Origin of the sequence: Niveispirillum sp., assembly GCF_017996735.1 — a bacterium.
Classification (GTDB): domain Bacteria; phylum Pseudomonadota; class Alphaproteobacteria; order Azospirillales; family Azospirillaceae; genus Niveispirillum.
In genome coordinates this window covers 1-41,203 of sequence record NZ_JAGOGJ010000056.1, presented here as the reverse complement: position 1 = coordinate 41,203, position 41,203 = coordinate 1, and the positions used below count along the sequence as shown (strand labels likewise).

47 protein-coding genes, 1 tRNA gene and 1 pseudogene are annotated in these 41,203 nt (G+C 64.7%); 39 read left to right on the top strand and 10 right to left on the bottom strand.

Going from position 1 to position 41,203, the window contains the following annotated elements; all coding sequences use genetic code 11:
• Both KBA48_RS17815 and KBA48_RS17810 read right to left on the bottom strand, forming a co-directional pair.
• Positions 1–231, bottom strand: a 231-nt coding sequence (locus KBA48_RS17815) for a hypothetical protein (protein ID WP_292908815.1), incomplete at its 3' end; no start/stop codon positions are given.
• Positions 228–929, bottom strand: coding sequence for an SAM-dependent DNA methyltransferase (locus KBA48_RS17810; protein WP_292908813.1), 702 nt, complete (start codon positions 927–929; stop codon positions 228–230). The genes KBA48_RS17815 and KBA48_RS17810, both read right to left, overlap by 4 nt.
• 83 nt (positions 930–1,012) lie before the next feature.
• Here KBA48_RS17810 and KBA48_RS17805 point away from each other — a divergent pair, with 83 nt between their 5' ends.
• Positions 1,013–1,840 carry a hypothetical protein gene (locus tag KBA48_RS17805; protein ID WP_292908811.1) on the top strand — a complete coding sequence of 276 codons (828 nt, stop codon included), beginning with the start codon at positions 1,013–1,015 and terminating at the stop codon, positions 1,838–1,840.
• Here the strand turns inward: KBA48_RS17805 and KBA48_RS17800 are convergent.
• Positions 1,803–2,333: a helix-turn-helix transcriptional regulator gene (locus KBA48_RS17800; RefSeq protein ID WP_292908809.1), complete on the bottom strand. Its 531-nt coding sequence runs from the start codon at positions 2,331–2,333 to the stop codon at positions 1,803–1,805. The two genes, KBA48_RS17805 and KBA48_RS17800, sit on opposite strands and share 38 nt — an antisense overlap.
• A 25-nt stretch (positions 2,334–2,358) precedes the next feature.
• On the opposite strand from KBA48_RS17800, the gene KBA48_RS17795 reads away from it, so the two are divergent.
• Complete coding sequence (locus tag KBA48_RS17795) at positions 2,359–2,511, top strand: hypothetical protein (RefSeq protein WP_292908807.1); 153 nt, start codon at positions 2,359–2,361, stop codon at positions 2,509–2,511.
• A gap of 66 nt (positions 2,512–2,577) precedes the next feature.
• The gene (locus tag KBA48_RS17790; protein WP_292908805.1) at positions 2,578–2,766 is read left to right on the top strand and encodes a hypothetical protein; all 189 of its coding nucleotides are present in this window, start codon (positions 2,578–2,580) and stop codon (positions 2,764–2,766) included.
• Positions 2,767–2,969: 203 nt separating this feature from the next.
• Here KBA48_RS17790 and KBA48_RS17785 read toward each other — a convergent pair whose 3' ends face one another.
• Positions 2,970–3,194: a helix-turn-helix transcriptional regulator gene (locus tag KBA48_RS17785; RefSeq protein ID WP_292908803.1), complete on the bottom strand. Its 225-nt coding sequence runs from the start codon at positions 3,192–3,194 to the stop codon at positions 2,970–2,972.
• Positions 3,195–3,290: 96 nt separating this feature from the next.
• On the opposite strand from KBA48_RS17785, the gene KBA48_RS17780 reads away from it, so the two are divergent.
• Positions 3,291–3,893 carry a S24 family peptidase gene (locus tag KBA48_RS17780; RefSeq protein ID WP_292908801.1) on the top strand — a complete coding sequence of 201 codons (603 nt, stop codon included), beginning with the start codon at positions 3,291–3,293 and terminating at the stop codon, positions 3,891–3,893.
• A gap of 13 nt (positions 3,894–3,906) precedes the next feature.
• Positions 3,907–4,524, top strand: a complete 618-nt coding sequence (locus tag KBA48_RS17775) for a hypothetical protein (RefSeq protein WP_292908799.1) — start codon at positions 3,907–3,909, stop codon at positions 4,522–4,524.
• Here the strand turns inward: KBA48_RS17775 and KBA48_RS17770 are convergent.
• Entirely contained in the window at positions 4,481–4,816 is a 336-nt protein-coding gene (locus tag KBA48_RS17770; RefSeq protein ID WP_292908797.1) for a hypothetical protein, read from the bottom strand. The two genes, KBA48_RS17775 and KBA48_RS17770, sit on opposite strands and share 44 nt — an antisense overlap.
• A gap of 201 nt (positions 4,817–5,017) precedes the next feature.
• Between KBA48_RS17770 and KBA48_RS17765 the strand changes: the two genes are divergently transcribed.
• The 19 genes from KBA48_RS17765 to KBA48_RS17675 all read left to right on the top strand — a co-directional run bounded on the left by KBA48_RS17765 (position 5,018) and on the right by KBA48_RS17675 (position 15,439).
• A complete protein-coding gene (locus tag KBA48_RS17765) occupies positions 5,018–5,344 on the top strand; it encodes a hypothetical protein (RefSeq protein WP_292908795.1) in 327 nt (108 codons plus the stop codon).
• Entirely contained in the window at positions 5,344–5,706 is a 363-nt protein-coding gene (locus KBA48_RS17760) for a hypothetical protein (RefSeq protein WP_292908793.1), read from the top strand. The genes KBA48_RS17765 and KBA48_RS17760 overlap by 1 nt, the downstream gene beginning before the upstream one ends.
• Positions 5,706–5,969 (top strand): acyl carrier protein, encoded by a 264-nt coding sequence (locus KBA48_RS17755; protein WP_292908791.1) that lies wholly within the window; start codon positions 5,706–5,708, stop codon positions 5,967–5,969. The genes KBA48_RS17760 and KBA48_RS17755 overlap by 1 nt, the downstream gene beginning before the upstream one ends.
• On the top strand, positions 5,966–6,229 hold the full coding sequence (locus KBA48_RS17750) for a hypothetical protein (protein WP_292908789.1): 264 nt from the start codon (positions 5,966–5,968) through the stop codon (positions 6,227–6,229). The genes KBA48_RS17755 and KBA48_RS17750 overlap by 4 nt, the downstream gene beginning before the upstream one ends.
• A 27-nt stretch (positions 6,230–6,256) precedes the next feature.
• Positions 6,257–6,613 carry a hypothetical protein gene (locus KBA48_RS17745; RefSeq protein WP_292908787.1) on the top strand — a complete coding sequence of 119 codons (357 nt, stop codon included), beginning with the start codon at positions 6,257–6,259 and terminating at the stop codon, positions 6,611–6,613.
• Between the two features lie 44 nt (positions 6,614–6,657).
• Positions 6,658–7,758, top strand: coding sequence for a DUF2303 family protein (locus KBA48_RS17740; RefSeq protein WP_292908785.1), 1,101 nt, complete (start codon positions 6,658–6,660; stop codon positions 7,756–7,758).
• A 236-nt stretch (positions 7,759–7,994) separates the two neighbouring features.
• Positions 7,995–8,225, top strand: coding sequence for a hypothetical protein (locus tag KBA48_RS17735; protein ID WP_292908783.1), 231 nt, complete (start codon positions 7,995–7,997; stop codon positions 8,223–8,225).
• A gap of 4 nt (positions 8,226–8,229) precedes the next feature.
• Positions 8,230–8,445 (top strand): hypothetical protein, encoded by a 216-nt coding sequence (locus tag KBA48_RS17730; protein ID WP_292908781.1) that lies wholly within the window; start codon positions 8,230–8,232, stop codon positions 8,443–8,445.
• A gap of 128 nt (positions 8,446–8,573) precedes the next feature.
• Positions 8,574–9,143, top strand: coding sequence for a hypothetical protein (locus KBA48_RS17725; RefSeq protein ID WP_292908779.1), 570 nt, complete (start codon positions 8,574–8,576; stop codon positions 9,141–9,143).
• 5 nt (positions 9,144–9,148) lie between these two features.
• The gene (locus tag KBA48_RS17720) at positions 9,149–10,066 is read left to right on the top strand and encodes a DHHA1 domain-containing protein (protein ID WP_292908777.1); all 918 of its coding nucleotides are present in this window, start codon (positions 9,149–9,151) and stop codon (positions 10,064–10,066) included.
• Positions 10,067–10,069: 3 nt separating this feature from the next.
• Positions 10,070–10,570 carry a hypothetical protein gene (locus tag KBA48_RS17715; protein WP_292908775.1) on the top strand — a complete coding sequence of 167 codons (501 nt, stop codon included), beginning with the start codon at positions 10,070–10,072 and terminating at the stop codon, positions 10,568–10,570.
• The gene (locus tag KBA48_RS17710; protein WP_292908773.1) at positions 10,567–10,848 is read left to right on the top strand and encodes a hypothetical protein; all 282 of its coding nucleotides are present in this window, start codon (positions 10,567–10,569) and stop codon (positions 10,846–10,848) included. The genes KBA48_RS17715 and KBA48_RS17710 overlap by 4 nt, the downstream gene beginning before the upstream one ends.
• The gene (locus KBA48_RS17705) at positions 10,845–11,039 is read left to right on the top strand and encodes a hypothetical protein (RefSeq protein WP_292908771.1); all 195 of its coding nucleotides are present in this window, start codon (positions 10,845–10,847) and stop codon (positions 11,037–11,039) included. The genes KBA48_RS17710 and KBA48_RS17705 overlap by 4 nt, the downstream gene beginning before the upstream one ends.
• Positions 11,040–11,042: 3 nt before the next feature.
• Entirely contained in the window at positions 11,043–11,258 is a 216-nt protein-coding gene (locus KBA48_RS17700) for a hypothetical protein (protein WP_292908769.1), read from the top strand.
• Entirely contained in the window at positions 11,255–11,566 is a 312-nt protein-coding gene (locus tag KBA48_RS17695) for a hypothetical protein (protein ID WP_292908767.1), read from the top strand. The genes KBA48_RS17700 and KBA48_RS17695 overlap by 4 nt, the downstream gene beginning before the upstream one ends.
• Positions 11,566–11,952 carry a DUF4326 domain-containing protein gene (locus tag KBA48_RS17690; RefSeq protein ID WP_292908765.1) on the top strand — a complete coding sequence of 129 codons (387 nt, stop codon included), beginning with the start codon at positions 11,566–11,568 and terminating at the stop codon, positions 11,950–11,952. The genes KBA48_RS17695 and KBA48_RS17690 overlap by 1 nt, the downstream gene beginning before the upstream one ends.
• 10 nt (positions 11,953–11,962) lie before the next feature.
• Entirely contained in the window at positions 11,963–14,020 is a 2,058-nt protein-coding gene (locus KBA48_RS17685) for a DNA cytosine methyltransferase (protein WP_292908763.1), read from the top strand.
• A gap of 5 nt (positions 14,021–14,025) precedes the next feature.
• Entirely contained in the window at positions 14,026–14,283 is a 258-nt protein-coding gene (locus KBA48_RS17680; RefSeq protein WP_292908761.1) for a hypothetical protein, read from the top strand.
• Between the two features lie 4 nt (positions 14,284–14,287).
• Positions 14,288–15,439, top strand: a complete 1,152-nt coding sequence (locus KBA48_RS17675) for a site-specific integrase (RefSeq protein ID WP_292908759.1) — start codon at positions 14,288–14,290, stop codon at positions 15,437–15,439.
• Positions 15,440–15,478: 39 nt separating this feature from the next.
• Here KBA48_RS17675 and KBA48_RS17670 read toward each other — a convergent pair.
• From KBA48_RS17670 to KBA48_RS17655, 4 genes are all read right to left on the bottom strand, one after another.
• Positions 15,479–15,554: transfer RNA gene (locus KBA48_RS17670), tRNA-Lys, on the bottom strand.
• A gap of 90 nt (positions 15,555–15,644) precedes the next feature.
• Entirely contained in the window at positions 15,645–16,166 is a 522-nt protein-coding gene (coaD, locus tag KBA48_RS17665; protein WP_292908757.1) for a pantetheine-phosphate adenylyltransferase, read from the bottom strand.
• Between the two features lie 130 nt (positions 16,167–16,296).
• Positions 16,297–19,026 (bottom strand): DNA gyrase subunit A, encoded by a 2,730-nt coding sequence (gene gyrA, locus KBA48_RS17660; RefSeq protein ID WP_292908755.1) that lies wholly within the window; start codon positions 19,024–19,026, stop codon positions 16,297–16,299.
• 104 nt (positions 19,027–19,130) lie between these two features.
• Positions 19,131–20,507: an MATE family efflux transporter gene (locus tag KBA48_RS17655; RefSeq protein WP_292908753.1), complete on the bottom strand. Its 1,377-nt coding sequence runs from the start codon at positions 20,505–20,507 to the stop codon at positions 19,131–19,133.
• 142 nt (positions 20,508–20,649) lie between these two features.
• On the opposite strand from KBA48_RS17655, the gene KBA48_RS17650 reads away from it, so the two are divergent.
• The 15 genes from KBA48_RS17650 (at position 20,650) to KBA48_RS17580 (ending at position 40,905) form a co-directional block, all read left to right on the top strand.
• Positions 20,650–20,811, top strand: coding sequence for a hypothetical protein (locus KBA48_RS17650; protein WP_292908751.1), 162 nt, complete (start codon positions 20,650–20,652; stop codon positions 20,809–20,811).
• 168 nt (positions 20,812–20,979) lie between these two features.
• Positions 20,980–22,338, top strand: coding sequence for a methylenetetrahydrofolate--tRNA-(uracil(54)-C(5))-methyltransferase (FADH(2)-oxidizing) TrmFO (gene trmFO / locus KBA48_RS17645; protein ID WP_292908749.1), 1,359 nt, complete (start codon positions 20,980–20,982; stop codon positions 22,336–22,338).
• Between the two features lie 458 nt (positions 22,339–22,796).
• On the top strand, positions 22,797–23,531 hold the full coding sequence (locus KBA48_RS17640) for a TSUP family transporter (RefSeq protein WP_292908747.1): 735 nt from the start codon (positions 22,797–22,799) through the stop codon (positions 23,529–23,531).
• A 157-nt stretch (positions 23,532–23,688) separates the two neighbouring features.
• Complete coding sequence (locus tag KBA48_RS17635) at positions 23,689–24,117, top strand: hypothetical protein (protein WP_292908745.1); 429 nt, start codon at positions 23,689–23,691, stop codon at positions 24,115–24,117.
• Between the two features lie 144 nt (positions 24,118–24,261).
• Positions 24,262–25,833, top strand: coding sequence for an AarF/ABC1/UbiB kinase family protein (locus KBA48_RS17630; protein WP_292908743.1), 1,572 nt, complete (start codon positions 24,262–24,264; stop codon positions 25,831–25,833).
• A 1-nt stretch (position 25,834) separates the two neighbouring features.
• Positions 25,835–27,436 (top strand): AarF/ABC1/UbiB kinase family protein, encoded by a 1,602-nt coding sequence (locus KBA48_RS17625; protein WP_292908741.1) that lies wholly within the window; start codon positions 25,835–25,837, stop codon positions 27,434–27,436.
• A gap of 53 nt (positions 27,437–27,489) precedes the next feature.
• The gene (locus KBA48_RS17620; RefSeq protein ID WP_292908728.1) at positions 27,490–30,414 is read left to right on the top strand and encodes an aminotransferase class III-fold pyridoxal phosphate-dependent enzyme; all 2,925 of its coding nucleotides are present in this window, start codon (positions 27,490–27,492) and stop codon (positions 30,412–30,414) included.
• A gap of 18 nt (positions 30,415–30,432) precedes the next feature.
• The gene (locus KBA48_RS17615) at positions 30,433–33,039 is read left to right on the top strand and encodes a PEP/pyruvate-binding domain-containing protein (RefSeq protein WP_292908726.1); all 2,607 of its coding nucleotides are present in this window, start codon (positions 30,433–30,435) and stop codon (positions 33,037–33,039) included.
• On the top strand, positions 33,036–34,211 hold the full coding sequence (locus KBA48_RS17610) for a hypothetical protein (RefSeq protein WP_292908724.1): 1,176 nt from the start codon (positions 33,036–33,038) through the stop codon (positions 34,209–34,211). The genes KBA48_RS17615 and KBA48_RS17610 overlap by 4 nt, the downstream gene beginning before the upstream one ends.
• Before the next feature lie 18 nt (positions 34,212–34,229).
• Positions 34,230–35,201 (top strand): UbiA family prenyltransferase, encoded by a 972-nt coding sequence (locus KBA48_RS17605; protein WP_292908722.1) that lies wholly within the window; start codon positions 34,230–34,232, stop codon positions 35,199–35,201.
• A complete protein-coding gene (locus KBA48_RS17600) occupies positions 35,202–37,910 on the top strand; it encodes a PEP/pyruvate-binding domain-containing protein (protein ID WP_292908720.1) in 2,709 nt (902 codons plus the stop codon).
• Positions 37,907–38,764 (top strand): archaetidylserine decarboxylase, encoded by an 858-nt coding sequence (gene asd / locus KBA48_RS17595; RefSeq protein ID WP_292908718.1) that lies wholly within the window; start codon positions 37,907–37,909, stop codon positions 38,762–38,764. Before KBA48_RS17600 ends, asd begins: the two co-directional genes overlap by 4 nt.
• Positions 38,752–39,336 carry a CDP-archaeol synthase gene (locus KBA48_RS17590; RefSeq protein WP_292908716.1) on the top strand — a complete coding sequence of 195 codons (585 nt, stop codon included), beginning with the start codon at positions 38,752–38,754 and terminating at the stop codon, positions 39,334–39,336. The genes asd and KBA48_RS17590 overlap by 13 nt, the downstream gene beginning before the upstream one ends.
• Before the next feature lie 5 nt (positions 39,337–39,341).
• Positions 39,342–39,977, top strand: coding sequence for a CDP-alcohol phosphatidyltransferase family protein (locus KBA48_RS17585; RefSeq protein ID WP_292908714.1), 636 nt, complete (start codon positions 39,342–39,344; stop codon positions 39,975–39,977).
• A 10-nt stretch (positions 39,978–39,987) separates the two neighbouring features.
• Complete coding sequence (locus KBA48_RS17580; RefSeq protein ID WP_292908712.1) at positions 39,988–40,905, top strand: hypothetical protein; 918 nt, start codon at positions 39,988–39,990, stop codon at positions 40,903–40,905.
• 188 nt (positions 40,906–41,093) lie between these two features.
• Here the strand turns inward: KBA48_RS17580 and KBA48_RS17575 are convergent.
• Positions 41,094–41,203 (bottom strand): annotated as a pseudogene (locus tag KBA48_RS17575) (IS5/IS1182 family transposase); the annotation flags it as partial.

Below are 41,203 nucleotides of genomic sequence, written 5' to 3'. Positions count from 1 at the left end.
CTGTTCGGCGGTGGCGATCATCACCCCGCCATCGGCCATACCTTCCATCACTACGCACCGCGCCTCATGGCTGGACAGGGTCGCGGCTTGGGCGGCCATATCGACCAGCGCCCGCAGAACCACCAGTTCCCCCATCTGCCCCGACAGGGCAATGGCTGCATCCAGCAGGCCCAATCCCCGCTCCTGCCCATGCTGCACCAGCACGGCACGCAACTGTTCCAGGCCTGTCATGCTGAACCCTCCAACATTAATTGTTCCAGGGGGCCGGGCGCCGCCATCACGGGCGTGACCAGCAGATAATCGCTGTCCCGCTCCAATTGCGCGCGGCAGGGCGGGATCCAGCTAAAGATCGGTTCCCCCTTCCACCCGATCAGCCAGGTGATCCAGACATAGGCCGTGGCCGTCCCACCTTCCGGATCAACCCGCGCCTTGTGCATGGGCAGCCGTTCGGTGAACTGGGAAATAAGGGTAGGCGGCCGCTTGCGGAACAGGCGCTCATACCGTCCCACCCCCTCCAGCCAGCCTGTGCGCAGCAGCAGCGACACACCATCGGTCGCCACTTCCAGCGCCCGCATGGCAAAGGCTTCCGCCGCCACATAGGGCGGATTGGTGATGATCCAGTGCGGCGAACGCCCCTGCAGGACATCGGGCAGAAACGGCATCAGGAAGTCATGCACGGGATAACCGCACCCGTAATCATGGCAGTCCGTCGCCACGACCCGGCCGAAATACTCACCCAGCGGCCTGGCCATCCACCCTTCCCCACAGGCCGGTTCCCAAACGGTCAGCTGATCCAGGCCCAGGAACGTATGGCTGTCCGCCCGCTCGATCAGGGCCCGCGTGCCCCAGGGCGGGGTGGGGAAATAATCCAGACTGTCGGGCGCTACCCTGCGCTGCGCCATCACGGCGGAGGAAGTGTTCTGGCTCATGCCGCCACCCTCCAAGAAGGAAGGGACTTGCGACCTACGCGCCCTGCGCTAGGCTGGCCTTGGTTCAACCAATGGGGGATAGAATGTCTATCAAGGAACTTATCAAGAGTCATCGCTGTAAAATTGGTGTCTTTGCAACAATCTTCATAAGCGCCGCTGTCGTTTGCGCACTCTCCGCTCTGGAGATGATCCATTTTGGCGAAGTAGAAAAAGTCACCCGGCACATCACGATACCGGTACCCGGTGAAAATGAGCGATATGACGGTCTCTATGCCGGTTGGCTGCAAGCTGGTTCCAATATACTCGTTGTGGCCGGTACCATCCTGGCCGCTGTGCTTGTCTATCTTAGTGAGAAAAATAAACAAATTCGGGAGCACGATAGGATTAATAGAGAAAATGAGAAAACCATGCTCGAACGCAGATGCAGGAGTGTCAAAATCATTCAGGCATACTGCGCCGTTACTATTCCAAATATTACAGGGATAATCACAGCCATAACACATTCTAAAGAGATTATTCATTACGAACACCGAGAGCGCGTCATCAATTTGGTAATACACAATCTTCGCGGGTCCATATCCTCTCCAAATGAAATTCCATTCATAAATCCAGCAGAAGAAGTATTGAATAAGGAGGAAATGTCCTATTTTATTGGAATACATTTTGCTATTCAGAATTTTCATAAGTGGCTCGACACAGCCGAAATTTTCAGCAATGAAGTATTTAATGATGATAAGGCAGCCCACCAAGATTTTCTCAGTACTGTGTTTGAAAAGCTCATACAGATTGCAGACAGCATTCATGTGGCTGCAAAAAATCTTGAAGGTAGAATGAATGATTTCACCAATGAACTGAAAAACACGCCCACCCATGTCACCCCCCCACCACCCGAAACCGCGCCGAAAGACTGACGCGGGTGCGGCGGTGGCGGGTGGCGAGGTAATCGCCGCCAAGATCCACCACCTGCTGCAACCGCACGGCCAGGGCCGCTTCTTCCGCGTCATCGATCTGGCCATCGGCCATGTCGGCGGCGACCTGGGCGGCCAGCGCCGAACAGGCGGCATTGACGTCCAGAATGCTGACCGTCGTCGCCAGCACCCAATCGGCCCCGGCCTGACCGGCCAGGACCAACACGCGGTTGGTGAAGACGGGCCCCAGCACCGCCATCAACCGCACCAGTTTCCAGGCGGTGGGCACCGCTTCCCCGTTCATCCAGCTGCCGATGCTGGACGTATCGAACCCAGTCGCCTGGGCCAGGGCTTCGCGCGACCATGCCTTGCCGCGCCCCACCTCTACCCGAAAGGCATCGGTGAACACTTCCTGCATCCGGTCGGATGTGATGGCCGTGGGCCGCACTTTGGCGACCCCCTTGCCATCCCCCGATTGCATTGACGTGTTTTCCATTGTGGAGATTCTCCATTCTGGCGGCATGGACAGACCCGCCACCCCACCCAAACCGCCCGACCCGGCCGACCTGCTGCGCCGGGCCCAGGCCCTGGCCGACAGCCCCTTTCCCGCTACCCGCGCCTTGGCGCGGGAACTTCTGCGCCTGTCGCGGGAAAATCAGGGGAAGCGGCGATGACAGAGTCGCCCGTCATCGCCGCCCCTGCTACCATCAGAGGTCCAACCCGACCGATGGAGCATCCACATGTCACTGTTACCCAACCATCTGCGATCCTTGGTTGCCGCTCAGCTGGCAAGCGGGGTTATGGCGGCCAATGCCGACGATATGTCCCCGGAAGATGCCGTCGAACTTTTTTCAGATATCGAACAGGAACTGGTGCGTCGGAAGTGGCGGCCCGGCAAAGAACTCATTCAGACGGAACCGGATGCCTGACAGGCTCCGGCCCCGTCACCCATGCCTCCACCTGTTCCAATGCTTTGATGAAGGACGGGGCCGTAACGTCCGTGTCCACCGCGCCGGCCAGAATAGTCAGGATGCAAAGCCGCAGCCGTGTCCTGTCACTCGGGCCGCTCACCCCCTCCCGTGTGCCAGGATTGGCAGTCCGTGAATGTTCAGTGGGCATTATCGTTCCCCTCCTATGCGGCGTCAGCGGGCTGTTCGACCGTATCCACGGGCGTGAAATCCGCCGGGATGACGGACTCCAATTGGCGCAGGGTCCCTGCGGTGGGGCACCAGTCGGGGCTGTCCAGCCGCCGGATGGTGCTTTCCCCAAGCCCAGCTTCCTTGGCCAGCCGCAGGATGCTCCACCCCTTGGCCTGCCTGTATGCGCGGACCCGCGCTATGGATTGGTCGATCAGCATGGAGCGAGAATGCGCGAAATATCGCGAAGTCGTCAAGCCTCTTGTTCGCGATTTAACGCATTCGCAGAATAACGCGAATAGCGGTATATCTTGATCATGAACGCCACAGAAATCATCCGCGCCAGCCTCAAGCGAGAGCTGTCGGCGAACCCATCCCTTTCCGTCAACGCCTGGGCTCTTCAGTCGGGCGTGAGCGAGGGCGGTTTGCGCGACTTTCTCAAAGGTCGCGCCAAGAGCATAACCATCACTCAACTGGAAAAACTGGCTATCTCGGTCGGCAAGAAAATCACTGATTTTCTGCCCGGTGGCATTCCACTTGTGGGTAAGGTCGGCGCTGGCTCAGAAGTATTTCCGTTTGATGATGCACCATATGACGAAGTCGATATGCCCACGGCTGGGTGCCCGACCGACGCGGTTGCCGTGGAAGTCGAAGGCGACAGCATGTTCCCGGATTATTGGCCGGGCGATATCCTGATCTATCGGCGGGACATGCCCTTTGACCGCAATGCGTGCCTGTATCAGGATTGCATCGTGCGGGTACATGGCGGCCCTACACTGATAAAACGCGTGAAGCCAGGATCCCGTCCCGATGTCCTGACCCTGGAATCCATCAATGCGCCGCCGCGCATCGACCAGCGGATCGAATGGGCGGCCCCGGTCATGTTCCACGATAAAAGTCGCCGAAAGCCCGCCAGTTGACAGGAGACGCCAAATGCGCAACGACCCCATCCGCCATCTCGTGGACCGCGTTCTGGTCTATATCGCGGAGCATGGGGCGTCGAACTATGGCTATTCAGTAGATTTGGAGACGCTGAAACGCGACCTTCAAATCTCTAAGGGTGACATGCAAAAAGTCGTAATAACCATGCTGAATCTTGGTTATCTTGCGGAAAGAGGCGAACTTAACTCCATTGGCATCTCTTCACTCGGCCTTTCAAGGGCATCACAGATCGCCGATCACGTAGCCTGGGAACCGCCGCCCACTCCGCCGACACTGAACCATGTCACTGTTCATGGGTCCGTGCATGGCAATATCCAGCAGGCTGGCGCACATTCCCGTCAGCATTCCCAATACGATGCCGGCAATGATGCTGCCCTTGGCGAGTTGATTACCGCCCTGAGATCCATGGCAGCGGCCATCCCCGCCCAACAATTCGCGGTGATCGATGCGCAGATCAAATCCCTGGAATCGGCCAAGCAGACAAAGGACAAGGGGGCGCTGACTGCCATCCTTCGCACCCTGCCCGACATTCTAGGCATGGTTACCGGCTTGCCAGTCGGCAAAATTATCGACCAGGCGAAGGCGCTGTACGAACAGCTTCAAGATTGACGAAGCCCGTCGGCATCGGCCCCGGCAAGGCACTGTAATCCACAATTTCGCCGTCGGCGAACAGAACGGCCTTGACCGCCCGCATCTGCAATATGCGCGGACAGAGGACACGCATCGACAATCCATCCGCGACCAGATGGCATTCTGCCATCGCGTCCAGTTCGATGGACACCCGACCGTTCCCCACAACGATCCGCATTTCACGCGCCAGACGTTGATACGGGACTTCAACCCCCGACTCCGCATCCGTCATCTCCAAAAGGGGACCGCACCCTCTGACGTTGATACCCATCGCTATCTCCATGATTGCGCATCGCGATATTTCGCGATTTTCCCCTTGACGCAAACGCGTAATATCGCGAACATTCCCTCATCACCAGCCGCCGCCCATGAGCAGGCGGTGACGTGATCGGTCACCGCCCGACCGGGGGCCGGCGCTCCCCACATGCGCGCCGGCCCCACCCCCTTCGGGCGTTTGAACAGGGGATTTCCGATGAACTGTGAATTGCTGGCCCTGGAGGCCGCCTTTGACGGGCCGATCCCGCGCACCCTGCGCCGCAACGCCCGCCGCCATCTGCCTGCCCCGCGCGCCACCTTCCGCGCCACGGTACGCATCACCAGCCTGAAGCCCGGCTTTGTCGTGTCCGCCATGACGGCGGTGCTGGTAGAGGCCTACCGCAGCCGCGATGCCGCGACGGAGGCCGACCTGCATCTGGCCGGGTTCGACGCCGCCACCATCACCCGCCACGGCCCCGCCGCCAAACGCGCCGCCCTGGCCGAACTGGCCGCATCCGGCATCGATGTGACGGGGGCCGCGTGATGGACAGCGACCTGTTGCCCTCCCACGAAAACCACACCCTGCCGCCCAAGAGTCGCGTCCTGCTGGACATCGCCGCCGAGCGGACCCGCCAGGATGCGAAATGGGGCGGCCCGGCCCATGATGACGCCAATCACTGCCATGGCGATCTTGCCATGGGTGCAGCGGCTTACACCCTCACCGCATGGATGCAGATCGAAGGGCCTCCCGACAAGGCCATTAGCGCCGCTGCGCGTGAACTTGCCGGCCGAAGCCCCTGCAACCACACCCGGGAGATTGATACGCGAAACCTGCTTGTTCGCGCCGCTGCACTGCTTGTTGCGGAAATCGAGCGGCTGGACCGCCTGCCCAGGGAGGCCGCGTGATGACCGACACCCTGGACCGCATCTGCGCCGACCCGCTGATCCTGGACATCCTGGGCGCACAGCACAGCAAGCCGCCACCGGATGCCAAGCTGCTGGAGGATTTCCACCTGGACAGCCTGGACATGGTCGAACTGGCCATGGCGCTGGAGGAGGCGTTTCAGATCGACATCCCCGATGCCGATTGGGAAGACGCCGCCGACATGACCCTGGCCCAGGTCGCGGAACTGGTGGACCGGCGCCGCGCCGTCAAGGTGGCGGCATGAGTACCGGCGCCAATCTGCACGCCCTGGCCCACAGCCTCTGGCGCAATGCCCAGGCCGCGCGGGCGGCCCTGCTGCGCGGCGACAGCCACCAGATGGAAGCCAGCCTGATGATGCTGGACTGGACCGCCCACGCCCCCGGCCCCGCCTCCCTGCGCCGCTGCGCCCAAAGCACGCGCAACAGCGTGCTGGGCATCGTGCTGGGCATCTCCACCTCGCCCCCAGCTAACGGCCCTCACCCGCCATCCCCCACGGCCGCCTGACGCGGCGACAAGACAGGAGCATTTCCAATGGGCGATCCCGCCTATCAGGTCCGCGCCCTCAGCCGGCTGCTGGACATTCACGATGATGGCGACACGCAGGCCAAGATCAACGAAAGCCTTCAGAAGGCACTCGATGACATGGCCGAGCGCCAGCAGAACGGCGAGAAGGCCAAGGCCAGTCTGGTCATCACGGTCGCCATGGAGGCGCACGCCAAGGGCGTGGCTGTGACCCTCGGGCACGAACTGAAGTTGCCCAAGCGCCCGCCCGCAAAGACCGAATTCTTCGTGGACGATGACAACACCCTGACCACGAAGAACCCGCGCCAGCGGGAAATGTTTGGCGGCAAGGCCATGGCACCCCACGCCAACAGCAGCGCCGGCTGACCCGGCCCCCCCCTTTACAACCCTGACCACCAAGGACAAAAACGATGAACCCGACCCCGGCCGACATGACGGCCCTGATCGACGCTGTGAAGGGCATGCACGGCGCCAATGAACTGATCCCCGCCCTTCCGGCCGAACCGGGCAGCACCATGCTGCTGGTCACGCCGGAAAAGCGCGATGTGCAGGATCTGGGCGATTTCCTGAACAAGTATTTGCCCCGCCCCCGTTTCCTGGCTGAAAGCGCCCTGCTGGGCGGCACCGATGCCATGATCGACTATGCCGACCGGTTCAAGACCGGCGACAGCATGCTGTTCGTCAACCCCGATCCGGAAGAACCCTGGTTGAAGCTGGTGGTGGATTACCATGGGGCAAGCGCCATTCTGGACGGTGGCGACGACACGCCTGAGGAACGGCGCCCGCCCGTTCCTGCCCATTGCCGCCACACCGCCACCTATCGCTTCCCGCTGTCGGACGAGATGCGGGCATGGCGCGCGGCGGCCAAGGCTGGCCTGATGGATCAGGAGGCTTTCGCCTGGCTGTTGCAGCAGCGCCAGAACGACATCTCCAACCCGCCCGCCAACTGGATGCTGGTGCCAGGCACGGAAGTGGACCGTGTCTGCGCCCTGCTGAACCTGCGTGACGATCATCAGCCCAAGGATGTCAGCGGCAAGCCCATCCCGTTCGAGGAACTTGACCTCAAGCGGGACGAGGAGGAGCTGCCCACCGGTTATCGCACCCGGTTGCAGAAGCTTCAGACCAAGCGCTTCGGCACCCAGCAGCAATTGCTGACCCTGTCGACCGAAATGTCGGTGCGCACCAGCGCCAGCAGCAAGCAGCAGATCCGCCTTCAGGATGGTTCCGCCATCCTGGAATTCAGCGAGGACCACGAAGCCCAGGTGAAGGGCCAGAAGGTGAAGGTGCCGGAACTGTTCCTGATCGACATCCCGGTCTTTGACGGGGAACCGTCGCACCTCATGCCCGTGCGTCTCTACTACCGGCGCGCCGGCGGCGGCATCAAGTGGATGGTCGAACTGGTCGACCACCGCCGCATGCTGAAGGATGCGATCCTCAAGGCATCCACCGATGTCTCCATCGCCACCGACCTGACCCTGATCAGCGGCAACCCCTTCGCCAAGGCCGCCTGACCCTCCCCCACCGCCAGCGGACAGCCATCCCGCCGGCGGTCCTTGGCGGCGGGGCCTCACCCGCCCCGCCGCCCTTTCCCCGCCCCTTACCCGCCCGGCCCGGCGGGTGGGGCTTGGGGCATTGGGAGGGTGAGCGCTGACCGGGGACGGCAGCTGATCATCGCCTCTTGGAGGATAGAATCGCCCCGGTACCCAATCCGGCCCCTCCCACCCTCACAGCATCCGGAAACGCAATCATGAATGAGCCACCGCACACATCCCCCCAATCGCTGGGGGACGCCCTGCCGCAGGAAATGGCCCGCGTCCGCGATCTGATCCCGCTTTACCAGGGCCTGCCCCACAATGCCGGCGCCATTGCCATCGCAATGATGCGGCAGGATCTGGACACCGCCGCCCAGGCACTGGCCACTGGCGACGTGGTGGGAATGATCCGCGTCTTTGAAAGCCTGAAGGGCTTCAAGGAATAACGCCATGAAGGTCAACGCCATCAACCTGATCCGCCAGGGCGCCGAAATTGCCCGCCACGCAGGCGACGGCATGCGGGCCTACAGCCTGCACGAACTGGCCAACAACCTGCTGCTGGTCATGCAGGGCAAGGACAGCCTGGAGGAATTCATGCGCGTCTATGTCTGCCGGGGCAGCGAGCCCATCGACCTGGACGCTGCCTTCCCGCCACCCGCAGCCTGACCAAGGGAAGGCGCCATGCCCCACCACCGCCCGCCCTTCCGTCTGCGCCGCATTCTGGCCGCCTATGGGCTGGCGGCGCTGCTCGGCCTGATCTTCCTGTTTGCCGCCGTCGAAATGGGGGCCCATCCATGACCGCCACCACCATCTGGATCGATGCCGCCCGCGCCGTGGACATCCTGTCCCCGGATCCGGCCATCATCGATATCCGCTTCATCGGCGCTACCCTGGCCCGCATCAACCGTTATAACGGCCGCACGCCCATTCCCTATTCGGTGGCACAGCACTCGGTTCTGGTGGCCAGCCTGCTGCCCGCCCGCCTGCGCCGTCACGGCCTGCTGCATGACGCGCATGAGGCGATCCTGGGCGACACGACCAGCCCCATGAAGGCGGCGCTGCGCCACCTGACGGGCATCGACGCGCTGGCCCGGCTGGAGGCGGCCTGGGACCGGGCCATCCATGCCGCCCTAGGCCTGTCCTGGCCCCTGCCCGGCGCTGATGCCGCCCTGATCAAGGCGGCGGATTTGCGGGCCCTGGCGACGGAGATGCGCGACCTGATGAACATCCCGCCCCGGCGCCTGCCCCACGACCCCGACACCACCATCATCCGCCCCATGACCTGGGTCCGGGCGGAAGAACGTTTCCTGAACCAGTGGCAGCGCCTGACCGACGCCGCCGCTTTCGCCACCGCTGCGGAGTGACCAGCATGACCAAGCCGCTTTGTATCTATCACCACAATTGTGCCGATGGCTTCACGGCCGCCTGGGTCGTGGCCCGCGCCCTGGGGGCGGAAAACGTCGATTTTTACCCCGGCATCTACGGACACCTGCCGCCCGACGTGAAGGGCCGCGACGTGATCATGGTCGATTTCAGCTATCCGGCAGACACGATCCGCATGATGGCGACCAGCGCCCGCACCATCCTGATCCTGGACCATCACCAGACGGCAAAGGCCGATCTGTCGGAGTTTCCCCGTCCCGTCTTTCGAAGCGGGTGGGAAAGCCATGTTTTGGAAGCAAGCGGCCAGGTGGCCAGCGAATGCGCGCCGGGCGTCCGCGCCCTGTTTGACATGGATCGCAGCGGCGCCCAGATCGCCTGGGATTTTTTCCGCCCGGATCAGCCACGCCCGGCTCTGGTCAATTATGTCGGTGACCGCGATCTCTGGCGGTTCGCCCTGACCGAAAGCCGCGCCATCAACGCCTTTATCTTCGCCCACCCCTATGATTTCGACATTTGGGACGGGCTGGCCGATACGGTGGAATCACCCCGCGGCACCGCCATCACAGGCGGGCGCGCCATAGAGAAGAAACATCACAAGGACGTGGCCGAACTGGTGATGGCCCTGCGTTACCGCATGCGCATCGGCGGACATGAAATATGGGTCGCCAACCTGCCCCACACCCTGACCAGCGATGCCGGCAACCTGATGGCCCAGGGCGAACCGTTCGCCGCCTGCTATTGGGACACGCGCGACGGTCGTGTCTTCTCCCTGCGCTCCACCCCGAACGGCCTGGACGTTTCCGCCATCGCCAAAACCTTTGGCGGCGGCGGCCATCGCCACGCCGCCGGCTTCCGCATGCCCCACGGTTGGGCCGGCGATAAAACGGCCGATGGGGAGGGCTGACCGATGGCCGACCTGATCACCTGGCTTTGCCGCAACCTTGCCATCCAAACCGCCTCCAACGCCATCACCCTGCAATGCATGGACAATGGCGCCGACCCCGAACTGTCCGCCGCCGTCGCCGAAGCGCCGGACCTGATCCGGCAGGCCGGCCATGACATGGATATCCTCTTTCCGGCAGAAGATCGTCCGACACTGGTCACGATCGCTGCGGATTCCGACACATCGCCAAACGCCCCCTGGATCGACATCACCACCCTGGGTGACCCGGTAACCGGCACCTGGCCGTGGGATGGCTCACAAGTGCTGGTCGCCTGCCAACCACTTCCGGGGCGCGAGCCGACATGCTCCTGCGCATGGTTCCGCCAAGACAAACGCGATGGGCTTTGGGACTGGTACTGGTATGGCTTCCGGCCGGAAGATTGGTCTTGCGCCGGACCCATCAGCGAAACGAATGAACCTATCACCCATGTGCAGCGCATCGTGCCGCCGGGCGGCGCGGCATGACGCCAGAACAGCGGACACTGGCCCGGCACGCCCTTGGCCTCCCCAACGACAGGCACACAAGCTACCGAAACCGGTTCATCACCGGAAAGGGCAGCCTCAATCACCCTGCATGGGCGGCGATGGTGGCGGCTGGCGATGCTGAATGCTCGTCCACCAACAATCCCGTCAACAACGACTACTTCTGGCTGACCCGTCAGGGCGCAGAGAAAGCCCTCAACGCAAGGGAAACCCTGTGCAGCGAGGATTTTCCGAACACAACGCAGGCAGGTGCGGCATGACCAACACCGCCGAACATCTTGCCCAGGCACAGGAAATCACGGCCATGATCGACCGCAAGGTCCGTGACCTTCTGGACCCGCTGGAACGCGAAATGCGCCGGATGGGCTACAAGCCCGAATTCCGGGAAATCATGTGGCACGCCGTGATCGGCGATGCCGTCCGCCGCCACAGCGAGTGCAGGAAGGGCTGACCTATGCCGGAACCCCAGACAGTCAAGGACCGTATGGAGGCCATGGGCTGGGCCTTCGACTGCGACATCAACGATGGCGAGCTGGTCGCGGCCGCCTTCAAGTTGCGCTCCACCGGCCCCGGCCGCGCCGTTGTCACCCACTATCACACCGATCAGGAATTCAGGACCGACCTGACCGCCTGCATGGCGGCCTGCGACGCGGCGGAGGACTGGCCATGACCAAACCAACTATGCCCGGCGGCGGCGCATATGGTCGTTCCGCAAGGCGCGAAGTACGCAACCCTGTTCTGGCGCTTCCCTCCATCAGTCTCATCCTGAACTTGCCGCCAGAACAGCGCGCGGTGCTATGCGCGCTGCTGCGGGACCTGTCTGCCGATGCCAAGTGCAAGGCCCAGGCGGCGTGGATAGGCAACAAGGGAATCATGGCCGCCTATTGGAAGGCTGTCTCGGTCTATTCCCTGCACTTGGCGCGTGTGATAAATCCGGCACGCACCCCAACCCCCGCTGTCCGAAACGAGGACGCGTGATGCCGGCCCGCCTCCAGCGCCAGCGGCGCAAAGGCTGGACCACCCCCGATGGCGCAATCTACGTCGGGCGTGGCAGCAAGTGGGGAAACCATTGGGTCGCATGGCGAGACATTGACGGCGAATGCTGGTGGGTATCCTGCGGCGGCCGCCACCACGGTCCGTTCGCCGACCGGGAAGAGGCACACCAGCAGGCCGCCGACCTGTACCGCACTGACCTGACCAGCCCAGGCGCGCACCACACCCGACTGGTCGATCCAGTCCCCACCCCCACTGATGCGTGGAAGGCCCTGCGGGGCCACGACTTGATGTGCTGGTGCCGGCCGGATTTGCCGTGTCACGCCGACATCCTGCTGACCATCGCCAACGCCTCCCCGCCCGCCTTCTGAGGATTTCCCCATGGACGCGCTCTTCCCCTCCCTTCCCATTGCCCGCCGCCCGCGCAAGGCCCGCACCGTCCGTTCCGGCCTGCCGGCCGGCACAGCACTGGGTCGGCCCTGGCCGCTGGATGAAAAGCTGAATGTCGTCCTGTTCGCGGGCGTCGGGGGTGCCTGCCAGGGCATGGAGGAGGCTGGGTTCCCCGTCGGTCTTGCCCTCAATCACGACACGGTGGCCATTGCCGCCCATCGGCGGCTCAACCCACACACCCGCCACTTGCAGGCTGATATCTGTGAGGTGGACCCGCTCCATGGAACGGGAGGGCGCCCTGTCGGGTCGCTGTGGGCCAGCCCGGATTGCCGTGATTTCAGCACGGCCAAGGGAGGCGCGCCGCGCTCCCCGCGCGTCCGCTCGCTGCCCTGGCAGGTCTGCCGCTGGGTCGGCGTCCTGCGCAAGCGCGGCCTGGGTCCCGAAACCTTCTTCCTGGAGAACGTCCGGGAAATTCGCGGCTGGGGCCCGCTGATCGCCAAGCGCGATCCCGCTACCGGCCGCTGCCTGGTGGCGACATATTCGCAGGACCAGCGCACAGGCAAGCCGAACCGCACCCCGCTGATCCGGGTGGCGCGCCAGGGTGAACGCACGCCGCGCCAGCGCCAGGTGCTGGTCCGCGATCCCGCACGGGCGGGCCGGACCTACAAGGCGTTCTGCAGCCACCTGCGCGGGCTGGGCGCCACTTATGAGGACCGGGATCTGTGCTGTGCCGATTACGGCGTGCCGACCAGTCGGCGCCGCCTGTTCGGCATCGGCCGCTTCGATGGGCAGACGCCCGTCTGGCCCACCATCACCCACGGCCACCGCGACAGCGCCGATGTGCCGGCCGGCCGGCTGCTGCCCCATGTGGCGGCAGCCAGCATCATCGACTGGTCATTGCCGCTTCCATCGATTTTCGACCGGGACAGAGACCTTGTCCACGCCACCATGAAACGTGTGGCCGTCGGTACAGGTCGCCTGGTACTGAAAGCCAGGAGGCCATTCCTTGTCCACCTGACCCACCACGGACAAAGGCCGGAGATAGATCCAGACGCCGCGCTCCCCACCCTGACCGGCGCCCATCGCGGGGAAATCGCGCTGGTCGGGCCTACACTGGTTCCGACCACCCATCGCAGCGCTGGCTCTGAAACCCGCATCCATGATGGCACGGCGCCTGTGCCGACATTGACCGCCGGCGTAAAGGGCGGAGAATTCGCGGTAATGGGTGCCTATCTGGCGGAACATCGCGGCGCATCGACAGGGCAAACGATCGATCAGGCAATCGGCACCCAGACCGCCGTGGAACATCACGCCGTCGTCGGCGCCTGGATGGTACAGCACAACACGGGCGTGGTGGGACATTCACCGTTGGATGCCACCAGCACCCTGACCACCACGGGCACACAGCAGCAGGTGGCGGGCGCCTTTCTGGTCCATCATCGCGGGACCGGCATTGCGACATCCCCTGCCGGCGCCCTGCGCACGGTGACAACCGGCGGGGACAGGGGCGGAAACCATATCGGCATCGGTGCCGCGTTCCTGACGGAATATTACGGAACCGGCGGACAGCACCAGGAAGCCGCCAACGCGCTGAACACTCTGTCGACCGCCGACCGTTTCGCCGTTTCTGCCGCCGGCCTGGAATATCCCCCGCTGACGCCGGCGCAGTTCGCCCGCGCCCGTCAGGTGGCGGAGTTCCTGCGGTCATTCGGGCAGTGGGATGGCGGCGATCTGGTCACCATTACCATCGGCGGCACGACCTGGATTGTCGTGGACATCGGCATGCGGATGTTGCGGCCGTTTGAGGCGGCGGCAGCGCATGAACTGGCCATGCCGGACCTGATCACGGTGCCGAAGCTGGACCGGCAGGGCCGACCCATCACCGGGACCGATGGCCGACCGGTAATGATCACGCGTCCGCTCACCAAAACCGAAAGCATGCGACTGATCGGCAACAGCGTACCAAAGCGCATGGCCCGCCTGCTGGTCGCCGCGAACAGCAATCACGTCCTCGACCTGCCCAGCCGGGCAGCCGTCGCTGCGGAGTAACGGAAATGCCCGCGACAGCACAGGAAAAGGGGCGCCATTCCGCATTGCCCCCCAACCTCGCACCGCGTGGACTGTCGCGGACCGAAGCGGCCGGCTATGTCGGTGTCTCAGCGACAAAGTTCGACCAGATGGTACAGGACCGCCGAATGCCCAGGCCCAAACGGATCGATGGCCGTATCGTGTGGGACAGGATCGCCATTGACAGGGCATTCGAAGCGCTGCCCGATGAAGGTGGACAGGTCAGCGACAATCCCTGGGACTGAAGCCATGGTTGAATTCCGCCTGCGTGACGGGACCGGCAGCATCCGCCTGCGCTATCTGGTGGAGGATACGGACAGGCACGGCAATGTGCGCCTTTATGTGCGCCGGCCGGGCCAGCCGAAAATCCGCCTGCATGAACAGCCCGGCACAGACGCCTTCATGGCAGAATACCGCGCGGCCATCGGCGGCGCGCCGGCCAACGCCAAACGCCAGAAACCCAAGGCCAAGGATCCGGCCTCGCTGCGCTGGCTGTGCCAGCAATGGTACCAGGATGCCGATTTCCGCACCCTGTCCCGCTCGACACAGCATATCCGGCGGCTGGTCCTGGACGCGCTGTGCGATCAGCGCGACAGCCAGGGAAGATGCCTGGGCGACAAACCCTTCGCGCTGATGGAGGCACGGCATATCCGGGCCATTCGCGACACCAAGGCCGACACACCCGCCGCCGCCAACAATCTGGTAGGCTATCTGCGGCTGCTGTTCAAATGGGCCGTCAATACCGAACGGGCGACACGCAACCCGGCTCGTGATGTGCCGAAACTGACCCTGCCAAACCCGGACGGGCACCACACTTGGACCCCGCCGGAAATCGCGCAGTTCGAGGCCCATCACCCAATCGGCACGCACGCACGGCTGGCGATGGCCGTCCTCTATTACACCGGCTTGCGCCGGTCGGATGCTGTGCTGCTGGGCCGGCAGCATATCAGCAATGGCTGGATCCGAATCACCCTCACCAAAAACCGGGCGCGCAAACCCACCACCATCGAAATCCCGCTGCTACCGGAACTGGCCGCCATCATCGATGCGACGCCGACCACGCAAGGCAACCTGACCCTGCTAACTACCAGCTTTGGTCAACCTTACGGCGCCGTCGGATTCGGCAACCGGTTCCGGGAATGGTGTAACGAAGCGGGCCTACCCCACTGCTCCGCCCACGGCCTGCGCAAATCCCGTTCAACCGCCCTGGCAGAAAGCGGAGCCACAGAGCGGGAACTGATGGCCTGGAATGGTTGGCACAGCGCCGGGGAGGCCACGCGCTACACCCGCAAGGCCAACCAACGCACCCTGGCAGGCCGCGCCGCCGAAAAGCTGATGGAACAAAAAATGGACAAAACTGTCCCACCCAATCTCACCAGAAAATCTGGTGGGGATAAATGAGGAGTAAAACTCAGTAATTTCAATGCAATACTTCGCGGATGGTGATTCCGGTGGGATTCGAACCCACGACCCCATGATTAAAAGTCACGTGCTCTACCGACTGAGCTACGGAATCAATCCGTCGAAGTGGCGCGCACCATAGGCAAGCGGGCCGCATCCGTCAACATGTGCAATGCGGCACCGCACCCCGATTTTACGCAGAGCTTCAGGAGGCGGCGCTCGCCTTTTCGGCTTCGAAACGAGCCAGGAGGCTGGCGGCGACGCGGGGGCTGACGAACTGGCTGATATCACCGCCCAGGCGCCCGATCTCCTTCACGAAGCGGGACGAGATGAACTGGTGCTTGTCAGACGCCATCAGGAAGACGGTGTCCACGCCCGGGTTCAGGCGGGCATTCATGCCGGCCATCTGGAATTCATATTCGAAATCCGACACGGCGCGCAGACCACGGATAATCACCGACGCCCCGCAATCCACCGCGAATTTCATCAGCAACTGGTCGAACGGCCGGACCTCGACGCAGAATCCCTGCTGCTTCAACGTCGCCAGTTCACCGGCCACCAGGGCCACACGCTCATCGGTGGTGTAAAGCGGGCCTTTGCCGGCATTGCTGGCCACGCCCACGATCAGGTGATCCACCATACGGCAGGCGCGCTGGATAATGTCGAAATGACCGTTTGTCACCGGGTCGAACGTGCCCGGATAGACGCCGATACGCGATGCCGCCATGATCCTCTTCCCCTTCCCCTCAAGGCTCTGTTCATCGACCGTCGGCTTGGGTCCATGGCCCGCGCGCTTTTCCGGTCACACGCACAGCCCCGGGGGCTCTCTCCCCGATGCCGCGCGGATCGTTGTGAATTTACTCGGTCGCGGCGGCCTCGGGGGCATCGCCACTGGTTTCAGAACCGTCATCCTCCAGCCGGGCAACGGACACCACCTTTTCCTCGCCCGACAGGCGGAACAGGGTGACGCCCTTGCTCTTGCGGCCGGTCAGGCGGATGTCGTGGACCGGCATGCGGATGACCTGCCCGCCATCGCTGACCATCATGAGCTGATCCGTGTCCTGGATGGGGAACACGGCCGCGATGGCCTTGTTGCGGTCGCCCATATCCATGTTCCAGATGCCCTGGCCACCGCGGCCCGTCAGCCGGTATTCGTAGGCCGAGGTGCGCTTGCCGAAGCCCTGTTCGGACACGGTCAGAATGAATTCTTCCCGCGCCTGCATCTCGGTAAACTGTTCGGCAGACAGGGTCGCCTCGCCCACCGGCTCGGCATCCACATCCACCGCGTCGTCGGTGTCCTCACCCTCGGCGCGGCGCAGCTCGCGCGCCTGCTTCAGGTAGGCGGCGCGTTCTTCCATGCTGAAATCGGTATGGTGCAGGATCGACATGCCGATCACCGCATCACCCTTCGCCAGCTTGATGCCGCGCACACCGGTGGAAGTGCGGCCGGAGAACACGCGCACCTCCGTCACGGGGAAGCGAATGCAGCGGCCCAGATGGGTGGCCAGCAGCACATCGTCCTGATCGGTGCAGGTGCGGACGGAAATCAGGGTCTCCCCCTCTTCCTCCAGCTTCATGGCGATCAGGCCATTGGCGCGGATATTCTGGAAGTCCGACAGCTTGTTGCGGCGGATGCCGCCCTTGCTGGTGGCGAACACGATCTCCAGATCGCCCCAGGTGCCCTCATCCTCCGGCAGCGGCATGACGGTGGAGATGGTTTCCCCCTCCTCCAGCGGCAGCAGATTGACCAGCGCCTTGCCGCGCGTCTGCGGCGTGCCCTGCGGCAGGCGCCAGACCTTCAGCTTGTGAACGATGCCGCGGCTGGTGAAGAACAGCATGGGCGTATGCGTGTTGGACACGAACAGGTCGGAAACCGTGTCCTCCGCCTTCAATTGCATGCCCGACCGGCCCTTGCCGCCCCGGGCCTGCGCCCGGTAGGTGGACAGGGGCACACGCTTGATATAGCCGCCCTGGGTGACGATGACGACCATGTCCTCGCGCTGGATCAGGTCCTCGATGTCGCTCTCGAACTCCGATTCCTCGATCTGGGTGCGGCGCGGGGTGGCGAAACGGGCCTTCATATCGCCCAGTTCGTTCCGGATCACGTCCAGCAGCAGGATACGGTCGGCCAGGATCGCCAGGAAGGTCTTGATCTGATCGGTAACGCCGGTCAGTTCCTCGCCGATCTTGTCACGCTCCAGCCCGGTCAGCCGGTGCAGGCGCAAATCCAGGATGGCGCGGGCCTGCGCTTCGGACACACGATAGGTCCCGGCTTCCGACAGGCCACGGCCCGGCTCATCGATCAGGGCGATCAGCGGGGCGACGTCAGCCGCCGGCCAATCGCGGGCCATCATCTGCTCACGCGCCGTCTGCGGGTCGGGCGCGCTGCGGATGAGGGCAATCATTTCATCCAGGTTGGCGACCGCAACGGCCAGACCCACCAAGATGTGCGCCCGTTCACGCGCCTTGCCCAGTTCGAACTCTGTGCGCCGCGTCACCACCTGTTCGCGGAAGCGGACGAAGGCGGCGATGATGGTCTTCAGGTCCATCAGCTCCGGCCGGCCGCCATTCAGCGCCAGGGTGTTCACGCCAAAACTGGTTTGCAGTGCGGTATGACGGAAAAGCTGCGCCAGCACCACGTCGGGCACGGCGTCGCGCTTCAGTTCGACAACCACACGCACGCCGTCACGATCCGACTCGTCGCGGACATCGCTGATGCCCTCGACCAGCTTTTCGTTCACGCATTCGGCGATGCGCTCCAGCAGCTTGCCCTTGTTGACCTGGAACGGGATTTCGGTGGCGACAATGGCCCAGCGATCCTTGCGGATCTCCTCCACCTCCGTCTTGGCGCGCATGATCACGCTGCCACGGCCGGTATGGAAGGCGGACCGGATGCCGGAGCGGCCCAGGATCAGGGCGCCCGTGGGGAAATCCGGACCCGGAACGATCTCGATCAGCTCATCGATGGAGATGTCGGGATTGTCGATATAGGCCAGACAGGCGTCGATCACCTCCCCCAGATTATGGGGGGGAATGTTGGTGGCCATGCCCACCGCGATACCACCGGCTCCATTGACCAGCAGGTTCGGGAACTTGGCCGGAAGGACCGTGGGTTCTTCTTCCGACTCGTCATAGTTCGGCTGGAAATCGACGGTTTCCTTGTCGATATCATCCAGCATGAATTCGGCGACCTTGGCCAGACGGGCCTCGGTGTAACGCATGGCCGCCGCCGCGTCGCCGTCCATGGAGCCGTAATTGCCCTGACCGTCGATCAGGGGCAGGCGCATGGAGAAATCCTGCGCCATACGGACCATGGCATCATAAATCGCGCTGTCGCCATGCGGATGGTACTTACCCATCACGTCACCGACGATACGCGCCGACTTCTTGTAGGGCTTGGTACTGTCGTACCCGCCTTCCTTCATGGCGAACAGGATGCGGCGATGCACGGGTTTCAGGCCGTCGCGCACATCCGGCAGGGCTCGGCTGACGATCACGCTCATCGCGTAATCGAGATAGGATCGCCGCATCTCATCTTCGATGGTGATGGGCGTGATATCGGACGGCAGAGCGGGCGTGGAGGTCACCGAGCGGAACTCGTCATTACGGGTCTACAAAACCAACGGCCGGGGACCGGCCATCGGGCACCCCTTGTAGCACCATTCGCGGGTGCGAACAACGAAAGGGGAAATCAGCCGGCCACCGCCCGGTTATCCCGACGCGACAGCCACCAGAAGCGGGCCGCCAGGAAACTGACGGCCACAAAACTGGCAATCAGGATGCCCATGAAAAGACCCAGCACACCCTGCCCCATGGGAAAGGCCAGGAACCAGCCCAACGGCATCATGATGGCGTAATAGCTGACAAAATGCATGGCGGTGGGGACCCAGGTGTCGCTGCGGCCGCGCAGGGCCTGCGCCATCACCACCTGCCCGCCATCGGCCACCAGCAGCCAGGCCGACAGCGCCAGCAGCGGCGCCGTCAAGGCGATTAGCGCCGGGTCTGCCGTAAACTGCGATGCAACCCAGGTCGGGTAGAGCAGGAAGACAACACCGATCAGTGCCAGGATCACGCTGGTCACACCCAGCCCTGTCCAACCCGCCACCTTGGTTTCCAGCCGGTCGCCGGCGCCATAGGCATTGCCCACCCGTACGGAGGTGGCCGTTGCCAGCCCCAACGCGCACATGAAGGGCAGTGCGATCAGGTTCAGACCGATCGTGTAGGCGCCGACCGACATGGCCCCCAACCAGCCCGCGAACAGGGCCAGAGCCGCAAAGGCCGAGCCTTCCAGGCCGTTGGACAGGCCGGCCGCATAACCGACCTTGCGCTGGTCGGCACTGCCACGCCACCAGCCCCCGAATTCGCCCCGTACACCCCAGGCATGGCGCTGCGGCAGCCACCAGACATAGGCGATCAGCCCGATAGCCCCCAGCCAGCGCAGGATCGTGGTGGCCCAGGCGGCCCCTTCCGCCCCCATGGCGGGAAAGCCCAGATGTCCCCAGACCAGTACCCAGTTCAACCCGACATTCAGGACATTACCGATCAGCATGGCGACCATGCCGGGGATCGGCCGCTTCATGCCCTCCAGATAAAGGCTGGTAGCCAGATGCAGGCCGGCAGCGGGCATGCCGATGGCGATGATGGCCATCACCCCCGCCCCGCCAGCCGCCAGATCAGGCGCCTGCCCCGTGGCCAGCAGGAACCTCTCGCCCAGCAGGCACAGCCCCGCCATGCCGCCGCCCACCAGAAGGGAATAGGGCAGCGCCCGGCGCCAGATGGCCCCTGTGGCTGCATCTTCGCCCCTGCCCACCGCCTGTGCCGTCATGACCACGACGCCCAGCATCAGGCCGACCATCACGCCCATCATCACGCCGACCGGCATATTGCCCAACCCGTAATAGGCCAGTTCCTGGGCCCCGAACCGCCCCACCATCAGCGTATCGACCAGGGCCATGCCCATGATGCCGGCCCGCGCGATGATCACGGGAAGCGCCAGCCGGAACAGTTCACGCACATGGCGGCGGATACGGAGGTTAAGGATTTCAGCCTGTTGGGCGGCGGCGGTCATTTGCGGAGGCGTCCAGCGATCTTGAAATGCCGGGCACGATATATCCGATATCGGAAATGTCCAGTGCCGGCATGTCAGGGGAACAATTCGTGCCCCGCCGGGGTTGGTTGAGTACGACCAACATGAAGGAAGGACCCGACCCATGGGCATCGTCCCCCCGCTTCCCGGCTCCACCCCGCCCGACCAGACCGAAGTGCCGCCCCCGGGCGAGGTCCCCACCCCCCAGCCCGGCGGCCCGCCCGACCGCGAACTGCCCCCCACCGACCCGCCGCATGAGCCGGAGCCGCAATATCTGCGCGGGTGAGAACGCCGGACAAGGGCGTCTTTCCCATCTCCATCGTCACCCTTGCTTTGCGCCGGCGTGACGATGGAGAGCGCCGGAACAGTGCTGCAAACCTGTCGCCCCCCCAATGACAAGCCCCCCACGCATCGGCACTTGACGTTCGCGCCATCTCGCGCGACATCACCGGCCATGACACAGCACACCCCCATCCACGTCATCGGCGCCGGCATGGCCGGCAGCGAAGCTGCATGGCAGATCGCCCAGGCCGGTATCCCCGTAATCCTGCATGAGATGCGCCCTGTTCAGAAAACGGACGCGCACCAGACGGATTTCTTCGCGGAGCTGGTCTGTTCCAACTCCTTCCGGTCCGACGATGCCGAATATAATGCCGTCGGTCTGCTGCACGAGGAAATGCGCCGCTGCGGCTCGCTGATCCTGACGGCGGCGGACACGCACAAGGTGCCGGCGGGCGGCGCGCTGGCCGTGGACCGGGACCATTTCGCCGAACATGTGACGCAGACCCTGACCAGCCATCCGCTGATCACGGTGGAGCGCGGCGAAGTGGCCGGCATTCCGCCCGAAGACTGGGACAATGCCATCATCGCCACCGGCCCCCTGACCAGCATGAAGCTGGCAGAGGCCATCCGCGCGTTTACGGGCGAGGAGCAGTTGAGCTTCTTCGACGCCATCGCCCCCATCATCCACACCGACAGCATCGACCTGTCCAAGGCCTGGTTTCAGTCGCGCTATGACAAGGTCGGGCCTGGCGGCACCGGCAAGGATTATATCAACTGCGCCATGGACAAGGAGCAGTATCAGGCCTTCATCCAGGCGCTGATCGATGGCGAAAAGGGCGACTTCAAGGAATGGGAGAAAAACACCCCCTATTTTGAAGGCTGCCTGCCGATCGAGGTGATGGCCGAACGCGGGGTCGATACCCTGCGCTATGGCCCCATGAAGCCCGTGGGCCTGACCAACCCGCATGAGGGCAAGCGCCCCTATGCCGTGGTTCAATTGCGTCAGGATAACGCGCTGGGCACGCTCTATAATCTGGTCGGGTTCCAGACCAAGCTGAAATATGCCGAGCAGGTCCGGGTCTTCCGTATGATCCCCGGCCTGGAAAATGCCGAGTTCGCGCGGCTTGGCGGCCTGCACCGCAACACCTTTATCAACTCCCCGCGCCTGCTGGACGCCTCCCTGCGTCTGAAGGCCCTGCCCCGCCTGCGCTTCGCGGGGCAGATCACGGGTTGCGAAGGCTACGTCGAAAGTGCCGCTGTCGGTCTGCTGGCTGGCCGGTTTGCCGCCGCCGACCGGCTGGGCAGTGAACCCTCCCTGCCACCGCGCACCACGGCGCTGGGTGCCCTGCTGGCCCATATCACAGGCGGAGCCGAGGCGGAGACGTTCCAGCCCATGAATGTCAATTTCGGCCTGTTCCCGCCGGTGACCGAACGCCAGCCCAACGGCAAGGAACTGCATGGCAAGGACCGCAAGAAGGCCTATTCCACGCGCGCCCTGAACGATCTGGCCGGATGGCTGGCGCCCCAGTAATAGGGGCCAGTCAACTCCTTGACCGCCCCTATCCGCGCCGACGGGCGCGGCGGCGGCGGCCGCTGAAGCCTTCAATCCCGATCTGTCGGGATTGAAGGCCGAAAGTATAAACCGGTTGCCCGGCATCAAACGACACATCCCCCGTCGCGCATCCGTCTTGCAATGCCGGACGGATGCGCGACCGGAAAGGCCGGCATTTATAAATCCATGATAAGCGTGGGGACAGCAGGCGTCTGGCCGCTGCACGCCCTGGACATATCCCATCATCGCGCAAGCCGGCACCCAGGGGCCACGCCCCCGCCTTTGGCAACGTCGAAACATACAGCCCCGCTCTAACGCTCCACTGGGCAGCGCATCGACCTATGATTAATGTCTATCTAGGATAATATCTGACTCGCATATCACCAGTATGGGTGGCATTGTTACGGAACCAAGCTCTCCAAGCGGGTGGGCGAGACATGCAAGACCCAATTTTAATCATCTGTCTGGTGGCTGTCCTGGCTGTGGTTCAGTCGGTATTCGGCATGGGCGTTCTGATCTTTGGCACGCCAACCCTGCTGCTGCTGGGTTTGCCGTTCGGCGCAGCTTTGGGATGGTTGCTGCCGGCGTCGGCCACTATCTCGTTGCTGCAGGTGCTGGAGGCGCCCCATCAGGCACGCATCGCCTGGCGTGGCCTGCGGCCGCTATGGTGCATCGGCATCCTGGTGCCGGTCCTGGCGCTGTCGCTGCATCTGCAATTGCGGTTCCGTCTGGAACTGGCCATCGGCATCGCCATGTGCGGCGCCGCTTTGCTGCGTCTCAGCCCGGCGTTGCGCAGTCGCCTGCAGGGGGCCATCAAACGCTCGGAACGCGGCTACCTGCTGGCCATGGGGGCGTTGCATGGCTTCACGAACATGGGGGGCAGCCTGCTCTCCCTTTATGCCGCCAGCACCGCATCGGGAAAGGAAGCGGTTCGCGGGGTGGTGTCGAACTACTATCTGACCTTCGGCCTGTTCCAGTTGGCCGTGCTGGCGCTTTTTCAGCCGGAAACGCTGACGGGGCACAGCCTGCTGTCCGCCGGGGTGGGGTTCCTGGTGCATTGGTGTCTGGGACGGCGCGTTTTCAGCGGCCTTGGCGGCAATGTCTATGACCGCGCCCTGACATCTTTTATCGGCCTTTATGGCATCGCCTTACTGGTCAAAGCCCAACTCTGATTACAGCCTTTTTTTGAGGCTATACGCCTATTTCATGATCAGTACATGTGTGACAGATTTTTGATTGATCCCGGATCGCCGCTTTACACCACATCGCTCCACTGATAAATTGTTAAAGTCATATTATCTTCACGCCACTCTTAAGGAGCGCGCCAAGATGGCTACAGCAAAAACCCCCACGGTCGAAGAACTGCAGGCTGAGGTCGATCGCTTGCGTGCCGAGTTGAGCGCCAGGTCCGCAGACGCGGACAAGCCCGCCCAAAAGGCCAAGGACGTGCAGGAAGAGATCAGTTCCATCGCCGGCGATACCAACAACGCGGCCCTTGACCAGTTGTACCGGATCGTCCAGGGCATCAACGCCGCCACGGCCGAACTGCTGCAATCCGGCACCGACATCCTGATCAAGCTGAATGACGAGGCCACGGCCAACGGCCGGACAAATCAGGACGATCTGGCCAAGACCCTGAGCCAACTGCCCCCCGACATTTACAAGGGATATCTGCGGGCGCTGGGGCGTGTGGCCGAGGTTCCCGGCCGGATGGCGGAGCAGTTCACCAAGGCCCATCGGAACGCCGCCAAGCACTGAGCCAGCCGACCCCGGCCCAGGGTCGCCAGAAACACTTTCCGCCCATGCTCCTGCTGGGATCGTCGCTTCATTGCGACGGCCCCTCGTGCCTTTTTGCGCCCTGCATTCGGCCGTCAAAGGCCCATCAAAGGATCACCGCACGCCATGCAGACCATGGTCCAACCAGGACCCGCCCCCACGCTGCCGCATATCCTGGGCCGTGCCCTGCGCTTGGCCGGGGTGTTGGTGCGGCGACTGGCGCCGGTGCTTGTGCGGCCTGGCCGCGCCCGGCTTTACCGGGCCGTGCGCCATGTGATCGAGGATCTGGGGCTGACCTATCTGAAATTCGGCCAGTTCCTTGCCATGCGCTTCGATATCCTGCCGCCGGCCCTGTGCCAGGAACTGGCCTCGCTGTTCGAAGCGGTGGAGCCTGTTCCCTTTGCCGACATCCGCGACGTGATCATGGCGGAGTTGGGGGCGCCGCCAGAAGAACTTTTCGTCGATTTCGACCCCGTTCCCATCGCCGCCGCCTCTGTGGCCCAGGTGCATGTCGCCTGGACCCGGACCGGGGAGAAGGTGGCGGTCAAGGTGCAGCGACCCGGCATCGGCCCCACCTTCGAGGCCGACATGCGTCTGCTGGCGGCCTATGGCGGCCTGCTGGACCGCCTGGGTCTGTCGGCCGTGTTTTCGGTACGCGAGACGGTGGAGGAGTTCGCGTTGTGGACGCGGGGCGAACTGGACTTCACCCAGGAGGGCCGGGTTGCGGAACGCTTGCGCCGTGGCGCCGGCCCCTGGGAGCGGTTCCCCCGCATCCATTGGGACCTGACGGGACAGCACGTCCTGACCAGCGAATTCATCGAAGGCCCCACCCTTGGCAAGGTCCTGGCTCATATGGAAAAGCTGGGCACCGTGCCGGACAGGGATGCCGAACTTCGCCGCGCGTTCCCCGGCCTCGACCTTTCGCTTTTTGGCCACAACGTGGTGCAGTCGGTGCTGCATCAACTGTTCGCCAGAGGTTTCTTCCACGGCGATCCGCACCCGGGCAACATCATCGTCTGCCCCGACAACCGGGCGACCTTCATTGATTTCGGCATCTTTGGTGAATTGCATCCGCGACAGCGCCGGGTGCTGGCCCGGCAGATCGAACGGATCAGCATCGGCGACGTCGATGGTTGCTACGCCTGTGTGCGTGAACAGTATATCGCCACCGACAGCACCGACTGGCAGGCTTTCGAACGCGAGGCCAAGGAGCGGCTGCACGCCTGGTACCTGGCATCGATGGACCCCAACTCCAGCCTGAAGGCCCGCCATCTGGGCAATCACAGCGGAGAGATCATCGATGCGGCCCGCCGCCACGGGCTGCGTGGTGGCAGCAACAGCCTTCTGTACTGGCGCGCGCTTTACATGCTGGACGCCAGCGCCCTGAAACTGGGGTCCTATATCGACCTGTTCGGTGAAATGGCACAGTTCTTCCGGTCGCAGAAGGAAGGCATGGCCAGCCTGCCGGCGCTCTATGAAGGGCCGGATGCCGTGATCGACCCGGCACGGTCGGCCGCCGGACGCCGCGTCGTCACGCGGTTGGCCAGCAGCACCTTGTCGGGAGGCTTGGGGGTGCGCCGCCACTGGTCCGCCCCGTTCCGGCGTCATCGTGAACATGCCACCCAGCGTCTCATACTGGCGCTGATGTTCCTGGGCGGCACCATCTGGCTGCTGAAGCCGTGGCGGGGGGCCGCCTGAGATGATGGATATGGCAGAAGCCCCCACACTGAACATGATCGAACGCGGCCTTATCGGCACGCCGGAGGTCTTTCGCGCCCGCCTGGAGAGGCTGGGCCCCACCTTTGTGAAGCTGGGCCAGTTCCTGGCGCTGCGTCCCGACCTGATCCCGGCGGAATATGGCACCGAACTGCTGGGTCTGCTGGATGACGCCCACCCGATGCCGTGGGAGGAGGCGCGGGCGCTGCTGGCGGAAAGCCTGGGTCGTGACCCCGACCATCTGTTCGCGCAGATCCGTCCCCAGCCGGTGGGCAGCGGCTCCATCGCCCAGGCTCACCGCGCCCGCCTGCATGACGGGCGGGAGGTGGTCATCAAGATCCGCCGCCGTGGCATCGCGGAACGGGTGGACCGCGACCTGCGTCAGGCGACGCGGCTGGCGGCCCTGCTGGAAAGGGCCGGCGCGGACCTGATCGTGTCCCCGCGTGAGGCGGTGGAGGAGATGGCCATCTGGCTGCGCCAGGAACTCGATTTCAAGCGGGAGTTGGACAACCTCACCCGCATGTACGCCAACCATGCCAAGGATGACGGCATCCGCATCCCCCAGCCCTATCCGGACCTGTGCGGCGATGGTGTGCTGACCTGCGAGTTCCTGGATGGCATCGCGCTCAGCCGCATCATCCGCGCCCAGCAGAGCGGCGACCCGCGCCGCATGGAACCGTTGCGCGAACTGGGGTACGAGCGCGATCGTCTGGCCTACCGGCTGCTGGACACCTGCCTTACCCAGATTTTTGTCTACCGCTTCTTCGCCATCGACCTGCATCCCGGCAACCTGATGCTGCTGCCCGATGGTCGTCTGGGCATGATCGATTTCGGGCTGTGTGGCGAGTTGGAAACAACGATGCGCCAGCGGCTGCTGCGCTATTTCGGGGCCATCGTCCGCGATGATGCCGATGCCCTGTATCAGGCTGCCGAATCCCTGCTGGAAAGCACCGACGCCTCGCGTCCTGAAATCTTCAAACGCGAATTCTATGCCGCCACCAGCGTATGGACCGCCAAGCGCCGCGAGCCGGTTGCCGGCGAAGACGGCCCCGCCGGCGGTCAGACCCATATCTGGCTGATGCAGATCGTCCGTGCGGCCCGCAGCGCGCATATGCATATCTCCAGCGACTCCATGGCGCTCTACCGCGCCCTGCTGACGGCCGAGACGGTAACCGGAATGCTGGGCGCACGTGTCGACCTGCGGCGGGTCGGCGGTGACTTCTTTCCCGCCCTGCAGGCCCGCGAACTGTTCAGACCGCTGAGCCCGCTGGAGCTGCAGGGCATCATCGGCAGCATCTCCGAACTGCTGAAACGCTCACCCGAGCGTCTGGAGCATCTGCTGGGCGAGCTTTTCGCCGAGCGCTACACCCTCAATGTCGAAACCCGCGCCTCCACCCGCGATCAGCATCTCGCCGACCGTCATGCACGGATGATCTCCGTGGCCATCGTCAGTGTCGGTCTGGCCGTCCTGCTGGGGGGCGCTTCCCTGCCCGTATGGTTCGGCGTGCCCCTGGGCTGGCCGGTGGGGATCGCCCTTGGGGCTTGCTACCTGTGGCTGCTGAAGCAATGGCGGAGCGGCCGATGACACCCGACACCATTGCGCGACCGATGCGAGGCCAACCCCCTATGGAAACGCTCATGGACACCCCCTTTCTGGCCGGCGCCCCGGATCTGTCCGCGGATCAGGGTGGCTTTAACGAAGACGCTCCCGCTGGCGATGCGGCCGCAGTGCGCGGCTATGCCGACCATACCCGCCCCCGGGCGGCGGAGCTGCTGCGCATCCTGGGGCTGGACAAGCCCTATAGCCGGGCCTTCGGCGACTATCTCTGTTACCGCGACGAGAAGGGAAGCGAGGTCAGGGTTCTGGACCTGGCGGGGGGGTACGGGTCGCTGATCCTGGGACACAACCATCCGGAACTGCGCCGGCTGGCGATTTCCCAGTTGAACCAGGAAGTGCCGACCCACGCCCAGATGTCGATCCGGGGTGAGGCGGGCCTGCTGTGCCAGGACCTGGACGAGGAGTTGCATGCCGCCACCGGGCGCCATTTTGTGATCACCCTGGGCAATTCCGGCGCCGAAGCGGTGGAGGCCGCCGTCAAACATGCACGCATGGTCCAGATTGCCCGCCTGAACACCTTCACCGAACAGGTGGAACAACGTCTGGCACGTATCCGCGCCGCCGATATCGATGCCAGACGCCAGGGCACGCCGTTGGAACTGATCCTGGACGGCCGCGCCCATGCCGGGTTCGACGCCTTCAGCGCGGCAGTTCGCACCCGCAATGCCGATGCCTTGGCCAAGGCCGCCCCCCGATTCCTGGCAGCACAGGGCGCCTTTCACGGCAAGACCATGGGGGCGCTGTCCCTGACCTTTAAGCCGCTGTTCCGTGACCCGTTCCTGCGCGGCGCCCCGGAAACCACCTTCTTCGATTGGCAGCGTCTGCAGGCGGACCCGGACGCGGCGGCAGGTCTGGTCGCCGACGGCGCCTACACGCTGGTCATGCCCGGCACCGTCGCCGATGGACGGGTCACCTGTCGCGACGAAACCTTCAACGCCTACGCTGCCCTGTTCATCGAACCCATCCAGGGGGAGGCCGGGGTCATTCCGGTCCCATCTGATGCCGCCGTGGCGCTGGCAGCCCAGGCCCGCGCCGCCGGGGTGCCGGTCGTGGTGGATGAAATCCAGAGCGGGTTCTACCGCACCGGCGCGCTGCTGGCGTCAACCCACATGGGCCTGATCGCCGACTATTATCTGCTGGGCAAGTCGCTGGGCGGCGGCCTGGCCAAGATTTCCGCCTGCGCCGTCACCCGTGAACACTATCTGCCACGCTTCGGCCTGTTGCATACCTCCACCAATGTGGAGGATGACCCGTCCTGCGGCATTGCCCGCAAGGCGCTGGACATCGCCCGCCATTTGGGTGACGCGGTGCAGTTACGCGGCGGGCGCCTGAAAGCCGGCTTCGAAGCGCTGAGGGCTCGCTATCCCGAGGTGATCCGCGAGGTGCGGGGCGAGGGGCTGATGCTGGGCATCGCCTTTGCCGACATGAAACTGCGCCAGAGCTACGGCCTGCAACTGCTGGCGCGCAGCGGTTACATGGGATACGTGCTGGCGGGTTATCTGCTGCATGAACATCGCATCCGGATCGCGCCGGCGCTGGGTGCGTCGGCCGTGATCCGCATCCAGCCTTCCGCCTATCTCAAGCTTGCGGAGATCGACCGTCTGCTGGCCGCCTTCGACCAGATGTGCGGTATCCTGGCCAACGAGGATATCTATAAGCTGATCGAATTCGCGCTGCCCGAGCAGATGCGCGGCCTGCGGCCCCTGGGCGACTACCGCCAGGGTGAAATCCCGCTGGAACCGCTGCCCGACGGCATGCGTCGGGTCGGTTTCCTGACCCACTATATCGACGCCGCCCACCTGCGGATTGCCGACCCGTCGCTGGCATTGCTGGATGCGGACACGCTGGAAGACCTGCTGGCACGGATGCTGCCGGTCATCGAACCCATCGTGCTGGGGCGGCGGGCCATCACCTCGGCGCGGGGCGGTCAGACCAGCGTGGTGTTCGCCGGTATTCCCGTGACATCCGGCATGATCCGCCGCGCCCTGCTGGACCAGGATGAAAGCCGCTTCCAGGCGTTGTGCCATCGCGGCGTCGCCACCCTGCGCAACGAGTTCGGCTGCACCGTCGTGGGCCTGGGCCAGTACACCTCCATCCTGACCAAAAACGGTCAGACCGTGCCGGATGCACGGACCACCATCACCACCGGAAACAGCTTTACCGTCCATATGGGCGTGCAGGCCGTGCTGACCACGGCGCACGAGCGTGGCTGGGACACCCGCCATCTCACCGTTGGCATCATCGGCGCCGGTGGCAATATCTGCACCGCCTATGCCCAATGTTTCACCCGCCACGCCGGCCGGCTGCTGCTGTATGGCGGCGACCATGCGCGCGGCGTGCGCAAGGCGGAGCGGGCGGCCGTCACCGTGCTGACCCAGACCCTGGGCGAACTGGCCGCCGGTGGCACGCCATGCAGCGGGTTTGAACGGGCCGTGGCGACAGCGTCCGGCATGATCGGCCCTGACGCGGTGGACCGCCCCTGGCCACGCTTCAGCCAATACTGGCGGGAGAGCGGCGCGACGCCGCCGCTGGCCGTGGTTGACCGGCTGGACGCGCTACGCGGTTGCGACCTGCTGGTGGTGGCCACCAACGCCCCGGAGCCCTTCCTGGGTCCGGAGCATTGCAAGCCGGGCGCCATCGTTTGCGACATCTCGGTCCCGGCAAATTGCCGTGACGACCTGTTCGACAATGATCAGGACATCACCGTGCTGCTGGGCGGCGAAGTCGCCCTGCCCCACGCGGAATCCATGCCGGTCAAAGGCATGCGCCTGGCCACGGGCATGGCCTATGCCTGCCTGTCGGAAACCATCCTGCTGGGTCTGGAAGCAGGGCATCCCAGTTGTTCCTACGGGAACATCCAGCCCTATCAGGTCGATGCGATGGGCGCCCTGGGCGACAAGCACGGTTTTCACCTGGGCCACCGCAAACAGACCCGCATCTTCTAAAAGGCCATCGGTCCCGCCATGCACGAGCCATCCACCCTGTCCCTGGACGATATCTGCCCCGCGCATGGGGTGGTGGTCGGCGGCAAGACCCGCCATCTGGCCGAACTGCGCCAGGCCGGTTTCGCCGTTCCGGCGGCGCATGCCCTGCCCACCTGGACCTTCCAGGCCGCCATCCGTTCGGCCGGCGGCACCCTGCCGGCGCTGCTGGCCGATTTCGCCGCCGGCCGAACGGATGATGACGGCGCCGCCCTGCGCGCGGCCATTCTGGCCATGCCGTTGCCCGATACCCTGGTGGCGGCACTGACCGTGGTGCATGGCACCTTGAACGCCGAGGGGTTCGGGGCGCTGGCGGTGCGATCCTCCGCAACGCTGGAGGATCTGGACGGCAGTTCCTTTGCCGGCCTGTATGAAACGGTGCTGAATGTCCGGGGCATCGACGATCTGTGCCGGGCGATACGCACCTGCTGGGCCTCCGCCTTTGCCCCACGGGTCCGCGATTACTGCCGTCAACGCGGGCTGTCGGTGGCCGAGCTTCAGCCCGCCTGCCTGATCCAGGGCATGGTACCGGCGGACTGTGCCGGTGTGGTGTTCACCGTCGATCCGGTGCGCGGCAACGACACTGAAATGCTGATCGAGGCGGTGCCCGGGCTGGGCGACAGCCTGGTACAGGGGGAACGCAATCCCAGTGCCTGGCGCTATGACTGGATGGAAGACCACCTGACCCGCGAACGGATGGCGGAAGAGACGCCCCCCTTGAGTGACGATCAGGTCCGCACGCTGGGTGCGCTGGCATTGGCCATCCAGGCACATTATGGCCGGCCGCAGGATATCGAATGGGCCTGGTACCGCGACCGGTTCCATGTGCTGCAAAGCCGGGCCATCGCCGCCATCCATCACGACCTGACGGACCAATGGACCAATGCCGACCTGAAGGATGGCGGGGTCGCGGCCCATATCCCCTGTGCCCTGATCTGGTCCCTGTACAAGACCGTGCTTGAAACCAGCATGCCGGCCTATCTGGGCAGTGTCGGGTTGCTGGCCCGGCCCCGGCGGGCGCGCTCCACGCCGCGCCCCTGGACCCTGCTGCGCTGCGGCTTTCCCTATTGGAACCTGAGCGCGGTCAAGGATGGTTTACGGCGTATCCCCGGCTTCGAGGAACGCGCGTTCGACGCCGACCTGGGTATCGCACCCTCCAGCCGGGGCGACGCGATCCGGACACCCGTCACCCCGCGCACCTTGGTGACGGGCCTGCGCGTCTTGTTCGGCATCCGCTGGTCCGTGCGGCGCCGGCTGAAGACGGCGAGCGCCACGCTTGCCGACCTGGACACCCTGCTGACGGGGCTGGAGGCGGTCGACCCCGACGGGTTGGATGCCACGGGCCTGGCCACCCATATCGACGCCGTGATGTCCCGCCATCATTACACCTGCGAGGCGCGGTACTTCACCACCATCTATGACAATGCCAACATGGCGACCCTGTTTCGCGAGACGCTGGGCAAGCATAACCACCGCCAGCGGCGGCGCGGGCGGGCCGAACATGATTATCTGGCGCTGGCCGGGGGGTTGAGCGGCGTTCCCCATCTGACCCCGGTGCGTGACCTGTGGCGCGTCAGCCGCCGGCTGCGCAGCCGGCCGGACGATGCCGCAGCGGCCCGCATCCTGGGGGCTGTGGAACTGTGCCGCCGCCATCTGGCGGGAGAGCCCTATCCGGGCGAGGACGAGTTGCGCCCCTTCATCCACGCCCACCGCCATCGCAGCCTGCGGGAACTGGACCTGCTGGTGCCTTGCTGGGACGAGGACCCGCTGCCGGTGTTCCAGAATCTGCTGTTGCTGCTGGCCCGCGATGACGCGGACGCCCCGGAACGACAGGAGGAGCGCAGCCTGAACCGTTACCGCACGGCGCTGGCCGGCATCGACGCGGCCGATCTGCGCCGTGAACTGGTCACCCATCGCGCCATGCTGGCCCTGCGGGAACAGATGCGGGAACGTTCCACGCGTATGTACCGGCTGGTCCGGGTCGCGGCGCTGGCGCTGGGGCGGCGCCTGCACGCCGCCGGCCTGATCGACGCATCCGACGCCGTCATGCATCTGGCATTCCCGGAGGTGATCGCCCTGGCCCGATCCTTCGCCAGCGTGGGACAGGAAGCCCGTATCGCCACCCTGCTGACGCAACTGGGCCGCAACCGGGATTATCATCGCAGCTTCCGCAACTATCCCCGTCCCAACGAGATCATGCCGCGATCCGGCGCATCCGCCACGGTGGCCGCGACGGATGCGCATAGTCTGCGCGGCATTGTCTGTTCACCCGGCGTGGTGGAAGCCCCCTTGCGCGTGTTGGACAGCATCGACCAGGCGGGCCAGGTACGCGACGGCGAGATCCTGGTGACGGCCTATACCGACCCGGCCTGGACACCGTTATTCGCCCGTATCGCCGGCCTGATCACGGAAACGGGCGGGGTTCTGTCGCACGGGGCGGTGGTATCGCGGGAATATGGCATTCCCGCCGTGCTGGCCGTTCCGGGTGCGCGCCAGCACCTGCGCACCGGCATGCGGGTGCGGCTGGATGGCGGCACGGGCGTGATCACCCCCCTGCCCGATCCGGTGGCGATGGAGGCAGCGGCATGAGCCTGCGGCTGGAACGCATCGACCTTGCCGACAGCGCCGCGCGCAATGCCTTTGCCGCGTTCGGCACCGCCATGAATGCGCGCAACACCCGGCACCTGCCGCGTCCCCTGGCCCAGGAACTGGCCCTGCTGGAACCCGCCAGCAATCCCTGGCTGACGGATCAGGCGGTGGCGACCTGGATGGTGCGCGATGGCGCCGATGGCCCGGTGGCCGGACGCATCGCCGCGATGCATCCCACCGGCGGGCCGGACCGGGGAGAGGCGTGCCTGGGCCTGTATGAGGCGGAGGATGATCCGGACATCGCCCGGCTGCTGATCGATGCCGGGGTGGAATGGCTGACAGCACAAGGGGCGACGCGGGTGCTGGCCCCCATGGATTTCTCGATCTTCAACAGCTATCGCTGCCAGACCGGCGGCTTCGATCTGCCGCCCTTCATCGGGGAACCGCGCAACCCCGCCTATTACGGCGGTCATTTCGACGCGCTGGGCTTCGCGCCGCTGCATCGCTGGGAAAGTCATGACATGGACCTGTCGGCAGCGGCTGCTGCCGCGGCGGCAGCCGCCACTGATTATGCCGACGCCAAGGCCCTGGGATACCGCTTCGCGGACTATAACACCTGCGGCACCGAGGAAGCGCTGCACCATACCTGGACCCTGATCAACGCCAGCTATGGTCAGATGCCGGGCTTCGTCACGCTGTCATGGGAACGCTTCCGCGATCATTACGCCCGTCTGCCGCTGCTGGTGGATCGCGATGCCAGTTGCTTCGTCCTGGATCCGGCCGGGACCCGCGTCGGGTTCAGCATCGTACTGAAGGATCTGGACGCCGCCTTGCGCGCCATGCGGGGCCATACAAGCGGGCCGGGTGTCTGGCTGGACCGGCTGCGCTTCCTGCGCCATGCGCGACGGGGCTCGGTGGCCACGGCCTACCAGATCGGCGTGCCTTATCGTGAAATCAGGCAGGCTGCCCTGCTGGGCCGCCGCCGCCTTGGCCGGCCGCTGGCCCTGGGCCAGGCGATCTATCACCATGGTTCGCTGCGGATCTTCGACCAGCCCCGCTATCGCCGCGTCATCGTGGCGCTGCTGCGCGACGGCTCGCCCAACATCGCCTTCACCCGCCCCTGGGCCACCGCACGTCGCGAATACACCCTGTACGAACGCCTGCTGACCTGATCCAGACCGGAGAAGCCGATGTCTGCCGCCGACCCTGCCACCTTGCCGTCTGCCGTCATGCCCTACCGCCTCTGGATCTATCTGCGGGAGATGTTCCCCCTCGGCAAGCATCTGCCGCTGCTGCTGGCCTCTTTCCTGGGCCTCTATGGCTGCCTGCAGGCACAGGCCGGTGCAACCTCCCTGGTCATCGGGCCGGTCGCGGTCACGGGCTTCATCGCCTATTTCGGCATGAGCCTGACCATGCGGATCTATGACGAGTTCAAGGACAGGGAACTGGACCGGGTCCTGTTTCCCCACCGTCCCTTTCCCCGGGGGGCCGTGCATGCGGTCGATCTGATAACCCTGGGGGCCGTGTCCATGGGGCTGGGCCTGGCACTCAACCTGCGGGAGGGGTGGCTGGTCTGGCCCTTCCTTGCCATGCACATCTTCGCCTGGCTGTCCTTCAAGTGGTTCTTCCTGGAAGAGCGCCACCGCAGCAACCTGCTGCTGTCCTTCACCACCCATCAGCCGCTGGGTCTGTTCGTCAACGCCTATGTCATCGCCAATGCCTTGCATGCCCTGACGGGCGCGCCACCCCCGGCGCTGGATGCCCAATGGCTGCTGCCGCTGTTCGCCTTCTTTTTCCCCGTCAGCGCCTGGGAAACCTCACGCAAGATCCGCGCGCCGGAGCAGGAAACCGCCTATGTGACCTATTCCAGCCTGCTGGGACCGCGCCGCGCCTGCCTGATGCCGCTGATCTTCATGGCGTTGACGGCGGGGCTGCTGATGCGTCTGGTGCTGGCCCTGGACTTTGCCACATGGACCTTCTGGGCTATCGGGCTGGCGGCGCTGGGCCATGCCGCCGTTTGCATCCGTTTCATCGTGCGGCCCACCGCCGCCAACAATCACATCCGCACAGCCACGGAGACGGCGGCGGGGCTGATGTTCGGCCTGTTCCTTGTGCAGCTTTTCACGCAGCGCACCGTCATTCTTTTCGGCTGGAGCCTGTAAATGACCTGGCGACTTCACGACCGGGAGGCGTTGCAGGCCGACAGGGCAATGCACACGGCGTGCGGCGGCAAGGGCCTTTCCCTGCTGCGTCTGGTCGATTGGGGCCTGCCCGTTCCGCCCTTCCTGGTGCTGCCCGCCACCGCGGTGGCCTCCTGGCTGGAACCGCTCAGCGATCGTATCGCCGCCCGCCTGAAGGCGACCGACCTGGACGATCCGGCGCAGTGCGAGGATGCCGCGAAAACCATCGGCGGCTGGATCCTGGACCATCCGATGGACCCCGCCCTGGCGGCGGACACCCTGGCCCGATGCCGGGACCGGTTCGGGCCGGGATACCGTTGTGCGGTGCGCAGTTCCGCCATGACCGAGGATGGCGGCAAGGACAGCTTCGCCGGGCAGTTGGACACCTATCTGCATGTGGGCGAGGCCGACCTGCTGGAACGTATGCGTGCCTGCATCGCCTCGCTCTACGGCGCCCGGACTCTGCATTACCGGCACCGTCGCGGGTTGGCCGCCCAGGAGGAAGGCATCGCCGTGGTGGTGCAGCAAATGGTGCCGGCGGCCCGTGCCGGCGTGGTGTTCAGCATGAATACCGGCGGCAACCTGAACGAGATCGTGGTGGCCGCCGCTTATGGCCTGGGTGAAGGCGTCGTGGCGGACCGGGCCGACAGCGACCATTATTTCATCGCCCGCGACAGCCGGCGCATCCATCGCGCCGTGACGGTGAAGGATACACGACTGGACCCCGATCCCGCTGCCCCCTGGGGCCTGCGGGCCGTTCCCGTCACGGGCGAGCAGCGCGCCGCCGCCGTGCTGAGCGATGAGGAGGTGCGGCGGCTGGCCGATCTGGCGCTGGACCTGGAACGCCGTCAGGGATGCCCGCAGGATATCGAATTCGCCTTCGATGCCACAGGGACGCTGTTCCTGCTGCAAGCCCGCCCCATCACCACGCTGGACATGGCGGCGTCCGCCGACTGGGTCATTCTGGACAATGCCAACATCATCGAATCCTATCCCGGCGTGACCCTGCCGCTGGGCTTTGACTTTGCCCGCCTCGCCTATCGCCACGTCTTTGCCGGGGCGGCCCGCGCCTTCGGCATCCCGGCCGGCTGGATCGCACGCCATGCGGAGGTGTTTGAGAACCTGCTGGCGCATCTGAACGGCCGTGTCTATTACCGCCTGGACAATGCCCGACGCATCATGACCCAGGTCCTGACCAGCGTTGCCAGCCAGCGTGCCTGGCAGGATTTTCTGGGTCTGGCCAGCCTTCCCTGGCCCATAACCCGGCCGGGGATTGCGGTGCAGATCCGTTCCGGCCTGCGCCTGCTGCGTCTGGTGGTGGGGTATCGGCGCAACAATCACCGTCTGGCATCTGTGTTCCAGGCGGAATTGCACGGCCTGCGGCGTTTCGTCGACGATATCGACCGCCAGGAGACGGCGGCGATCTGGAGCTTTTTCGAGCAGCGGTCCGCCAGCCTGTTCGCGGCCTGGGCCCCCACCATCGTCAATGATTATTTCGCCATGAAATTCCATGATCTGCTGCGCCGGCAACTGGCCACCCTGCCCGGCGCCGATGCGGAACTGGGCAACGATCTGTTGTGCGGCATCGAGGGGCTGGCATCGGAAGCGCCCTTCCTGGCCCTGCTGTCCCTGAAGCGCCGCATCAAGGCCGATCCGGCGCTGCAATCCCTGTTCACACGCCCCGCCGCCGAGGTTGCGGCCCGTATCAATCAGGGGGACGCGGCGGTGCCGCCCGAATTCCGGGATGCCTGGGCTGATTATCTGCGGGAATTCGGCGACCGCACGCTGGAGGAACTGAAGCTGGAGCGGCCGACCCTGCGCATGCGGCCCGACCTTCTGGCCAGCCTGATGCAGAACCAGTTGGCCAGTCCGCACGATGCGGACAGCCTTCGCGAGCGACAGCGGGCCATTCGCACGGCCGCCGAGGGACGTCTGGACAAGGCCCTGCGTCGCCGCCCGCTGCGCCGCTGGATCATGGGCCGGCTGCTGACCCGGGCGCGGCAGGCCGTGCGGGACCGCGAGGCCATGCGCATCAACCGCGCCCGTGCCTTCGGTACCGTGAAGGAGATGTTCCACGCGCTGGGCCGGCGCATGCAGGCCGCCGGGCTGCTGGACAATCCCGACGATGTCTTCACCCTGCGCCTTGATGAACTGCGCGCCTTCGCCCGCGACGCAAACCACGGCGACCGCCGCGCCCTGGTGACGGTGCGACGGCGCGAGGCGGCGGCGCAGTCGGCCTATCAGGACATGCCGGACCGGCTGATCTTTCCACCGGGACAGGAACCCGACCTGCGCCACTATGCCAGGGCCGGTCATGAGGACGGGGATGACGGTCCCGTGCGGCGCCAGGGCCTGGGTGTGTCGCGCGGGATGGTGGAGGCGGCAACCCTGGCGCTTGACGCCCCCGAACTCAGCCAGCGGGTCAGCGGGCAGATCCTGGTCACCCGCATGACCGACCCGGGCTGGGTGTTCCTGATGACGCAGGCGGCCGGCATCATCGCCGAAAAGGGATCGCTGCTGTCGCATACCGCCATCATCGGGCGCGAGTTGGGCATTCCCACCGTGGTCGGCGTCAAGGGGGCAACAAGCTGGCTGCGTGACGGCGGCCATGTGCGGCTGGATGGCGGTACCGGTACGGTCGAGCGGCTGGTCACCCCCTCCGTCATCACGGCAAGCGAGACGGCGGCATGATCGGCACCATCAACCATCTGGTCACCCGACCCTGGTTCCAGCGCTTCGCCGACCAGCGCAGCGTGGCGCGCTGGTTCGGATATCTGGCGGACACGAACCGCCTGCCACAATGGCTGCTTGCCCGCATCATCCGCGCCTATTGCCGCAGCTTCGGCATCCGGACCGAGGATTTTGATCTGGGCCCCGGCCCCATCGCCAATTTCAACGCCTTCTTCACCCGGCCGCTGAAGCCCGGAGCCAGACCCCTGGCCGAGGGCATCGTCGCCCCGGCCGATGGCTATCTCTGCGCCCGGGGCCGGCTGGATCATGGCCTGATGATGCAGGTGAAGGGACGGCATTACGCCCTGGACGACTTGCTGGGCGAAACCGTGGGCTGGCAGGACGGGCACTATGCGACGATCTACCTGTCGCCGGCCGACTATCACCGTTTTCACGCGCCCTGCGACATGCGTGTGAGCCGCATCCACCGTCTGCCGGGCGATCTGCTGACCACCAATCGCGAGGCCATCGCCACCTGCGACCGCGTCTATTGCCGCAACGAGCGTCTGGTGCTGCGCGCTGACAGCGCCCAGGGGCCGTTCTACCTGATCGCCGTGGGTGCCACCCTTATCGGCCGGGCACGCATCATGCTGGACCCGCGCCTGGGTGCCCTGCTGACCGACCATCGCGAGGCATCCGGACCGTCACAAACCTTCGTCCCACCGGTGACGGTGGCCAAGGGCGCGGAACTTGGCTGTTTTGAGATGGGATCGACCGTCATCCTCGTCTTCGCCTCCCCCGACCTGACCACGATCCGGCCGGACGATCCGGAATCTCCCCGCATCCGGGTAGGAGAAACGCTATGGCGCCCCTGACCGCTCCACCGGACCTGTTCATAGCCCTGTTGCTATGCGCTCTGCCGGCTGTGATCGCGGGCAGCGCGCACATGCTGGTGGTGCGCTGGGGCCTGTGGCCCTGGCTGGCCCGCCCGCTGGATGGCGGCCGCAGTTGGCGGGGCGCCCGGATCTTCGGCGACAACAAGACCTGGCGCGGTCTGGTCTGCATGATCCTGTTCAGCATCCTGGGATGCTACACGCTGATGGGGCTGTTGGCCCTGGCGCCGGGCCTGGCGCCCTATGCCGTCCTGGATTTCTCCACCCACGGGGCACCGTTCTACGGAATCCTGTACGGCCTGGGCTACAGCCTGTTCGAACTGCCTAACAGCTTTCTGAAACGCCGGCGCAACATCCGGCCCGGGCAGGCGGGGGCCCTGCCCCACATCCTTCTGGATCAGGCGGATTCCGTTTTCGGCTGCCTGCTGCTGCTCTTTCCCTTCAGCCGCATGACCATCACCTTCGTGCTGACGGGGGTGGTGGCCTTCACCCTGCTGCATCTGGCGGTGAACTATCTGTTGTTCCTGTGCAAATTGCGGGCGGCACCGCTATGAAACCCATGCCGTCACCGCCACCGAAGAGCCGCTTCATCGTCCGTCTGAATTGGGTGGATGCCGTCACACTGGGCGGGCTGCTGCTGGCCTTGAAGTCCTTGCTGGCCATTGCCCATCGTCAGGTCGAACTGGCACTGGGCCTGCTGTTTCTGGCGGTGCTGTGCGATGCCTTCGACGGGGTCCTGGCCCGGCGCCATGGCATGGCGCGGGATTTCGGGCGCTATCTGGACAGTTTCATCGATGTGTTCATCTACCTGATCACGCCGGCCGCCTGGTTCCATCTCATGGGTTTCGACACCCCCTGGGCGCTGGCCATCCTGGCGATCTTCATCGCCGCCGGCCTGATCCGCCTGTCGGTTTTCAACAGCATCGGCAATATCGAGGTGCAGACAGCCGACCGGTCCGGGAAACTGGCCTATCTGGGCATGCCGGTCTTCTGGGCCGCCTTTGTCGCCGCCGGGTATTACCCGCTGCACGGGTTGGCGGGACCGGACCTGGCGCGGCCGGTGCTGGGCTTGGTCCTGCTGGTGTACGCCGCGCTGATGCTGCACCGCGCCGATTACTGGAAACCACATCATCCGGGTCTGATGCTGGGCGCGATCGGTGCAACCAGTGCCACATTTTTCTGTCTGGCCGCGTAGGGAGGCCCCCATGGGACGGCTGCTTCGATGGTGGATCTATCTGACGGAAATGTTTCCGCCCGTCTCACGCATCGGTGTGGCGGTGCTGAGCACGCTGACGGTGTTCTGGCCCGCACGGGCGCTCCACGGTCTGCCGGTGCTGACCATCGACGCCACCTTCTGGGTGGGGGCGGTGACCTATTTGCTGATCATGCTGTATTACCGGCTGTGTGACGAGTTCAAGGACGCCGAAACCGACCGCCGTTTCTTTCCGCTGCGCCCGCTGCCATCCGGACGGGTCGGCTTCGACGATCTGGTCTGGCTGCGGCACCTGTGCGTGGCCCTGATGGTGGTGCTGAACCTGTGCTGGCCGGCGGCGTTGCCGGAATTCCTGGCGATGTTCGCCTTCGCCTTCCTGATGGGGAAATGGTTCTACCTGCCGGGGCTGATTGGCAATAATCGCCTGCTGGCCTTCCTGACCCACGCACCGGTCAGTCTGTTCGGGGCCTTCTATCTGCTGGCCTTGGTGGTGCGCCCGGCGGGATTGCCCCTGTTCAGCCTGTTACACTGGCTGCTGGTCGTTTGGGTCAGCCTGCCGGGCTATATCTGGGAAATCGCCCGCAAGACCCGCACCCCGCAGGAGGAACAGGCCGGATACCAGACCTATTCGATCATGATCGGCCATCGCGCCTGCATCGCCGCCGTCCTGACCTTGCTTGGCCTGCATGCGGCGCTGTCAGTGACCCTGGCGGTCGAACTCGACCTGCCCCGCATCGTGGCCTGGGGCAGCGTCGCCCTGGCCGGGGTCCTGGCCCTGATACTGCTGCGCTTTGTTGCAACCGCGCGGCATGCCAGCGCCAGTTCCAGACTGTTGCGCCCCGCCAGCGAGGTCTATGGCGGCGTCTCCCTGGGTCTGGTCGGACTGGCAGCCGCCCTCGCCAGCATCTGACCCGATGCGCCGGCAGTCCCCTGTCGGGGATGCCGACACCGGTCAGGAAACCTTCTCCCGAACCCAGGACGAGAGGCCGGCATCAAGTACCATGCGGGAAAGTCGCCGAGGCCCAAAGAACGGCCCCGGATTACATGCCCCTCATTCCCACTCAATTGTCCGATCTATGGCCTAGGGTCTGTGGGGATTCAGCGCGAATTGATGACAGCAGCGGCGAGATAGATCATGGCTTCAAAGCTTTTGTCTGTTTTGCAAGCTCTCATGGCGATGCGCTTGAACTCCTTGAGTTTGCAGAAGA

Excerpts from the sequence above, each read along its gene's own strand:
- KBA48_RS17695 (WP_292908767.1), top strand. The coding sequence starts at position 11,255 with ATGACCAAACCAACTATGCCCGGCGGCGGCGCATATGGTCGTTCCGCA.
- KBA48_RS17790 (WP_292908805.1), top strand. The coding sequence starts at position 2,578 with ATGTCACTGTTACCCAACCATCTGCGATCCTTGGTTGCCGCTCAGCTG.
- KBA48_RS17715 (WP_292908775.1), top strand. The coding sequence starts at position 10,070 with ATGGCCGACCTGATCACCTGGCTTTGCCGCAACCTTGCCATCCAAACC.
- asd (WP_292908718.1), top strand. The coding sequence starts at position 37,907 with ATGATCGGCACCATCAACCATCTGGTCACCCGACCCTGGTTCCAGCGC.
- KBA48_RS17655 (WP_292908753.1), bottom strand. The coding sequence starts at position 20,507 with ATGACCGCCGCCGCCCAACAGGCTGAAATCCTTAACCTCCGTATCCGC.
- KBA48_RS17755 (WP_292908791.1), top strand. The coding sequence starts at position 5,706 with ATGACCGACACCCTGGACCGCATCTGCGCCGACCCGCTGATCCTGGAC.
- KBA48_RS17780 (WP_292908801.1), top strand. The coding sequence starts at position 3,291 with ATGAACGCCACAGAAATCATCCGCGCCAGCCTCAAGCGAGAGCTGTCG.
- KBA48_RS17720 (WP_292908777.1), top strand. The coding sequence starts at position 9,149 with ATGACCAAGCCGCTTTGTATCTATCACCACAATTGTGCCGATGGCTTC.
- KBA48_RS17735 (WP_292908783.1), top strand. The coding sequence starts at position 7,995 with ATGAATGAGCCACCGCACACATCCCCCCAATCGCTGGGGGACGCCCTG.
- KBA48_RS17725 (WP_292908779.1), top strand. The coding sequence starts at position 8,574 with ATGACCGCCACCACCATCTGGATCGATGCCGCCCGCGCCGTGGACATC.
- KBA48_RS17650 (WP_292908751.1), top strand. The coding sequence starts at position 20,650 with ATGGGCATCGTCCCCCCGCTTCCCGGCTCCACCCCGCCCGACCAGACC.
- KBA48_RS17700 (WP_292908769.1), top strand. The coding sequence starts at position 11,043 with ATGCCGGAACCCCAGACAGTCAAGGACCGTATGGAGGCCATGGGCTGG.
- KBA48_RS17730 (WP_292908781.1), top strand. The coding sequence starts at position 8,230 with ATGAAGGTCAACGCCATCAACCTGATCCGCCAGGGCGCCGAAATTGCC.
- KBA48_RS17750 (WP_292908789.1), top strand. The coding sequence starts at position 5,966 with ATGAGTACCGGCGCCAATCTGCACGCCCTGGCCCACAGCCTCTGGCGC.
- KBA48_RS17635 (WP_292908745.1), top strand. The coding sequence starts at position 23,689 with ATGGCTACAGCAAAAACCCCCACGGTCGAAGAACTGCAGGCTGAGGTC.
- KBA48_RS17585 (WP_292908714.1), top strand. The coding sequence starts at position 39,342 with ATGCCGTCACCGCCACCGAAGAGCCGCTTCATCGTCCGTCTGAATTGG.
- KBA48_RS17760 (WP_292908793.1), top strand. The coding sequence starts at position 5,344 with ATGGACAGCGACCTGTTGCCCTCCCACGAAAACCACACCCTGCCGCCC.
- KBA48_RS17710 (WP_292908773.1), top strand. The coding sequence starts at position 10,567 with ATGACGCCAGAACAGCGGACACTGGCCCGGCACGCCCTTGGCCTCCCC.
- KBA48_RS17590 (WP_292908716.1), top strand. The coding sequence starts at position 38,752 with ATGGCGCCCCTGACCGCTCCACCGGACCTGTTCATAGCCCTGTTGCTA.
- KBA48_RS17625 (WP_292908741.1), top strand. The coding sequence starts at position 25,835 with ATGATGGATATGGCAGAAGCCCCCACACTGAACATGATCGAACGCGGC.
- KBA48_RS17775 (WP_292908799.1), top strand. The coding sequence starts at position 3,907 with ATGCGCAACGACCCCATCCGCCATCTCGTGGACCGCGTTCTGGTCTAT.
- KBA48_RS17745 (WP_292908787.1), top strand. The coding sequence starts at position 6,257 with ATGGGCGATCCCGCCTATCAGGTCCGCGCCCTCAGCCGGCTGCTGGAC.
- KBA48_RS17785 (WP_292908803.1), bottom strand. The coding sequence starts at position 3,194 with ATGCTGATCGACCAATCCATAGCGCGGGTCCGCGCATACAGGCAGGCC.
- KBA48_RS17605 (WP_292908722.1), top strand. The coding sequence starts at position 34,230 with ATGTCTGCCGCCGACCCTGCCACCTTGCCGTCTGCCGTCATGCCCTAC.
- KBA48_RS17765 (WP_292908795.1), top strand. The coding sequence starts at position 5,018 with ATGAACTGTGAATTGCTGGCCCTGGAGGCCGCCTTTGACGGGCCGATC.
- KBA48_RS17675 (WP_292908759.1), top strand. The coding sequence starts at position 14,288 with ATGGTTGAATTCCGCCTGCGTGACGGGACCGGCAGCATCCGCCTGCGC.
- KBA48_RS17680 (WP_292908761.1), top strand. The coding sequence starts at position 14,026 with ATGCCCGCGACAGCACAGGAAAAGGGGCGCCATTCCGCATTGCCCCCC.
- KBA48_RS17740 (WP_292908785.1), top strand. The coding sequence starts at position 6,658 with ATGAACCCGACCCCGGCCGACATGACGGCCCTGATCGACGCTGTGAAG.
- trmFO (WP_292908749.1), top strand. The coding sequence starts at position 20,980 with ATGACACAGCACACCCCCATCCACGTCATCGGCGCCGGCATGGCCGGC.
- coaD (WP_292908757.1), bottom strand. The coding sequence starts at position 16,166 with ATGGCGGCATCGCGTATCGGCGTCTATCCGGGCACGTTCGACCCGGTG.
- KBA48_RS17770 (WP_292908797.1), bottom strand. The coding sequence starts at position 4,816 with ATGGGTATCAACGTCAGAGGGTGCGGTCCCCTTTTGGAGATGACGGAT.
- KBA48_RS17610 (WP_292908724.1), top strand. The coding sequence starts at position 33,036 with ATGAGCCTGCGGCTGGAACGCATCGACCTTGCCGACAGCGCCGCGCGC.
- KBA48_RS17580 (WP_292908712.1), top strand. The coding sequence starts at position 39,988 with ATGGGACGGCTGCTTCGATGGTGGATCTATCTGACGGAAATGTTTCCG.
- KBA48_RS17690 (WP_292908765.1), top strand. The coding sequence starts at position 11,566 with ATGCCGGCCCGCCTCCAGCGCCAGCGGCGCAAAGGCTGGACCACCCCC.
- KBA48_RS17630 (WP_292908743.1), top strand. The coding sequence starts at position 24,262 with ATGCAGACCATGGTCCAACCAGGACCCGCCCCCACGCTGCCGCATATC.
- KBA48_RS17640 (WP_292908747.1), top strand. The coding sequence starts at position 22,797 with ATGCAAGACCCAATTTTAATCATCTGTCTGGTGGCTGTCCTGGCTGTG.
- KBA48_RS17805 (WP_292908811.1), top strand. The coding sequence starts at position 1,013 with ATGTCTATCAAGGAACTTATCAAGAGTCATCGCTGTAAAATTGGTGTC.
- KBA48_RS17615 (WP_292908726.1), top strand. The coding sequence starts at position 30,433 with ATGCACGAGCCATCCACCCTGTCCCTGGACGATATCTGCCCCGCGCAT.
- KBA48_RS17800 (WP_292908809.1), bottom strand. The coding sequence starts at position 2,333 with ATGGAAAACACGTCAATGCAATCGGGGGATGGCAAGGGGGTCGCCAAA.
- KBA48_RS17620 (WP_292908728.1), top strand. The coding sequence starts at position 27,490 with ATGGACACCCCCTTTCTGGCCGGCGCCCCGGATCTGTCCGCGGATCAG.
- KBA48_RS17600 (WP_292908720.1), top strand. The coding sequence starts at position 35,202 with ATGACCTGGCGACTTCACGACCGGGAGGCGTTGCAGGCCGACAGGGCA.
- KBA48_RS17810 (WP_292908813.1), bottom strand. The coding sequence starts at position 929 with ATGAGCCAGAACACTTCCTCCGCCGTGATGGCGCAGCGCAGGGTAGCG.
- KBA48_RS17685 (WP_292908763.1), top strand. The coding sequence starts at position 11,963 with ATGGACGCGCTCTTCCCCTCCCTTCCCATTGCCCGCCGCCCGCGCAAG.
- KBA48_RS17795 (WP_292908807.1), top strand. The coding sequence starts at position 2,359 with ATGGACAGACCCGCCACCCCACCCAAACCGCCCGACCCGGCCGACCTG.
- KBA48_RS17705 (WP_292908771.1), top strand. The coding sequence starts at position 10,845 with ATGACCAACACCGCCGAACATCTTGCCCAGGCACAGGAAATCACGGCC.